Here is a 48323-nt window from a genome sequence, read left to right as displayed (position 1 = left end):
CGAAAAATAGTGAACTGAAGCACAGACACGGGTATGATGTAGCATCTTCCTCGGGTCTCATTGGTATGCGAATGCAAGGTGCGATGGCTATATTTGCCGTCAATTTAAAACGAATTATGACCTTAATGAAGGAAAAAAAGGAAGAAAAGTAAAAAAAGAATAGAAAGAAAGGCGACTTTTCGTTCCATTTTGAACGAAAAGTCGCCTTTCTAATTTCACATCCGGTTTTTGAGCTGAAAAAACGTGAGTTTTTCAGTGGCCTCATGTATAACGGGCTTTTTTAGATTGAAGGTATAACAATAAGTTGTTTAGTTGTAATTTTCTCAACTTTCTTAAAATTTAAACGCGTTATAATGGTCATTAGGTGCTTGTGGTCACCAAATATTTCTAAAGACGGAGGTTAGCGGTATGTCTTCTAATAATGAAATGAATCGTAACACATTACCTGAGATCCAATTAACTTCGGCTGCGTTTAAACATGAAGCATATGACATTTACAAAGAGTTACGTGCATCTCATCCTGTTTATCAGGTATATCCTAACGCCTGGCTTATTACAAGATATGAAGATGCAGTAAGTTTATTAAAAGATACACGTTTACTGAAGGATGCTAAAAATGTATTTAGTAAAGAAGAATTTGAGGCCTATTTTACACTAGAAAATGGAGAGTATTTGAGAAAACATATGTTGAGATCTGATCCACCTGACCATAGTCGCCTACGATCCCTTGTTCAAAAAGCGTTTACCCCGCAGATGATTTTACAGCTGAAAGATAACATTCAATCCATTGCTGATACTTTATTAGACAAAATAGAACATCAGCACACTATAAACCTCGTAAATGATTATGCTTTTCCACTTCCAATTATTGTGATTAGCGAGATGCTTGGTATCCCTCAAGAAGATCGAGATAAATTTAGAGTTTGGTCACATACGGTTATTGATTCTCCAGATACACTAGAAGCTATTCGAGAAACTGATAAAAAGTTAGGTGAATTCATTGATTATTTACGAGATTTAGTAGATAAAAAACGAGAAAATCCTTCAGACGATTTAGTCAGTGCATTAATACAAGCAGAAAGTGAAGGAACAAAATTAAGTGTTCAGGAATTAAATTCAATGATTATGCTGCTTATCGTCGCTGGACACGAAACAACTGTCAATTTAATCACCAATATGACTCTAGCATTGCTTGAACATCCTGATCAATTGCTACTTCTACATCAAAATCCAGATTTGATTGACTCGGCAATTGAGGAGTCATTACGATTTTACAGTCCAGTTGAAATAACGACTATGCGCTGGGCATCGGAATCATTTACATTGCATGGTCAAAAGATAGAGCCGAAAAATGAGGTGATTATTTCCTTAGCCTCTGCTAACCGCGATGAAAAAATATTTCCAAACGCTCATACTTTTGATATTACAAGAAAAAATAACTGTCATATCGCCTTTGGTCATGGCATTCATTTCTGCCTTGGTGCATCTCTTGCTCGTTTAGAAGCAAAAATTGCAATTCCTACTTTATTACATCGTATGCCTAATCTTAAAATAAACGGAAGAAGAGAAGACATAAAATGGAGTGGTAATTATTTGACGAGATCATTAGAAGAATTACCATTATCTTTCTAGGCGAATGGATCCGAAATAGTATGACACCTCTCAATACTGTTCATACTAAACAAAAAAGGAGGTGTCATACTATGGCTCAAGATGTTCTTTGTGAAGTGAATAATTGCCAATATTGGAGAAATGGAAATAAGTGCAATGCTGAATCTATTTATGTAGTTAGTCATACAGGGAAACAAGCAAATGACAGTAAAGAAACAGATTGCAAAACATTTATACCAGAAGTTTAAGTCTCAAAGGGTAACCGCAATCTAGGTTACCCTTTTCTTATGTATATTATTGATAATAACAATCATTTTCATACCTTTTATATGTAAAGAATATAAAAATTTTGCATACTAAATGTTTTCTCTTGACCTGAAATGCGTTTCATACATTATAACTATGGTGTTGCGTACGAGAACGATATCATTTATCACATATATAGAAACGAAAGTAGGGAATAGTAATGAAACTTATTGCAATTGATTTAGACGGCACTCTTCTTACATCAAAGAAGGTAATTAGTGAGGAAAATGCGGCAGCTATTAAGGAGTGTCAGGAAAAAGGACATGTCGTTGCGATTTGTACTGGACGCTCTATGACAGATGTTAAAAAACTTCTTCATGAAACAAATTTAAAATGTCCAATCATTGCAGAAAACGGTGCAATTTTGTATTTAGATGATGTAATGTTACAGCGATATCCAATTGCAAATAAACATGCAGAAGAGATTGTTAATTATTTAGAGGAAAAAAATATATTTTATCAATTGTATACAGATCAAGGGGTATATATCCCAGAATACGGAGAAAAAACAATTGAACTTGAGATGAATTTTATTATAAACTCGGATCTACACGCTGATGAAGAAGAACTGAAACAAATAGCAGCATTATATTTACAGCATACTGAAACGAAACCAATTGAAAGCTGTAAATCGCTATTTTCAGCACCAATTCACATTCATAAAATTCTCCCATTCTCGTATCAAAAGGAAAAATTAAAGTTATTAAAAACGCAATTTATAAATAACGAAGAGCTATCGATCACAGCATCTTACTGGCACAATCTTGAAATAAATCATATTCATGCTCAAAAAGGGAATGGGTTATATACACTAGCAAATCAGTTAGGGATATTAAAAGAACATACCGTCGCAATTGGTGATGGTTTAAATGATATGTCTATGATGGAAAAGGCAAATATATCAATTGCAATGGGAAATGCTGTGGAAGAGATTCAAACAATTTGTCGCTACAAAACACTGTCAAATGATGATCATGGTGTGGCTCATGCTCTTCGCCGCTATGTTATTGGATGAACTAATTTTACTATTTAGACTACAAATAAAAAGGTAAAGAAGGCATGAACAAAAATTGGGACACCGCCAGTATTTCGGAAAAACCTCACGCTAAGCAAATTGGAATAATAAAGAGCCAAATTTTTTCTCTGTTAAGAGTAATTTGGCTCTTTATTATTTAAAAGGCGTAAGGAATGTAAACTTGTTGAATGCAATCCTTCAAACATTTATGTCCTAATTGTATTTTTCATCCGTATCCTCCTGGTATTTAACTATGGTAGAAAACGATACATCAATATAGGGTTCTCCATAAATAAAACGTTGCATAGGATTCCAAATAATTTCTTTTATTTGATTTTGTAATCTTGCTCTTATATTCCCAAATCCGTACAAATGATGAATTTTGGGTTTATACTAGTTTTCTGTGGAGGTGATTACATGAGAAAACAAAATAAGCCAACTTTTCATTTTCTCCAATCATATGAATCAGACTACGTATGATTACATAACAACTCGTCATTGTAATTTCGTTATCTTGCTGTTACATTTCAAAATGCTTACAATAACTTGTTTTCAGGGTTTCCAGGTTTATACTGAAGCTAGAGGTGATTCAAAATGACATACGATTGGAAAACGAATTCGAACCGAACTAATCCACAACCAGACTCTGGCAAGCCAATTCTATCCGTCCCTGTTTCTGATGAACAATGGCAGGCTGTTGTCAATAATAATGCTTCTTATGACGGACAATTTTTTTATGCAGTGAAAACAACAGGAATTTTTTGTCGCCCTTCTTGCAAATCAAGAGTACCCAAAAGAGAAAACATTGGCTTTTTTGAAAATGCTGATCAAGCGCTAGCTGCACACTTTCGTCCCTGCAAACGGTGTAAGCCAACCAGGCAAAGACTTCCCGATGAGGAGTGGATTGCTTTTATAACTGAATATGTGGATAGCCACTGCGATGAAAAGTTGACGCTTAAAGTCCTTGCGCTTCTAAGTCACGGAACCCCTTATCACTTGCATAGAACCTTTAAAAAAATCAAAGGCATAACCCCGGTGGACTACATCCAGCATGTTCGAATAGAAAAGGCGAAAAAATTATTGACTACTTTTGATGACACAGTTTCTGAAGTTGGTGAGTCTGTCGGACTTTCCAATACGCCATATTTTATCACGCTGTTTAAGAGGAAAACCGGACAAACACCGGAAGCTTACCGTAGACAGCAAAAACAACACTTGAAGGAGGCGTTTTCAAATGACACCTAAAAAGAGCAGTTCTCTTTATTGGTCCTTGTTGTCTTATGAAAATTGGAAGATGTACATTGCCGCAACAAAAAAGGGCTTATGTTTTGTCGGATCGCAAAATCAACCATTCGAAGAATTGGTGAAATGGGCAAATCATTACTTGCCTGGAAACGACATGATTCGAGATGACGAAAAATTGCAACCTTTTGCAGATGAACTTGTTCGTTATTTTCAAGGCAAGCTCAATCGGTTCACCATTCCAATCTTTTATCACGGCACACCTTTTCAGGAATCCGTATGGAAGGCACTATGTGATATTCCGTACGGTCAAACTCGATCCTACTCAGATATTGCCCAACAAATTCAAAAACCGACTGCGGTTCGGGCAATTGGGAGGGCCATTGGAACGAATCCGATCCTCATTACTGTTCCATGCCATCGTGTTATCGGCAAAAATGGATCGCTGACGGGCTATCGCGGCGGAATGGAAATGAAAACGCAACTGCTGGAACTTGAACGTGGCTTTACAAACAATGGGAAGGAGTTACAACATGTCTGATCAGCATATAGCATCTTTAGCCGAACTCAACTGCGCCGAGCTACATCAAATTCTTGATAAAGTGAAACTTTAATCAGTGGGGGGGTATTATGAAAAATAGCAAACATTTTAATTTTCACAAGCTTTGGTTAGGACAGTCTATAAGTTTGTTAGGTACTCAGTTTACAATAGTAGCTTTGCCTCTTTTTGCATTAGAGGTGCTACAAACAAGTGAGGCAAATGCTGCCATGCTTCGTGGGATTATATTTATACCCTACCTAATTTTCGGATTAGTAGCCGGTGCTTTAATAGATATCCTTCATAGAAAAAATGTTTTGTTAATTTGTAGTATATGTCAAGGTGTTTTATTTTTATCAGTATTCATACTGACTGTAACAAATATAATAACGTTCCCTTTATTGGTGTTTCTTATGTTTTTAAATGGAATATTTACCACGTTTTACAACATTGCAATTCCTTCTTTCTTACCGGAAATATTAACAGATAGAGACAACTTTAAAAAAGGAAATGCGGGGCTGGCACTTTCGGAGTCTCTTTCTATAGTAATTGGTCCTATGCTAGCAGGAATCGTTATTACTCTAGTTGGATTAACAGGCTCTTTCACCGTTGACGCAGTAACATATTTTGTTTGTTTTGTGTTTGTATTATTTATTTCAAAGTTTAAACCGCATACAGCGGGCTCCTTAAAAGACGTAAATATAAAATCCATATACCAAAACATATATGAGGGCTTGATATATTTTAAAAAACACCCAGTATTAGAACCAATTGTAACTTGCGGTGCTGTTTACGGTTTTTTTAAATACATACTAAATAGCATTTTAGTAATATTCCTTTATAAGGTAATGGGTCTATCTGAACTTGAAATTGGTTTTGTTGTAGGTTCAGCAGCGGTGGGATTTTTAATAGGCAATACGATACTCATGAAAAAAAGTCACCAAATTAATAATACAAAAATGCTTATTTATAGCGCTACTGTATCAGTTACCGGTCTGGCTTTTATACCGATAATGGGATATATGGGAACCGTTTACGGTATAGTAGTTGCAAGTATCATACATGGTATGGGAGAAGGTGTATTTGGCCCTTACGCTGCAACGATACGACAACTTGTCTCACCAAATCACATGCTAGGCAGAGTAAATGCCATGCAGCGTACGCTTAATTGGGGAGCCTGGGCATTGGGAAGTTTTGCTAGTGCATTTTTAGTTTCTATATTTGGGCTTCAAACTACGTTATTTATAGGGGGCTTCGGAACAACATTATGTTTAATAGCGTTGTTAAGGCGAGGCGTATCAAAAGGGACCGACATTGAATATACGAGTTCATTTTAGAGGAGATGATTATGATGTATAAGGTATCAAAAGAAACTGACAATGAATATGCACCGCACATTTTATTTATAGGGGGATGGACAAAGCCTATACAAGATGCTTTAGACAGTGGGTATACTGTCTCATATATAGGGTCTTACGCTAAACACATATATTTTGATGGAACTATCTTAGAAAAGTGTTACTACAAAAAGGAAATAGACACAACAAACATACCCTTGTCTGTATACTATGCTGAAGAATTATACAAAGAGAAACCATTTGATGTGGTTGTATCTTTCAACGAAATAGCCTTAGATACGGCTTGCATAATTGCAAAGATTTTTAATGTTAAAGGACCTTCTTACAATGCTAATATGATAACCCGCAATAAAGATATGATGCGCGAAATTCTAGCAGGCAAAGACTTTTCGATAGATTCGACAGTTTGCAATAACATAAAAGACATTGATGAATTTTTAAACAAAAAAGATAGTATAATAATAAAGCCCCCGATTGGCGCAGGTGGTAAAGGAGTATCTAAGCTAGACACGGGAGATGACGTAGAGGTATTTATTAAAGATAGTGGGATTCAACTACCTGTTTTGGTGGAAGAGTACATTGAAGGTGACGTAGTTTATACAGTCGAAACCATTTCTTATAACAAAAAACATTCTATACTAGCTATATCAGCTGAAATATGTAAAGAAGATACGTTTATAATAAACTATACTATTATGCCGGCACCTATAGATGAATCTCAAAAAAAATTAATTATTGAGAAAGTCATGCTATTTTTGGACGACATACAAATGGAAAACGGCATTACTCATACAGAAATAAAGATAGACAAACAAAATAAGCCAATAATCATAGAGTCTCAAGTTAGAATAGGTGGTGGTAACGTATGGAAAATGGTGGAACTAACGACCGGCATATCTCAATTTGGATACTATTATGATGCGTTAGCTACTGAGACTATAGATGAATTTAGATGTGTACCTTCCAAATGTCAAGCTATGTCTTTAAGCTTGATTCCAAAACCAGGTTACTTAAAAGAAATCAAGTATAAAGGATTAGCTAACATATCCGAGGTCGTATTAATTGATCTATTAGTAAAAGAGGGCGACACCATACCAACTATTGTAGACAGTACTGGGCGCAAAGGAAATATATTATTTACGGCTAATGATATAGAACATATGTATGAAGTTGCAGATAAAATATGTGACAATATAACGTTTGTTTATCAGGATTTGTCAGAATGGAAACCTTCTTTTAAAAAAATATTTAAAAAGGAATGTGGCACGTGACTGGTCTATGTCAAGAAAAAGGACAATTTAAATCACGTGTGTCTATTAACCCAAAATCGGCTCTTTTCTTATTCCAATTTGCTTAGTGTTAGGTTTTTCTGAAATGATGGCGATACCCCAAATTGTACTTGCAACTTCAATCTCTTAAATTTATTACTGATTAAACACGCGAAAAAGAACGAATTTCGACAAAATTTGTTCTTTTTCGCGTGTTTTTATCCTTTTTTTCTAGATTCCGTGTTGAAAAATAAAAAAATTCATGAATAACTCTATTTTTCTATGTACCTTAATAATTTTAATTCGTATAATAGAAAAGTTGGGTAAATTTAAAAATTACACACAATTTAAAAAACAATATATACATTTGAATTATTAATATAGGAGTTGGCGGATATGTATCGGCTTACAGAACTTATTGATATTGAAGAAATAAAAAAAATAGCAGAACAATTTTATTCTTTAACAAATATTTCACATCAGCTTCTTGATTCCAATCAAGAGATATTATTCCATTACGGCACAGAATCCAATGATATACATTTACATACAAAAATCCGTGTTCCAATTATCATTAATGAACATACGATTGGAAATTTCATCATTTGTTCTCCTCAAAACCGTATTGATTCCTGCAGAATATATTTTCAATCTCTTGCAACACTTATGATCAATATCGGAACGAATAAATTGCAACAAATTCAGGAGATTCAATCGATACCTGCTAAAAAATTATATACCATTTTACAAAACATGCCTGCCATGGTTGATGCATGTGATGAAGAAGGAAATATTGTTATATGGAACCGGGAGTGCGAACTAGTAACAGGTTACAGCACAGCTGAAATTGTAAACAATCCTCGCGCATTAGAACACCTTTATCCTGATGATAAATATCGTATTCAACTGCTAAATGAGTTCTCGGCACGTGGTAAAAACTTTCGAGACTGGGAAATGACACTTACTTGTAAAAACGGGGATCAAAAAACAATAATATGGTCAAACTTATCAGATGAATTCCCCATCCCTGGATATAGCCACTGGGCAATTGGTATCGACATTACGCATCGAAAGAAGATTGAAGAAGAACTCACACAAAAATCGTCAGAATTAGAATTGATTTTTAAAGCGCTACCAGATTTATGTTTTTTAACTAATTTTGATGGAACAATTGTTGATTATAAAGCTGGTTCTTCCTCAAAGTTTTATGTCCCAATTGAAGAATTTATGGGCAAAAAGTTTCAAGATGTTTTACCTTCAGATGTTGCCGATCAGTTACACAACGCAATTGTTAAAGTACAACAAAATAGTTCCATAGAAATTGTAGACTACTCCTTAGCAATGCACGATAGTAAATATTATTTTGAAGCTCGATGTTTACCGCTTTTAACAGATAAAATTATGGTTATTGTTCGTGATATTACAGAACAAAAGAAGACAGCCGAACTATTAAATAAATCAGACACATTAGCTGCAGTCAGTCAACTTGCTGCCGGCGTTGCACATGAAGTACGCAATCCTTTAACTGTTATTAAAGGATTTATACAATTATTACAAATGAAAAGTGATACAGAATACTTCCCACTGATGCTTTCTGAAATTGAGCGAATTGAATCTATTATTCATGAGTTTTTATCAATTGCAAAACCTGAAATTCCCTCTTTTGAAAACAAAAATCTTTCTTTTATATTAGAAAATGTTGTGTCGTTAATTAACACAAAAGCAATTATGACAAATATTCATATCACATTCCAATCAGACCCTAACTGTTTATATATTGATTGTTGCGAAAAACAGTTAAAGCAAGTATTTATAAACGTTTTACAAAATTCAATTGAAGCAATGCCAAATGGAGGAGACATCATAATTACTGCTAAGAAAACAAGCGACAATGAGGTCATGATTTGTGTTTCAGATGAGGGAATTGGTATTCCAGAAGAAAGAATTATAAAACTTGGAGAACCTTTTTATAGCACGAAAGAAAAAGGAACAGGTATTGGTTTAATGATTAGCTATAAAATTATTGAACGTCATCAAGGAAAAATCCATATAAAGAGTAAGGTTGGAGTAGGAACTTCAGTGAAAATCTACATACCAATTACTCAAACTTCTTAATGGAAAAACAGACATGTATTAGAGGCATACAGAGCATATCCCTACTTCATGTAACGGTAAAAAATAGAGAAAAAAATGAGTGCCGGTTACTTTTACATAGTTGAAACTCACACAGCTTAAATTGTTCACCGCTTATAAATCCGATATACCTTCCTTTTAGATTAGAACGTGAATAAATGGTCATACTAGTAATCATGTACTTTAATTTAAAGGATGATATGATGATTTATATTTATACTGATTATGGCGGGACACATACAACTTCATTAGCGGCAGCATATCATTTAAAAAAACTACCAACGGATCGGAAACTTACAAAAGACGAAATATTAAACGTTGATTATTTTAATAAACTAAAAACTTCCGATATGGGGAAAATTATTTTTCACGGACGAGATGAAAACGGAGATCCTGTTTATACAGTCGGTCATGGTGCATCTAAAGTTGTGGTTCCAGCTTTAAAAAATTTGAGTATATTATTACAAGATAAGTATCAAAACCACGAAAAAATTGTGTTTTCTAATACATCACCAACTGTACCATTTGCGATGACGATCGGTGGTTTATTTTCGAGAAGATTAAAAATTGATTTTATTGGTGTGCCATTATTAGTTTTCGGTGCAAAGCAAGCCTGTGATAATATTATCCGGCTTGTAGAATATACAAAACAAGCTGGAAGATTAACAAATGAAGATGTTGTAGTATTAGAAAATGAAAACTTTAAATAGTTTAAGCAAAAAGGATGGCTAATTATATATTAACCATCCTTTTTGCTATAATATCTCAACTTTTTTTCGAATGACAATCTTATCAATATCATCTTCTTCATCACCAATATATAAACCACGTTCTCTCAAATACATTTCAAAATACAAATTAGCTTCAGCACGTTCATCGTATGGCTTTACAGATAAAACAAATCCTAATTTTTGTTGATCTTCCAAATTGACAGTAGAAATGTATGCTGGAATTTTATTACGTAAAAATAACTCTTTAACTGGAATAATCATGTCTTTCATTAACTTCGATAAAAGAGTCATTTCAAAATCAAAATTAAAACGATCAATGCTTGATAAATCTGCAAAAACAACACCAATAAAACCAGTGTTAAAAATTTCTTGATAATTTTCTTCTTCAATCTTTCCGTTATAAAAGTTCTTTTCAATTAAATAATTTTTAAAATATGCAACACCTTCAGCTTCTTTAAAAGGTTTCGTCGAAAGAACAAATCCAATTTTCTTTTGTTTATGTAGATACACACACGATAAGTAAGCAGAAACATGATGTTCAGCGAAAAGAGAACTTGTTGCTTGTGCAAGACCATCTAATACATGATGCGCAATGTGCAGTCGTTTGCGAGAAAAGTAATACGATTTTTTTTGTAGTTCTAATGTATCGATAAACACAGAGCCAATAAAGCCTGTATTTGATATAGTCGGAGTATGCTTTTTTCTTCCTCTGCGTTTATTTAGAGCCAATGAAATCCATCCTTCCTAGTATCTATCCCAAAGGAGAATGAGATACAAAACGAACATTTGTTCTTATATTTATATTGTACTATTTATTCGTTAAAAAGTAAATGTTTTCTCCTCAAAAATAAACAAAAAAGATGCCTTAAAAAGGCATCTTAATAAAGAATAGGGAAGAGAACTTCCCCATAATATTATGTATATTTATATTAAGAAATAGATGCAATTTCTTCAGCATCTTCGACATCTAAATGGCAATCCATTGTACGTACTTCTTGATCTTCATGGCTTCCAAAATAAATAGTAATGTTCATATGTATCGCTCCTTTATTTTAGGAATACCTAAAATAATCATTTATTGTATTTTATTATATACTACTTTACACGTTCCTACAATCTTATCATTTTTTTAAAAAACGTTTCTTTAATATTAAGAAAATTGTTATAATAAATCTATCTACATTGAAGGAGGAAATAACATGCAAAAAACACTACAAACATTTTCAAGCGTAGGAAGAGGAGTGAATATCAACTAACGTAATATAACACTCCTGCTTCCTAAATCCATTATGAAAAATGAATAACGGAAAGTAGGAGAACAATTGAAGAAACAAACAATCGCAACGCATAATATTTCAATTTTATTTTGGGTACAATTTTTTGGGACGATTAGTTTTTTACAGCCCGTAATGACTCTTTTTTATATGGAAAAAGGCTTAACGGCAGCAAATATCTTTATTGTTATGATGTGTTGGAGTGTGGCAGTACTTATTGGGGAAATCCCAGCAGGTGTTTATGCGGATCGATTCGGTGCAAAGTTATCATTTTTGACAGGATCGATCATAAAAACTGTCAGTATTTCTATCTTATTATTTGCAGATAATCTATGGTTATTTTGTGTCTATAGTTTATTGAACGGTTTGTCAGTTACATTTTTCTCCGGTGCAGATGAAGCGCTAATTTATGAATCATTAAAAGAAAACAATGAGCAACATTTAATGGATCAAGCAATGGGGAAAATCCAATCAGCAGGCTTTATTTCCATGTTAATCGCTGTCATTTTCGGTTCGTATTTTGCAAAAGATTTACGAGAAGAACAGTTTACACTTTTAATTGTTCTTGGAATTGTATTTCATTTGGTAGAACTTGTTTTGCTATTTTTCATCAAAAGTCCAAAGAATCGACCATCTTACCGAGAAGAATCTTTTTCACAAATAATTGAAGGAATACGGGTTATTCGTAAAGCACCACAATTACTTATTATGTTTCTAAACGTCTCGCTTGTTTTTATTCCAGCAAGTGCAGTATATGACGCTTTTAACCAACCATTGTTTACGAACGCAGGCCTTCCTGTATTTGCGATTGGCATTATGTATGCTTTAGCTGCTATCCTTGGATACTTTTCTTCGATATCAATTGGATGGCTTACTAGTAGATTCTCACGTACAATGTTAATGAATGTAACAGGAGGGTTAGCTGTTAGTGGTTTACTATTATCAACATTTTTTGGAGATACATTGTGGGTTGTATTAGGAGCGTTCTTTATTTTACGCTTCGTACGTGCAATTCGTTATCCGATATACTCGCAGCTTAGTAATGACATAATTCCGTCTCATGTGCGTGCAACAACGATTTCGTTATTGTCTGTTTTAGATTCGATATTAGACCTTATTATTTTCGGAACACTATCATTCGTAGCCGTTAAGTCATTACCATTTGTATTTGCAGTTTGTGCATGTATTGCATGTATTGGAACGTTTCTGCCAATAAAAAAAGTTGAGGTGGGTGTTACTGCGCACCATAAAATAAATCGAAATATAGAATAAAATACTCCCCCAAAGTGTTCTATAAACTTTGGGGGAATTTATGTTTAAATCATAAAAAATTATCAAATGGAGGCCAATTTAATGTTACATATAGAAAAGGCAAAACTTGATGATTTACAATGGGTTAATTTTCAATACGAAAGGGTTGATTTTGTACCATCACATTTAGAAAATGAAGAGATTGCAATTGCATATTTTAATAGCCAAAAGGCTGGCTTAGGAAGATTAGTAAAAATCAATGAATATAGCTTTGAAATGGGCGGAATATATACGTTAGAAGACTATAGAGGAAAGAAAATCGCTAATAGCATCGTTGCATTTCTAATTAAAGAAGCTCGGAAACTTCAAATTCAAAATGTATATTGCATTCCATTTGAACATTTAAAACCTTTTTATAGTAAACATGGATTTCAAGAAGTAGTAGATTTAACTGCGGTTCCTAAACAGGTTAAAGATAAATATAATTGGTGCTTAGGGCAATATGATATAAAAACATTGTTAATGAAATTATAAATTTGAAAACACACATAGGGTGTGTTTTTTCTTTGTATAAAAGCTAGAAGAGCATACGTGAAATTACATAATTCTAAATTAGGCATTTGAACAAGTCACAATACTTAATTCTAGGTCATACTTTGTTGGGGAGTGCAATTCAAACTGGTCTATCGTCTCTTTTGTTACAAGTCGTTTTTTGTTACGACTTGCAAAGTATATACATGGAGGTTATGAAATGAATAATTTTCAACAAGAACTTCAAACGTTAAATTTAAATGATTATCAGACTGGAAATGTTGTGTACTGGGATAGTCAAACTCCTTCTCCATACTATATTGAAGAAGACTATACTCGTCGTTGCGGCGGTTGTGGCCGCTGTGGTGGTTGTGGTGGTCGTTGTGGAGGGTTCGGACGTTGCGGCGGATTCCGTTGCTTTGGATGCTTTGGATGCCTTGGCTGTGGCGGTTGTGGTGGTTGCGGAGGCTGTGGTGGTGCTGGATTTTGGTGGGACGGAATATGGATTATTTAATCCCAATTTTTTAATTGAACCTTTACTTAAAGAAAAGTGTTTCTACATGATTTTTATTGTAGAGACACTTTTCTTTAAGTATGATTAACCACTCTTCTTTTTTCCGTTTGACATAAGAAAAAATAGGATACATAAAATTGTTATGATGACAGTTTAATGCAATGAACAGTGAAGGAGGAGTACAATGACAAAATTAAACTCTTCTACGCGTTTGAAAATGAAACGAGATACTTTTTTTCTTTCTAATCCAAAAGGAGAAGTGTATTTTAGAAATAATGCCAGTTCATTCCGTATGGAAGGAAAATCAATCAATCAATGGATTGAAAAACTGGTGCCGATGTTTAATGGGGAAAATACATTAGAGAATTTGACAGATGGCTTACCTGAGTTATATCGAAAGCGAGTATTTGAAATAGCAGAAATACTGTACCAAAATGAATTTGCAACAGACATAAGTCAAGATCATCCACACCAATTATCAGAACATATTCTAAAAAAATACGCATCTCAAATTGAATTTTTAGATAACCTCGGCGTTTCAGGTGCATATCGTTTTCAATCTTATCGCCAAACGAAAGTATTAGTTGTTGGTTCTGGTTCTTTTTTTGTTTCCCTAGTTTCTGCGTTACTTGAATCGGGATTACCACAATTTCAGATGCTAATTACTGATTCCGTTCGAACGAATAAAAGAAGATTAAAAGAATTAATAGCACATGCACAAAAAACAGATCCTGAAGTGGCGATTGAAGAAATTTTTTTGCAAAAAGAAAAAAGACATGGTTTGAAAGATGCGGTGCAGCCATTTCAGGCGATTTTGTATATATCACAAGGAGAAGACATAGAGGAATTAAAAACTCTTCATGCTATTTGTAAAGAAGAAAAAAAGATTTTCATCCCTGCTATATCTAAGCAAGGGGTCGGATTAGCTGGGCCACTCGTACACCCAGAAAATGATGCTTGCTGGGAATCAGCTTGGCGACGTTTACACAAGTCTGTATTTTCTAAAACTTCAGGGGAACACACTTTTTCTTCTACAACGGAAGCAATGTTAGCAAATGTAATTGTATTTGAACTGTTCAAAAAGGTTACAGATATAACGAAACATACGCAAACAAATCAATTTTTTCTGTTGGATTCCGAAACGTTAGAAGGAAACTGGCATTCCTTTTTACCTCATCCTTTAGTAACTGAGAAGATGGAAATCAGATGGATTCAAGATTTCAATACGAGAGACAAACAGAGATCAAGTGAAAATGAAAGGAATGAAGCTACTCTGAATTTGAATTCCCTTGTATCAAAAGAAGCAGGGATTTTTCATATTTGGGAAGCAGATGACTTAAAACAACTGCCATTGGCTCAATGTCGCATTCAAACAGTTGATCCGCTGTCAGAAGGCCCTGCTGAATTATTGCCAGATATGATTTGTACAGGTTTGACCCATATGGAAGCAAGGTATGAAGCTGGATTAACCGGAGTTGAGGCCTATATATCGCGAATTGCGAGTGCAATGCTTTCTGAACATGAGCAATTTATAGGATTTGGAGCTGGGGATACGATCGCAGAATGTGTGTCTAGGGGATTACAAAAATGTTTGGATGAAGAATTTCGTAAGAGACAAATAAAACAAAAAATTTCTGTTTTCACGCTAAAATTAGATGTAGTAGAGGATGAACGCTGCAGCTTTTATTTGCAAGCACTTACTACATTGCAAGGAACACCTACAATCGCTTTAGGAGAGGATATTTTTAACTTCCCTGTGATTTGGATTCATACGAATAATCGCTGGTATGGAAGTGTAGGGTTAAATAAAACAATAGCGTTACGCAAAGCATTACAACAGGCACTTACAGAAGCGCAAAATTGTGATGATTGCCACGCATCACAAGTACTAGAGACTTCATCAGTTTTATTACAAGATAAACTGCCATTACATTTTTCTATTTCTTCTTGTGAAAACATAACACAAGAAGAAATATTACAATCTGCTGAACAGACATTAAAACAAAATGGAATGCGGCCCTACGTATTTGAAATATCCCTAGAAGAAGTTTGGAAGGAGGAACTGGCGGGACTATTTGGAGTATTACTGGGAGAGGAGGAATCCCAGTGAGTACTTCCATTTTAATTATTGGAGAGGGACTATTAGCAAATCGTGTATATGAAGAATTAGCTGTGCAATATGAAATCATAAGGCACACCAATTTTGATCTAAATATACCAGCAACAACCGATTTAGTTCTCGTTTTACATGATACTTGGAATCCCTTATTTCATAAACAGGCAGAAAGTGTATTTCAATCGACGGATATCCCTTGGCTGCGAGCTTTCGTTTCATTTGGAAAAGGAATAATCGGTCCGATCGTTCGTCCTGGTACACAAGGATGTTCCCAATGTGCAGATATACGTCGTACTTTTGCAGGAAGTGATTCGAAAGAGATGTGGGAAATAATGCAAATCCTATCATCGAAAGAGGAAATCCCCAGGGACATATGGACATCAAATAATGGATTAATACAAATGACACATATTCTGTTAAGAGAAGTGCAGTGCATTCTAGAAGATGATTATGTACGATCAGAAGGACACATGTTTTTCGTAAATTTACAAACTTTGAAAAGCTCCTATCATTTTTTTCTACCTCATCCTTTATGCTCAAATTGTAGCCAAATGCCTAATGATTTATCACATTCAGCTGAAATTTCATTACAATCAAGCCCAAAGGTTAACTTAGATAATTATCGTTGTCGTTCAATATCTGAACTAAGTAAAGTACTAGTTAAAGATTATCTAGATCATGAGACTGGGTTTTTAAATGATAAAATGTATGATCTTACGCCTCCATTTGCTGATGTAAGTGTGAATCTTCCGCTTCTCTTCGGAAACGAACCAACGGCTGGCCGGACTCATTCATATGCAACGAGTGAATTAACTGCTATTTTAGAAGGATTAGAACGATATTGCGGTCTAGAGCCTCGTGGAAAACGTACAGTTATTCACGATACGTTCCGCAATCTAACTCATCAAGCTTTAAATCCTCTTGAAGTAGGGGTACACGCGCAGGAACAATATATGAAACCTAACTTTCCGTTTAAACCGTTTCATCCAGATCGTCCAATGAATTGGGTATGGGGTTATTCATTTTTACAAGAACGTCCAATTTTAGTTCCAGAACTACTTGCTTATTATAGTTTAGGTAGTAAAGATGGCTTTGTTTATGAGACTTCCAATGGTTGCGCATTGGGCGGCAGTTTAGAGGAAGCGATTTTTTATGGCATTTTAGAAGTCATTGAGCGCGATTCATTTCTGTTAACTTGGTATGCAAAGCTTTCCCTCCCGCGTCTTGATCTTTCTTCTGCCGCTGATCAAGAGTTGCAGTTGATGATAGAACGTGTACGTGCAGTAGGGGGATATGATATACATGTATTTAACTCGACAATGGAACACGGAATTCCAAGCATTTGGGCATTGGCAAAAAACAGGAAAGAGAAGGGGATGAATATTCTCTGTGCAGCTGGGGCGCATTTAGATCCGGTACGAGGGGTGAAAAGTGCAATATTTGAATTAGCTGGTATGATGTTAACACTTGATAAGAAACTTGAGGCGAATCACAAGAAATATGTACAAATGTTCCTCAATCCTTCTCTCGTGAAGCAAATGCATGACCATCCTATGGTATGTGCTTTGCCAGAAGCGGAAGAACGGTTTCGGTTTTTGCTAGATAATAATCGACCGTTACAAACATTTACCGAAGCATTCAAGCAGAAAACGAGACATGAGGATTTGACAGATGATTTAAGAGAAATGCTTCATATGTTGCACCAGTTAAACCTCGATGTGATTGTGGTAGATCAGACGACACCAGAAATAATGCGAAATGGATTACATTGTGTGAAAGTACTCATTCCAGGAATGTTGCCAATGACATTTGGGCATCATCTTACGCGCTTAACAGGTTTAGAGAGAGTGTTACACGTGCCAATGAAACTTGGGTATACGAAGCAATCGCTAACGTTTGAACAACTCAATCCACATCCGCATCCGTTTGCGTAAGTAATGATTAGGAGGGAGAAGGGTGAGTTTAGAGACATTTTTGAACAATTTACATGTTAATGACGAAGCAACCACCTCGACTTGGGAGGTGGACTGGGAAGACGGACCACTTTCTTATAAGCTTTATCGGGACTTACCGGGAATTCCGTTATCTTCTGAAGTTACATTAACACTTGAAAATTTCGAAGTATCAACAGAACCGAATCTTCGCGAAATCGGTCATTTTCTTTGGTACGTATTTGGGCTTACTCAATTCAGTCAGTCGACCTCACCATCACCAGAATTAAATGTTATGCAGTCGTATCGGAGGTTTGTTCCCTCGGGCGGAGGCTTATATCCAAATGAATTGTATATATATTTAAAGATGGAAAATGTACCTGTTGGGATTTACCACTACGATGTAGCACATCACCGCTTAGTATTATTAAGAGAAGGGAATTTTGATTCATATGTAACCCGAACTCTTGGGAATAGCTGTGACACATCCGCTTGTTTCGGTGTTATTTTTGTATCGACAATGTTTTGGAAAAATTTCTTTAAATATCATAACTTTTCTTATCGTCTGCAAGGATTAGATGCAGGTGTGTTAATCGGACAATTGCTAGAAGTAGCAAAACGATTTCAGTTCACACCAAGCGTGCATTTTCAATTTCTAGACCGGGCCATCAATCATTTACTCGGATTATCGGAACAAGAGGAGAGTGTATATGCAGTTATCCCTCTATCGGTCAATTCTGTAGCACCACAGTTCAATCATGAAAATGATGCTACGAATAAAGAAGTGTCTGCTACTCAATTATGTGAGGAACTACCAATTATCCACCATAATCACTATGTTAAATCTCGAAAGATTGCACAGTATCCAATGCTAATTCAAATGAATGAAGCATCTATGCTTGAATCAACACGATCGTTTCAAAAAATCAAGAGTGAAACAAATAGAATGCGTGATGGTCAAGCGTTAGTTCTTCCATGTATAAAGCGAATGTCATACGACTTAACAGCTGCTTGCCAAAATCGATTTTCACCGGAAATGGATTTTACATTTCGGAAAATGAGTCAAGATCAATTGACTACGTTACTGCATGAAGCAACTGCTTCTTTTGCCTATCAAAACGATTTAGATACAAAGCATGAAGAATTCGCATCCCGTGTTTCCTTATACGTATGTTTATTTGGTGTTGAAGGGATCCCAAACGGCGCTTATCATTATGACAGTGATGCTCATGCATTACGACAAGTACATCTTGGAGATCATCGTTTCTTTCTGCAAAGCGGGATGACATTCCATAATGTAAATATATTCCAAGTGCCACTTTGTCTACATGTAGTAGGAGATAAAAAACATCTTAAAACAGAACTTGGATATAGAGGATACCGCATTCAACAGATGGAAGCGGGCATCCTTGTACAAAAATTATTGTTAGCGGCTTCCGCTATAGGACTCGGAGGGCACCCGCTTCTTGGATTCGATGTCAATTTGTGCGATGAAATTTACAAACTAGGTTCAGAAGAAAAAACGAGTCTTATCCAAATTCCAATTGGCTTTTATCGGCAACGTCCTTGGTTGAAAGGAAGTTTGCATAGTTAAAAAACATTACTTATATAGAATATTAAAAAGCTTGGATTCGAATGAATGCAAGCTTTTTCATGTAGTAAACACTCTTAACAAAACGCAAATCGGTGAAGGTTATAGACTTAAAGATGACGCTCCTAAGTTATTAGTTGATTTCTTCTAAAAAGAAGAAAATTAAAGATTTATTCAAAATCTTCTTTGCTTTTCGCAATCTAGATGTACTAGTTTGTTAGTACGGGATAAAACAATTGGACAATAAAAAATCAACACCAAATTTCATTTATCGTATTTTTACAGTCAATAAAAATATTAGTAAATATGTCAATCAACCCTTAATTATTCTTACAGAGTAGAAAAGAGTAGTATAGGACATAATTACATTTGAAAAGACGTTTAGGAGCTGATTCTGATGGAAAAAGAACTAAATAATAATAAAAAACTAAACATCAAAAAATTAAACACAGAAGAAAACGCTATTTATAGTGATCCGAAAGATGCGAGTAATATGCAACCAATACCACAGCCAAAAGATTATGATGAAATTGAATATTAATATATAAATACAATTGAAAAGCCGACATAAAAACCCCTTTCTTTTTTTGGGAGGACGAGAGTGTCTGGCCGTGCATAGAAGCGGTCAAATCCTTTTCCTGCCACATGCGAGGTTAAAAACAAAAGGAACAGGCAAGTAGCGGTCTTATTTCATTCTGCATAACCGCGACTTATATGTCGAAAAATTAAAATGAATTTATATAGTAGCAAACAGGAACAGAAACAATATCGTTTCTGTTCCTGTTTTAGCTAACGAACTTTTGTTTATTTCTCATTAGAAGGTGGAATAGAAAGAAAAACTAACGAATCAACAAGCTCAACTGAAATGCTAAAATCATCATGAAGCGTAATTACAACACAAGCCACTAACGGTAACGTAATGATAATTACATCACCATCAATTACAACTCCTGATGAACATGTGTCGTAGTCACTTATAGATAGTTCTATATCTGTATCTGGCGCAATTAAAATTTCCAAACATATATTCATGCATTGTTCGAATACGTAAGCGATTGTAGACCTCTCCTCTCTAACTAATCCATAATTCCTATGTAGATGGATGCTTGAACTGGATCTCTGAAAGTAGCTCACATACTATACTATTTAAATGAAGAGCTTCTTGATTGGACAGGTTATCTATTTATAAAAAATATATGTATGCAACAAAGGGTAGATTTGGAGAATCATATAAAAAAGTACCTTGTAGCAGCAATTGTGGACGATTACAATAACAAAAGTGAAACTTTAATAAGTGGGTTTTTTCATTCGAGGTGGGAGTCTTACTGCCCGTTAATGCAGCCTAAAAGGCCCGATATAACTTTAATGAAGTTACAATCGGACTTTTTAGGCCGAAATTATCTTAATGTAATGGATCTTAGCAAACGTTACTTAAACATTTTCATACCTCATCCAGCCACTTTCGGATCGCTCTGCTTTGTATTTACCGTAAGACAAAAGTTTCATCGCCGTACGAATAGAAGCGTGAAACACCAATCTCAACTTCCATTCTTCTTCCATTTCATTTGGATAGGCCGTTGATTCGTGAACATAATAAGCTGCCATTATACAGGGAGCCACTTGTTCTGGTTCAAATCCATAACCAATTACATCATCTACAACGAAATCAATTAGATGTCGATTTTCATCTTCCATTTCTTTTTGAAGCAACTTTTTTACAGATTCCGGTACTAATTCTAAGATTTTATTCTTCAAAACAGTCATTTTTTTTCTCTTTCAGCACGAAGAACTGCATCATTCGTTGGTGTATTAGGTACATAATTCCCATGACTATCGATGCTATGAGCTTCTTTATCATATTGTCCGTTGGCACTACGCTTTTTTGTTGTGAACGGGTTTTGATTGTTTCCCATACTTGTCACCTCCAATGAATAGTATGTGCTAATCAGAAAGTAATTTGTCCAAAAGAGATTTTGCAAAAAGTGGAATAAGGATAACAATTTACCCTGTATGAAATGGTTTCTTTCATAAAAAAATAAGTACAACCCTTAACAAAAGGAGGATTATTTATGACGAACAGAAATGATAATCGAGAACGAAAAAACAAATATCCGAACAATTTAAAGAAAGATACTGAATTCTCTAAAGATGTAAATATTAGAAGTGAAGTAACGAAAAAGGATTTCAATAAATAACGGTTGAAACCATTATTTATTGAAAAAGCTTGGATTTGATTAAATCCAAGCTTTTTCAAATGATAAAAATCCAATTATACGGCTCATAAAAAATAACGAATTTCATTTACCGTATTTTGGGAATTAAAATTAAAACAACCATAATTAACCTACATATGCATGAAAAAATTATAGGATGGAATTATATTTCATAAAAGGGTATTAATCATTATTGAATATAAAAAAACAGGGGGAATTCATCATGAAGTTAACACCAGAGCAACGAATTCAATTACATGGATTTAATAACCTTACAAAATCATTAAGTTTTAATATGTATGATATCTGCTATACAAAAACAAGAGAAGAACGGGAAGCATATATTGAATACATAGATGAACAATATAATGCAGACAGATTAACAAAGATTTTAAAAAATGTATCTGACATTATAGGTGCACACGTATTAAATGTCGCTAAACAAGACTACGTTCCACAAGGAGCGAGCGTAACAATCTTAGTTTCAGAAGGTCCAATTGTAGAAGTACCAACTGAATCATTTAGCGAATCACCCGGCCCTCTTCCAGGATCAGTCGTTATACAGTTAGATAAAAGTCATATAACAGTTCATACATATCCTGAATATCATCCAGATGAAGGAATCAGCACTTTTAGAGCCGATATTGATGTGTCGACTTGCGGGGAAATCTCACCTCTTAAGGCGCTAAATTATTTAATTCACTCATTTGATACGGATATTATGACCATCGATTACCGAGTTCGAGGATTTACAAGAGATATAACGGGGAATAAATTATTTATTGATCACGAAATAAGTTCCATCCAAAATTACATTCCAGAGAATATAAAAAATTCGTATGACATGATTGATGTGAATGTATATCAAGAACATATTTTTCATACAAAATGCAAACTAAAAAAATTCGACTTAAATAACTACTTGTTTGGATATACACAAGAAACATTATCTATAGACGAACAACAAGAAATTACAAAGAAATTAAAATTGGAAATGGATGAAATATTTTATGGAAAGAATATGAATCATGGCTCAATTGAAGAAGGTTCAACTGAATGAAACATCCAAAGTATCACTAAAAAGCAGGAAGACTTTCTCCTGCTTTTTTACTTTTTCGATGTGAAAATGATTCAGTTTTTATGATTAGAAATCACAATACTGAAGAAAGGTGTTTTTCATTTTTTGTCGAATTTGAATTTTGGTAAAGATTCAATAAAGAAAGGAATAAAAAATGAAAAAATACGAGCATTTAATTTCATGGGTAGAGAATATAAAAGAAAGAAACCATAGCTCCGCAGCAGCACTCTTTATTATGAAAGATAATCAAGTTGTATTGGAGCATTATAGCGGAACTCATTCTAATACAAAAAATAGTTCTCCTATTACAGCAACTTCACAGTTTAACGTTGCTTCTGCAAGAAAAAGTTACTTAGGACTTGCGATTGCCTATGCGCTTTATGAAGGGAAAATTAAAAGTCTAGACGATTATGCTGTAGATTACTTTGAAGAGTATGACAAAACTTTACTTAGTAATACAACCTTAAGGCACTTAGTGACTCATTCACATGGTCTCAATGCGAGTGACAGCGGAAGCATGTACCGAGAATTTGAACCTGGAGAAGAATGGGCTTACAGAGGTATTAATGTCGAAATGATGACACAGCTAATTAATAAGCTATATAATAAAAGTTTTCCAGAATTACTGAGAGAACGAGTTTTTATACCCGCGAGTTTTACAGAAACAGCTTGGCAAAAAGTAGATCATAACAATTTAGTAAAAGTAGTTATAGATCCAGGTAAACTAGCTGAAAACAAGATAGGTACATCAGATGATGGGACAGAATCGAATCTTTTTGTCTCCGCTAGAGAGTTTGCATATTGGGGAAACCTTCACCTAAATAAAGGATATATGAATGGGAAACAAATCGTCCCGAAAGAAGTTATTGAAATTACAACACAAGTTCATTCTCCTCATTTTAAAAATACAAATTTACCACAAAACGGATTATTTTGGTTTGTTCAGAATACACCAGCATTGCAAAGTGAAATAGGTGAAAGAGTCCCAAAAGGATCCTATCAAATACTAGGTGTAACAGGGCCAACGATTTTAGTGATTCCTGAATATAATGTCGTTGTCGCAAAGATGTATAACAAACGATATAACTATGGAGGTGACAATTACCTTCAATACTTAAGAGAATTTAGCAATTTAGTGGCTGATACGTTTGCTAAATAACCACACTGGTTGATAGGACTTGTACATAAGCAGTAGAAGATACCTAACAAAAAAATAGAATATATGTAATGATTCTAAAGTAGTTGGCTGCTTAAATTTAAACTTATACTCACCAAGGAAGTTGATATGTTCCCATCCAAGTGGTGAAATATGATGGAAAAGTTCTTCCTGCAAGACACCCTTATCTTTTTTAATATGTATTTTACCGTATTCAGGAAAGTTACAGATAGATCCAATTTTATTTTGGTAGTGCAGTTACATGCAAATAGTTGATATAATTCTTATATAATTGGATGCAATTATATAAAGAGGATGGTTATAAGTTAGTATAAAAGCAAAATAGAAAAATGATAAAAGGGGCTAGAAAGTATTATGATGGATGAACAAGAATTAAAACAAGAACTGCAACAAATCCAAAAGAACAATTACGCCGTACCAGAAGATGTGGACGCCTATCCATACGCACAATGGATGATGGATTATATCGGTTCAACTGATGCAGATTTGCGGGATGAATTAATTTACAGTACGCTCGAACGATGGATTACAGGAGAAGTATTTAGACAAAAAGAGTTACGCGGACTATTGTTACAAGCGCTTAGTCCTGATTATTTGTTTTATAAAATTGGTGAAAAAGGAACAGACTCTGTTTTTAAGCGTGCTTTCTCAATTTTAATCCCACCGCTTATTTTATCCGTTCATGAAAAAGAACCGTTCTTATCTGAAGAACAGCTCTACAGCGTGGCAGAACAAGTTTTGGAATATGTGCATCTTGAGCAGGATGTACGAGGCTATGTAGCTGGAAAAGGCTGGGCTCATTCTACTGCACATGCCGCAGATGCGCTAGACGCTTTAACACGTACAATACGAAATCGCGAATTTTTGCATGCAATACTTGCCGTTATTCGCCATAAGGTTTGTCTGAACGATTACATATATATAAACTTTGAGGATGAGCGATTAGTAACGGTAGTAATGTCTTTACAGAATCAAAATCTTTTAACCCAAGAAGAATGGAATAACTGGCTTCACAGCTTTACGAACATTGAAGACGCTTCACCTTCTCAAAATGATATTTTAGTACAAAACATTAGAACCTTCTTAAGAAGTTTGTATTTCAGGGCTTTAAAACAAGAGGAAAACTCTATATTTACGATTGCTGTACTAGAGAATTTGAAAAAATGGCATAGGTTTTAATTTGGGTTGTAATATGTAATTTTTTTTATGAATGGTGGAAATACGTCATTGGATTATTTGCAGGATACGTCGGTGGGTTTATCGTAACCTATTTCTTTGGTGTGCCAAAGGAAGCGATGATAGAACAAAAATAATACATCTTAAAAGTACGATTAATTTTTGGTCAATCATTGGATTCTACTATCATTCACCTACAGCAAAAAAACTTCTACTTATGAAATATACATGACCTAATATGTCTTAATACCTTATAATAATAGGGAATTAATGTTAAAGGAGGGGGACATGGTTGAGCAAATGCTGAAAATAAATAAAGTGGAGATTTGTGCAGAAAGTTTTGGAAATCCTAAGGACCCTGCTGTACTTTTAATTATGGGAGCTATGTCTTCATTAGATTGGTGGGATGAGGACTTCTGTCTCCGTCTCGCTGATCAAGGAAGATTTGTCATTCGATACGATCATCGTGATTTGGGACGATCGACTACTTATGAACCTGGCACTTCCAACTACACAATATTAGACATGGCTACCGATGCAGTTGGAGTCCTGGATGCTTATTCCATAAAGCGAGCTCATATCGTTGGAATGTCCTTAGGTGGTATGATTGGTCAAATTCTTGCCCTTAGGTATCCGAATCGTTTATTCACGCTTACTTTAATTGCATCAAGTGTGTTCGGGACTGAGATGGAAAAACTCCCTCCAATGGATGAGAATATCCTAAATCATTATGCAAAGAGTACGTCCATAGTTTGGTCAAATCAAGAAAAAGCTGTTTCCTATATTGCGGGTGGATGGAAAACTTTAGTCGGTTCCAAACCTTATGAGAGGGAAAGAATATATAAACTGGCGAAAAGGGAAGTGATCCGCGCTAAACAGCTTCCAAGCAGATTTAATCATGCTATGCTGCAAGGTGGAGGTGAGTATTACGATAGGATGGGAGAAATCAGCATACCAGTACTCATTATTCATGGAACAGAAGATCCCGCTTTGTCATATGAGCATGGACTTGCTCTTGCAAAAGCCATTCCTCATGCTGAATTAGTGACTCTTGAGGGATCAGGGCATGAGATTCATAGTGAAGACTGGGAACAAATGATAGAGTCAATTGTAAAACTTAGTTCCTAATAAAAAGAAGTAGTTGGGGAACGTCAGAAAGATGCGGATTTACAACATTAAGCAATAGATATTACCATCTTTTTGACATAAGACCCACGCTAAGCTATTTTTTAGAGGTTAAAACCCCTGATTTTTCTACAGTAAACAAAAGAATCAGAGGTTTATATTCCTTTCTCGTTAGTTTAATAAGAAGGGAGAAATATCAATCTTAAATATTAATTGAAACTGTTGGTATACAGTATTTAAATGATAGGATTATAGTCACCATCGAAATGAAATTCGTATTCATTGTCGATTCGAATATAGCCTAGAATGTTGCGTTCCCTACACCTACGAAAAACGCTTGAATAGTTCTCATTATCTTTGTTCCCTTCTGCGACAAGAATTTCTTGGTCTTTGCAATCAAGGACAATTCCAATATGATCGTGAGAATTATTTGATAAAAGTTTTTCATAAATAACTATATCGCCGCGTTGTGGTCTAAAGTTCTGGTCATCATAATAAAAAAATCTAGATTCAGGCAGTTGAGCCCACTCAAATATAGCGCCTACACCAGCTAGTCGATAATTACCGTTTGGATAACGTATCGGCAGCAAAATTCCTGCCTGCATACAGCAATGGTATACGAATGCTGCACACCAGTTCCCTTGGAGTACTTTATATATATCGGGATCAGGCCAATAATGGCAAATTTCCGTATACAGTTTATCTTGTGGAATACCAATAATGTTTTGACTTGCTAGTTTTTCTGAAATATCGGCCAACAAGCTTCGTTTATCTTTTCCGTTTTTTGTAATATTTTCATTATGATTGGTTGGAACTACCCCTTCAAATTGGTCTTTTGGAATGGACAATTCGCCAAATACATTATGAAATCTTTGAACATCCGTATGGGATACGGTGTGATCCAAGTTCTGAAAGAAATTATTGAGCATAATAGCATCTTTGATTAATTCATCATATGGACCGTGGACTTTCTCCTGCTGATTCTGGTAGAATATTGCCCGAAGAATGATAAGTTGTTCATCCTTAGAAAAAATATTTAAATCTCTTATGATAGGTCTAACGGTTTCAGCACTATTAATGCCGGTAAAATAACTGATACCAGTTTTATAGAAATAATAGTTGTGAAGCAAACCTGTAATAGCCGCAATTTCTGTCTCTAACCCTCGCTTCATTGCAAGCATCGAAGCGAAAGATGATACTCCATTAAGTTGAGCATAAGCTTCTTGTCTGTTAACTAAGTTGTTCAAATCAAGTATTTCATTAACAAGTACACGAATACTTTCAATCCTGCTTCTTGAACTATTCACAGATTATCCCACTTCCTATTCCACCTTATTTCTTGACCAAAAATTACTTAAAAATCTTTCGTAAAATTTTAATTTTGTCCCTATACGGTGGAAATATAATCCCTAATTCTATCTTTGAGCTTTTCTTTAAAATGCTTTTACAATGTGTAAAAGCATCAAAGCTATGTTTCCCATGATAGGCACCGAATCCTGCACTTCCTACTCCACCAAAAGGCAAGTGGAGATTAGCCATATGTGACATCGTATCATTGACGCAGCCTCCTCCAAAAGAAATTCGTCCAAGTACCTGTTTTTCAACGCTTTTATTTTCAGTAAACACATACAAAGCTAACGGTTTAGCATGGTTGTTAACCATATGGATAACCTCATCTAAAACTGTGTACTCCATAATTGGTAAAATTGGTCCGAAAATTTCTTCTTTCATAGCTGCAGCATCCCATGATTTTGCTTCAAGAAGTGTTGGTTCAATATATAAATGACTTCTAGATGAATTCCCACCAAATAGTATATTATTTTGATCTTGTTCTAATATAGAAATAAGTCTATCAAACTGTCTCTCATTGACAATTCGACCATAATCATTGCTTTTTGATACATCTGATCCATAAAAGCTTGTGATGACTTCTCTCATTTTCGAAATTAGTTTTACTTTAACAGACTTGTGTGCAATAACGTAATCCGGTGCAATACAGGATTGTCCAGCATTTATGAATTTCCCCCAGATAATACGTTTGGCAGCTATATCGAGGTTAGCTGTTTCATCGACAATAGCTGGTCCTTTTCCACCAAGTTCTAATGTTACTGGTATAAGATTTTTCGCCGCAGCTCCCATGACAATTTTTCCAACTTGAACACTACCAGTAAAAAAGATATGGTCAAATGGTGCATGAATTAATAAGGAAGTTATTTCTCTGTCTCCTTCAATTACACGAATATATTGTTTATCAAACGTTTCACTTATCATTTTGTTAATTACAGCTGAAACATTTGGTGCATTTTCTGAAGGCTTGAGAACTACACAATTTCCTGCCGCTATTGCCCCAATAAGAGGTTCAATTAATGATTGGAATGGATAATTAAAAGGTCCAATAATTAGCACTGTACCATATGGCTCTTTTATTATGTAGCTTTTGGAAGCTAAAAAATGAATAGGTGTTTTTACTTTTTGAGGTTTCATCCACTGTTTTAGGTATTTCATTATAAAGTTGATACTGTTATATGCGAAACCAATTTCTGCAGCATATGATTCAAACTCGCTTTTGTGTAAATCTTGATATAATGCGCTCAGCATTTGATTTTCATATTTTTGAATAGAGTTTTTTAGTTTTTTTAACTGTTCAAGACGGAAGTGAAGACTTTTTGTGTGATTATTATGGAAAAATTGTCTATGTTCTTGAATAAGTTGTTGTATATTATCAACCATTAGGACATCCCTCCAATAGCAAAAAATATTTATATACTATGTACATCAATTGTAAATGTATTACAAAATCCCAATCCATTTATTGTACGTATTTGTAAGACAAATCATTCTTTCTATTAGTCTTACAAAACTGTAAGATATCTGTCATCTTCTTCAATAGTACTTAAAAACACCTAGCTTATATACTTAAAATATATTAACAAAAAGAGGAGTGTGAGAATATGCATGAGGTGATCGAAGAAATAGTAGTTGGCCTATGTGAATTCGTAGTTGAAGCTGCAGGTGAAGTCGTTTCTAGTATCTTTACAGATCAGAATACAGAGGAGAAAAAAGAAAAAAAAGAAATATTGTGAGTTAAAAGATACGATTATTTAAAATTCAAATCATCTATTATATAAAAACAAGTGTTGGGACAACAAAATGAAAAATATTGAGGAAGTAAAACAAAAAGTTGCGGAGATGATTGAAAATGATAATAAATGAAAACGAATCAATGAAAAGTATGGAGTATCTTCAAAAGTTAAATCCAAAAAAAGATATAAGTGAACTGTTTAAAAAAGGACGACGAATTGGAATATACGGTTCATCATTTGACCCAATCACAAATGTTCATTTGTGGACTGCTTCTACTGTGGCGCATCGTAAAAAACTAAATTACATTATCTTTTTACCTTCTACAAACATGCGTATTGATAAGAAAATACAAACATCTGGCGATCACCGCGCTAAGATGATTAGCTTAGCCATACAAGATAACCAAAAATTCATTCTGGACACTCATGAATTAAACGTATTACCAGGCAAACATTATACATACTATACAATGAAGCATTTTAGGACTATATTTAAAGAAGCAGAATTGTTTTTTATCATGGGTGCAGACCTTTTAGTAGATATCGCTGATGGAAAATGGAAGATGGATAAAGAATTGATAAGTGAAAATAATTTTATCATTATGGCTCGCAATGGTATCGATATGCTCCAAACGATTAGTCGATCTGCTCTTCTTCGTAATTATGACGATGGTCGGTTTCAATTAATCGATAAAGGATTAGCTATGGAAATTAGCTCTACATATATACGCGAAGAATTTTCTAAGGGCGGCGAACCGCGTTATCTTCTCCCCGATAGCTGCTACTATTACATTAAAGAACAAGGTTTGTATCAATAATAGAGATTACATATTATATAAAACGCTAAAAACTGAAAGGGAAGATTTTGAAATGACAACTTTACAACAAAAAATCATGTCAGACTTAAATGTGTCAGCAGTCATTGATCCTAATCAAGAAATTCGAAAAAGAATCGACTTTTTAAAGGAGTATGTACTTAAAACAGGAGCAAAAGGATTCGTTTTAGGAATTAGCGGTGGTCAAGATTCAACATTGGCTGGAAGACTCGCTCAACTAGCGGTAGAAGAACTGAGAACCGAAGGACACACTGTAAAATTTGTAGCTATTCGCCTACCTTACGGCGTTCAAAAAGATGAAGATGATGCACAAGCAGCATTACAATTCATTCAAGCAGATGAAGAACTTGCACTTGATATTAAAACTACAGTAGACGCTTTTGCAGAGCAATATGAAAAAGATGCAAAAGAACAACTTACAGATTTCAATAAAGGAAATGTAAAAGCACGAGTTCGAATGATTTCACAATATGCAGTTGGCGGGCAAAATGGCCTTCTTGTCATCGGTACAGACCACGCAGCAGAAGCTATAACAGGTTTCTATACGAAATACGGAGATGGCGGTGCCGACATTCTTCCGTTGTCGGGATTAACAAAAAGACAAGGAAGAGAACTATTAAAAGCTTTAGGTGCTTCTGAAAGATTGTATTTAAAAGTTCCAACAGCTGATTTATTAGATAATAAACCACAACAAGCAGATGAAACAGAGCTAGGAATTTCTTATGAAGAACTAGATGATTATTTAGAAGGAAAGCAAGTATCTAAAGAAGTAGCAGAAGCAATTGAAAAACGATATTTAGTTACAGAACATAAACGACAACTTCCTACAACTATGTTTGATGATTGGTGGAAATAATAAAAACAATAGTATGAAGTAAATAATACTTCTTTATTAATGAGATCGATTAATTCAATAACAAGCCCAATAAAGAATGCATATATAGATACATCTAATATGTGCATTCTTTTTGTTTGTATATATTCATCTTATCTCCATACTTTTATTTCAATGTAATTCTAGTAGCTCAAAATAGAAAATATGGTGTGTATAACATTCAAAATTGGGAAAATTCCTAAAATAAAGTGATATAATAAAGAAAGCTCAAATGAAACTCTAATATACAGGAAAGTATCTTATAGAATTTATTAAATGGATGAAAAATCCCTTTAAATCCTCACATTAAATTCATATAGTAAGCATACGAATGAATCTAAATAAGGAGCGAGTGAACAAATGCAAGGAACTGTCGGTATCGATGTTGGGGGCACATTAACCAAAATTGCTTATTTTGATAAAGATAATGAATTACAACTTCATCAATTTTGTTCCAATGAACTTGAAAAAGTAGCAAGTTGGATTAATACGAACGATTTTAAAAATAAAATATGTATTACTGGCGGCAAAGCTGAACAGTTAAAAAAGCTTATTTTAGGGAAACAGTATATTCATTATATTCTAGAGTTCGATGCTACATGTAGAGGGGTTAATTATCTACTGCATAAAAGTAATTATTCCCTTGAGAATTATGTAGTTGCCAATATTGGAACAGGTACTTCCATACATATAATGTTCGGAAATACATACAATCGTATAGGCGGAACTGGAATAGGTGGTGGCACATTGAAAGGGTTATCTACACTATTAACTGGTATCGAAAATTTTGATGAAATCGTAAAATATTCAAAAACTGGTTCTAGGACAAACTTAGATATAAAAGTTAGTGATATTTATAATGAAATAAAATCTCCTATTGATGGAGATCTAACTGCCAGTAATTTTGGAAATGCCGCCATTAGTAAAGGGGGTAATAATAAATCAGATTTAATCGCAACTGTTCAAGGGCTTGTTGGAGAGGTTATTACAACTTTGAGTCTTCAAATTGCAGGGGCGCAAAGCATAGATAATATTGTTTATATCGGATCTACTTTATCAAATAATGAACCGTTAAAAGATATCATAAGCGGTTATACACTACAGAACAATAAAAATCCTATTTTCTTTAAAGATCCTGGATTTAGCGGTGCTATCGGTGCATTATTAAGTAAAACTAGTTCATAAAACGCACCCAAAAAGCATGGTAAATTACCATGCTTTTTGAATAAATCTTTCTAGAACATCCACTAAAAAATTCATTAATAACTATAGAACATCTTTTTTACTTGATAATTCGCTGCTAGATTTCCCTTTGGACCGAGAAGTATCTTTCGCACGAACATAACCCGTAGTTGCTTCGTCAGTAGTAGGTCCAGCTGTGTTGAATCTCTCATCTCCAGTGCGATGAGAGTCGTTCGATTGATTTTTCATGGAGCACCTCCTAATTAGAATGAGTGTAGTATGCCCATGTTAGAGGCAATATTATATTTCATTTTTGCTTATTATTCCATTCTTATATTTTTTTGAATATTACAGGCTTTTTTAATAAAAATGCTGTGATTATATGTTTAATAGACTTAAAACTAAGATTCCAAAAACAAAAAGTGAATGGATTTGAGATATAATAGGTTTCTTATTTTATATCAGTTCTATAATCTTTTTAATATCGCTTTGGAATCAATTACCCGAAAAGGTACCTACACATTTTAATGGTCTCGGTGAAGTCGATCGTATGGATTCAAAATGGAAATTATTAAATTTACCTGGTATTGGATTATTCATTATATTGTTAATGAAAATTTTAGAAAATCACCCAGAGTCACATAATTATCCTAATAGATTTAATGAAACGAATGCAAAACAGTTTTATTTACTAAGTCGAAAAATGATTAATTAATTAAAAAATATCTGTTTAATTATCTTATCTTTCATTGTATTTATGAAGGATAAGATAATTCATATAATATGAGGTAGCCAAATTGGAAAGTAGCAAAGTGCAATTAAAAATACCAAAATTTGAAGAGTTGGATTATAGAAGACAACTTTTAGCAGATAGTGAAACAATGGCCTACAATATAGAGTATGAGTCCGTTTTGATTAATCATTTTTTCAAAATATGCTTTTTCTTTTTGTTCGTTAATCAATATTATAAGTAGCTATTTGATCAAACTGTATTTCAAAGCAACAGGTGGTACATTTTGTTATGTATAAAACTTTTATTATTTGTTTTAGGTATATCATAGCGTTATAAGGTTCATGTAATATCGAAGTAAGATTCGTATATTTTAAACAAGAAATAAAATAACAATTTGGAGGAGTTTTTATAAGATTAAAGGAGGGGCTGTATACGAAGAAAGTTTAACTGTATATAAAAAGATGTAGTGAAATAGAACTTTTTTTATTAAGATTAAGAATATTCACACATATCATTACTAGGACTAAGGAGAGGGTTAGAATGAGATTAGAAGGTGAGGGGATTTATTTAAGATCTCTTTGTAAGTTAGATGCACCCATTATATTAGAAATCACAATGGATGAAGAAATACGTTATATGACTGGAACCAAGTCTAATTTTTCATTGGAGCAAATTAAGACACATATAGATAACATAAATAATGATTCAAGTCGCTTTGATTTCGCTATTTGTTTAAAAGGAACTGACGAAATGATCGGGGAATTATCGATTCTTGATATCGATGAGGAGAGTCGAAAAGCAGGCTTCAGAATATCGATGGCTTCCATTTCATTAACGGGAAAAGGATACGGGACTGAAGCAATCAAAATAGTTCAAAGTTTTGTTTTTAAGCAACTCAAATTAAATCGTTTACAGTTAGAAGTATTTAGTCATAATTCACGTGGAATTAGAGCGTATGAAAAGGTTGGGTTTGTAAAAGAGGGAACCTTACGCCAATCCTTATATTATAATAATGCGTACTCGGATGAAATTATTATGGCAATACTTAAAAGTGATTATAAAAATATGCAATTGTAATTAATTGATTTTTGAGTGCAAACAGATTTAATTGGATAGAAATTAAACAATGTTAAAGATCCTTACTACAATAAATGTAGCAAAGATCATATTTTTCATGTCAAAATTCAATAACTTTGTTACTACTTTGCATAATTTTCGATTTTATCCTCCCTCTTAGAATACTTTAATAGTTGAATTTAAAAGTATGCAAAGGTTCTTAGAAAAAGAAGTTTTACATACTTTGATAGTATTATTTATTCAAAGAGTCCCTACTTTGGTGTCTCCGTTGGTAATTCAGCATTTTTTCGTTACCAAACTAGTATCCTCTTTGTGTTCGAGTTTATACAATAAATGTATATAAATTTTAAACCTCATTAATTTTGTCATTAATTTCTTTTATTTCTTTATTGATTTCTTTTGGTGTATCAGTAAAACGTACAGATATATTCCTTTCACCAATAACTTTGTTAGCAACCGGTAGAAGTTTCTCTGTTTTCGCTTTATTTTCTAAACTCCGCTTGTTCTCTTTTAAATCGTTATTAAGGAAACCAAGAAAATAAATTTTTTCATGCTCATTATCTTTACTTGTAGGATATGAATATGAGCAAACCCTCCTATCTAGATTATTTTCATTAGCTTTTGTTGGAATGGCGTTATGCAAAGCTCTATAAAAATCTATCGGCTTAAAAGCCCCATGTTTCGTATAATTGATTTCTAGGAATTTACGAAGCTCATGGTATAAGTCATCTTCTGGACTTAATAGTGGCAATTTAAACGACTTGTACTCATCATTAACTTCGTATATTAAGGGTAATTCAATGAAATCTTTAGTCCCCCTTTTAAATAATCCTAATTTACTTATATGCTAACATGGACCAGTGGCATGGTGCTGTTTGTTTCCAAGTTAAACTAGAAAAACCGCTCATTCGTAACATAGTATCAAGATCATTTACTTTTGGATAATCTTCTGTATGATCCCATCTTTTTCCTATTCGTTGTTTCGCATCCTCCATAGCTAAATTGGATGCAAACATAATGTCTAATAAGAGAAGTTTTCCATCGGGTTTAAGGATACGATATACTTCCTTACAAGCCTTTTCTCGTTCTTCAGGTAAAACCTCATGAAAACAAAAACTTGAAATAACAGCATCAAACTGATCACTTTTTTGTCCTGTATTTGTAAATGTCCCGATACTGAAATGATAATCGGGATACTTATTTTTACACTGTTCTAACATTTTTTCTGACAAGTCAATTCCCCAAATATTGTAGTCATTCTTACTAATTAAAGATGCGAAAGCACCTGTGCCAATTCCAATATCAAGAATTACATGTTTATCGTTATTATTAAGCATTTGCTTAGCTTCAAGCAAACTATGATTGTATCCAAAAAGTGGTCCATTTGGATTCTCTAGACTTTCATCATATGTTCGCGCCCAATCATCAAAAAGTTTTTGTGTAGTTTCAGACGTACGTAGCAAATAATGTTCCTACCTTTATAAATTACCTACCTCTATTTTCAATGTGAAAGTGTTTTTAATATTCATCATTGCTATCACTCCAATCCATATGTATTAATTAATGTCTTCGATTCAAGACTTTAAAATCCTTCTATCTGTACCACTTTTTGTGAAATTAATCCTCAAATTATTTGATAGTTAAACTATATTTTATGGTCAAAAAGAATGCTGTAAAGGAATAAAGCAGCAAGTTGCATTCATTGAAGAAGCAAGACTTTGTATAATACTTAAAAATAAAATAATATCTAATGAACATAAAAAACCTATACGATGAGCAATTGATAACTTAGATAAAATGATAAATTTCCAAGGAAGATTTCCAGCGGATAAAAAAACAGATACTGTGAGTCCGCAAAATATAGATTTTAAAGAAAAATTCATAAAAACAAATGACTTAAGAGAAAAAATTAAAAAGTTAAAAAAGGAAAAACAATAAAACGAAAATAATTAATATACTACATAGTGGAAACGAAACCAACTGTGCTATTTAAAATGGTACAGTTGGTTTCGTTTTATAAGAATTGAGCTCATTTTTTTCATTTTGGGGTAATTCTTAAGTTGATGGCGATGGGGTTTAGGGGATAAAACGAACTGATTACTTAAATTTACAATACAAAGGGGTGTAAGATGTGAAGGGAAAGAAACTTATAGGTCTTTCAATACCGGTAGTAATGATGTTGTTAAGTGGTTGTGGTGTATATAATAAGACTTCAAAAGAAACAAAGACTGAAGTAAAAGAAAAGAGTATCCAAAAAGTAAAGGTTTCAGAAGAAGAATACGCTGAATACGTATTAGATTTAGGTACTGAATTTACAAAAGCATATGAGGCTTTTATTCCAACAGTAAAGAACAAGCAATCAAGTAAAAAAGTGTTAGATAAGTTAAAAAGGGTAGATAAAGTTTTAACGAAGTTTGATTCTATTGACCCTCCTAATAAATACGAAGACATACAGAAGAATATAAAGAAATCAACCTCATCTTATAGAACAGCATTCTCGATTGTTAGAGACCTGTATTCGCAAGACAAGATAAGCGATAAAGAGAAAAGTAGAGAAGTCCTTGAAAAAATGACACCTTATTTACAAGACGGTGATAGTTATTGGACTACCGTATTTAATGAGTTGAAGACAGAAATTACAATGACAAAAGGTGGTTATCTAGACTCTGAAGACTTTAAAAATACGAAAACAGAGAATGTAATAGATTATGAAAAAATGAAGAAAGACATAGTAGACGGTACAGAGTTAGTAGGGAATTGGGGTATCATACGCAAAGATAAGTTTATAACAACATTTGTATTAAAAGACGGGAATCCTAAGACGTTTGAGATGTACACAGATGACGACTATCCAAGTAAGAGAAACATAATAGAAGGTACGTGGGAATATGATAGAGAAAGTGTGATGTTAGAACTTCATATCACAAAACAAGTAACACACTGGGTATTCGTTAGCCATAAAGAGAGAAACATATTTTATAAGATACAAAACTACAATGAAAACTTTTTACAACTATACAACGGTGGACCAGAAACTACAACTAGAATTGTAAAGCAAAAATAAAGTATCGTTTCATGAAACAGTAATATAAGAAAGTAAAGGGATTAGGTGTAGAAACCTAGTCCTTTTTTATTAAGGAGGTATACTGGAAATGAAAAAGCCAAACTTACAATTCACGAACATAATCTATATATGTTATTAAAGAGAGTTATATCCCTTTAGTAAAGCTATTCATAAAGGGATATACTTTTGTTTTGTCGAAATTACACGTAAGCTGAATGGTTTTTCATTAACATGGACCGTAGTATCTATTAAAAGTGTGAGAAGGTGTTTATATCATGTCCAATAGTAAACGTCATACAAAAATTAAAGTGTGGGGTATTAAAATTGTAATGATATTTTGTTTCTCAATTAGTGCAATTGCTTTGTCCAATGGTGCTCTATACTTACAAAAAGTGATTTTTTTAAAGAATTTAATTCCGAAGATTCGTATGAGAATACAGGAGACGTTGAAGATACCGTCGAGCCCGGAAGACTTATTGGAAAGTTGAAACATGGAGATTTTGGAAAAATAAAAAAATCTAATAAGATAATAAATATAAAAGAGGAAAAAAATTTATTAAGTTCCATAATTTCTTTCCTTTCTAACTCATGGGTAATAATAATCTGTTATATCATTTGCACTGGGATTTTCGCATATTTTCTCTATAGTTATGTCCGAAAGCCAAACCATAAAAAAAGGGCACAGTTTAATGAACTTCAAACAAACCATCATGATATTAAGAAGACAAAGAAGGAAAAAGCAATCCCAAAATTAATAAATCAACTTCCTACTGATCCAGTACGGATAAAGTTAATCGAATGGGAGCGTAGTTTACCATATTACGAAAAGCGACGTTCTTACAAGTCAATACAGCAATGGTTAAAAAGAATTTGTAGAACGGGAGAGATCATTCCCATTTACGAATTGATTCGATATGGAAATAAATCCTCTTCAGAGCTAGATGTTGAAAAAACAACGCAGTGGATACAACAAAACAGTAAAAACCAGTGAGAACACATTGCTAACTTACCACCTTGTGAAGCTGAGGGGATAGGAGAGCGCACGTATTTTGAGTTTTCTTACTACTATCTTAATACTTACAATAAAAGAAAGGTAGGTCTTAATATGTACAAGTTGTATTGTAGATTATATCAAAACACGTTTAAGTTGATTTCCTGCTTTTTACCTTGGCGTGAACCTCAATTATTAACAGGAGAAAATAGCTTGAGTAAACTTCAAATTCACTTAATTAACAACAATATTGATAGAGTGTTAATAGTGACAGACAAGGGTATTACGTCAATTGGATTACTAGATGAATTTCTTAAACAACTAAAAGAAGCAGGGGTAAAATATTTTATTTATGATAAAACCGTTCCAAACCCTACAATTTATAATATTGAAGATGCACTATCTCTTTACCACGAAAGTAAGTGTCAAGGTATCATTGCATTTGGTGGTGGATCACCGATTGATTGTGCAAAAGCGGTCGGGGCGCGAGTTGCTAGACCGAAAAAAAGTATTTCTGAAATGAAAGGGGTTTTAAAGGTCAGAAAAAAGATTCCACCCTTATTCGCAGTCCCTACAACATCAGGTACAGGAAGTGAGGCTACACTCGCTACTGTTGTATCTAATAGTGAGACACATGAAAAGTATGCAATTAACGATCATGCACTCATCCCGAAGTTAGCCGTACTGGATCCGATGCTTACAGTTAATTTACCTCCCCATATAACATCAACTACTGGAATGGACGCTTTGACACATGCGGTTGAGGCATACATTGGAAAAAGTAATACAGAAAAAACAAAACAGAACAGTAGAGAGGCAGTTCAATTGATTTTTAACAACCTTTATGAATCCTATATAAATGGTTCAAATATTTCTGCACGCAAAAACATGCAGAAAGCGTCATATTTAGCTGGTGTAGCGTTTACCCGTGCATATGTTGGATATGTTCATGCTATTGCACATACATTAGGAGGATTTTATTCCGTTCCTCATGGATTAGCTAACGCTATAATCTTGCCTTATGTTTTGGAGTATTATGGAAAATCAGTATATAAACCGTTAGCTGAACTAGCGGATTTAATTGGAATCAGTAATTCATCAGACACCGATGAACAAAAGTCAAAAAAGTTTATAGAAGCAATAAAGAAACTCAGTGAAGACATGAGTATACCCAAAAAGGTCAGCTGCATTCTTGATAAAGATATTCCTGTTATGGTAAACCGGGCTTTAAAAGAGGCGAATCCGCTCTATCCCGTTCCCAAAATTCTTTCAAAAGAAGACATGGTTCGACTTTACCAAATGATAAAAGAATAAGAATGTTACTTGGAGGGAAGTTTAATTAAAAAATGAAAATGGCTACTTATAAAACGTAGCGAAAAAGAAGAACACGCAGGAGGTTCACTATCTCTTGTTGGCGGTAAGGTAGAAAACGAAGGAAACTCATCAGATATTTTAGAAAGAACGCTAAAACGGGAAATCTTTGAAGAGGTAAGGATAGAGGTATCAAACCTTAGATATGTCAATAGTTCTTCCTTTGTTACAGATTCAGGTCTAAACGTAGTAGACGTTGTTTTTCTTTGTGACTACAAATCTGACAAAGTTTATGCTAAGAGCTCTTACGAAGTTGAAGATGTTGTTTGGATGACAACTCAACAAATTCTGAATAATTCGGAGTTGCCTATTTACTTAAAAGAAAATATTAAACTTGCTGATAAACTAATAACGCTTAATGTTTCTCCTTAATTTATTTTGTTAGTAATCTTTTTTATTCCCAATAGACAGAACATAAGTTCTTTTCGTATGATAGAGAAGAAGATGTACTCAATTTATATCTGTTGAAAGGGGATAATTCTAATGTGTAGAAAGAGCAGAGGAAGGTCTAAATGTACAATGGAAAAGGGCGAAATGATTAAGTTATATTTAGATGGTTCTAGCACATCAGACATTGCAAATTTGGCGAACGTTACTTCTAGATACGTTCGCATGGTCCTAGCAGATAATAATGTCGAAATGAGAGCACGTGGCAGTTGGAAGCGTAAATATGCTATCAATGAAGATTATTTTAAAACTTGGTCTAACAACATGGCATATATTTTAGGTTTTTTCATCGCTGACGGCGTAATAGCTAAGAACTGTCATACAGTTAGCATTTCTCAAAAAGAAAAAGGGATTTTAGAAGATATTAAAAAAGAAATAAAGTCAAACCAGCCATTATGTAAAAATAAAAATACCGATGTATATATACTAAACTTAAATAGCAAAATCATGAAAAACGACTTAATAGATATACACAGCATTACTCCTTGCAAATCATTTGATGTACAATTCCCGTATGTTCCAGAAGAATTTTTACATCATTTTATTAGAGGATATTTTGATGGAGATGGTTATGTAAACTATCAACAATATACTGTAAGCTTTGTAGGTGGTTCTCATAGTTTTATGCAATCTTTAACAAAAATCTTATATGAACAAAATTTTGATCCCAATTTTATCAATAAGGATACACACTATCGTGTAATTTTAAGTGGTAGAAGAACTATTAAACGTTTTTCTGATTGGATTTATAAAGAAAAAGAGTTATTTTTACAAAGAAAATACGAAGAGTTTCAACAAGAAACGCTAAAATTAGATCAATTACAAGATAGAAAACTAAAAAGAACCAAAATCGCTGTTACTAAAAGAAAAAAAGATTTTCTTATTAAATATCAGCAAAACAATTCTATTGATAATTGCTGTGAAAGTATCAAAGTCAAAAAAACTACATTTCATAATTGGCTAAAAAATGATTTGGAATTCAAAAAACAATTTGAACATCTGACTGAGATACTCAATAAAATTCAATAATTGCTAACTAAAACAAAAAAGAACTGTATCACGCTTGAGTAGCAAACGCACAAAAGGATGTGGCATTTTTATATCGTAAGAGTAGGAGAAATCAACTAACTTTATATTAGTTGATTTCTTTTTTACAGTTAACATAATATAAATTATAGGTAGTTGTAAAACGAAAGTGGTCTTACGTCTCTTTATTTAAGTAAACTATACATTTTGAGATGAAACAGAGATTTTGAAACAATCCGTAACATATATACATGCAAGTTTAAAATTTTATGATGAATCCTCACACATAATTTATATTGAATTACACTGAAAATTGTATTTGTGAACTTTCTTTTCTTTTTATTTTATATTTATTGACATCTTATTTTCTAAATATGTACAGAAACTTGCTGTATATATAAATTTCTCATAATTCGGTTCTAACCTCTCTTTCTTTTATTCAATTCACAATTAATTAGTTAACATAATATTTTATGAAATAAAAAATCCTCCCTTATTATTTTGGGAAGAATTTTAATAATAATATTGACCTTGATCTTCTCCAACAAATGTGATGATTTACTTGCTAACGATTTAATTCTATATATCCCCTGTCCATAATAACAATATTTCTTTGTAAGTTTCAGATTTTAAAGTATTCAGCATCAATAAGTATGTATCCTATGAAAGTTAAGAGAAGAACTATAGTAAAAAAGATTATTTTTTGCTTTTTACTCCTGTTTTTAAACCATCCCCATCTTTTGGTATCCATATCTAACAAATAGTAATCAACCAGAAGAAATAGCAAAATGAGTAAGAAATAGCAAAAGATTTTCAGCATAATCACCTCCTTTATTAGCCTTATAAATGCATGGTACCTTCCTGTTCATTCTATTTTATTTGGAATAATGCTATGTCACATTATGAATATTCTCTTCTATAAAGAACCGTATCAAATTTAGATAACCATGCTAAAATACGCTTTCCGAGCTTATTCTCCAAAAGCACATTAGCTAATAAAATATTAACTTGGTATACTTATTTTCATTTTTTGTGCTGACGGTGGACAAGTTAAGTTGTGCTCATAAATTTTTTTATTAATCCTTTCAACCATTTCAGCGAATTCTTCCTTTTCTGTGCATGTATGCAACTTCTCCTTTAATGTATCGATCTCTTTCGAAAGTTCAATCCACCCCGGCAATATACGATTATCTTTCATCGTTTTATATAGTTGTTTTTCTGGATTATAAGAGAGACTTTTATCAATTTGTAGTGGCTTTCCTTTACCTACTAAATCATCAAATACACCTTCTTTTTGCGATCGTTTAATAATCGAACTAATATGATCTTCATACGTATATGACCATACTTTTTCATCTTTCACTAAAATTTCTTGTTTCTTTAATGCTTTATCTAACTCTTTTTCTTTCATATACTTTCTCCTCCCTTTTATTATTTCATGAGTATTTTAAGTTGTTGTAAGGACACTAATCCTTCAGCAAACTGTTTGTGCCACCACAGTACATCGTGGCCACCAGGGAATTCAACGTAGGTACTTTGATATTCTTTTTCTTTTAGTACTTGTGATAACTTCCTATTTGCTTCTAACAATGGTTTATTTTCTAACTGCCCAGCACTCATATAAATTTGCAATGGTAATGTGCTGCTTCTTTTAAATTGATTTTCAATCCAAGGATGTAATCCTTCGTAATTTTCTTTTTTCCAATGTACAGAACCAGACATTGATAAAACATTTCCGAAGATTTCTGGATATTGTAATGCTGCATAAAAAGCTGCTAAACCACCAAGGCTAAATCCGCCAATTGTTGTATGATATGAATCTTCATTCACATGATATCTTTCTTGAATCCAAGGAAGTAGTTCTTTTGTTAAAAACATATTCATTTTCTTGTAAAATGTGAGTTCTGTAAATCGGTCTACATGATCAATGCCCATTAGAATACACGGTGGAATTTCTTTTGTATGTATAAGATGATCTAGTGTTACAGCTGCTGATAACGTCTGCAGCATAGAACTGCCATCAAACATGATAAGAAGGTCATAAGAAGATTGTTCAGGTGAGTAATTATGTGGAGTATATATCCAAAGTTGTCGTTCATTCTTTAATATAGAACTATGAAACTGGTGTGTTTCCACTTTTCCTTTAGGAATGTGAGTTTCCTGCTTTGTTTTGTTAATCTGCGACGATAGGCCTAGCTCTAAAAAAGACATTGGTTCTGCTTCATGCCCAAACATTTTAGAATTCAATGGATCACGCTTATAATTTTCACTTCGTTTTATCCAATCTTGTTCAAAGGTATCATTCATTGAAAAGTAATACGTCGAAGCAAACTTTTCTTTTGTTCGAAACGTTTTAAACCATATGTTTGTATATGAAAGCTTATCCATTTCATTCGCTGTTATATCCCAACCAGGAAAACTTCCAAATACATATGCATTTTCAGTTAGTTCATCACCTAACCAAATGTATGTAACAAGGTTGTACTCATCATCAATTGGACAAGTCTCTATAATAGGTGTTTCTTGTTTCTTTATGTTCTTCAAAAATAACGTAAGAGCATCGCGATTTCCTTGATCTAACTGATTCGCCAAATCATGCATAATTGGACTTATTGATTTTTTCATTTTTGCCTCCTCTTTTCTTTCCGATTCAATACTTATTTCAGTAATAAATTGCTCGTTTCCTTGTTATTTACCGTGGACATAATGTCTATTTTGTGAACAAAATTTATATTTAAGATCATATGGATTAAAATAGTAAACTATAAAAAACTTTACAAACTAAAAAGGTATTTTCACGTCTAGAACATAGTAATTCGTCTCAAATATGCCCAATCATTCGGGAGTCTCCAAGGAAGATCGTTATCTTTGCCAATCACATTATTTTCTCCTACAGCAACCATTGCGGATATTATCATGTTCTCATCTCCATTACTCCATCTTATCAAAATTTAAAGTGTGCTAACCCAATATGTTTCTATATCATGTTCTTGAATTTTTTTCATCAATATTTGTATGGCACTATCCGGCATTACTTTATATCTTTTTAAATTTTCTTCAGAAGGTACAATCCAATAAAAATCCAGATGAGATTCTCTAGACTTTGGAGGTGTTTCCACTTTTAATTGATCGCTATTCACCTTGAAGACATGGCTAATTTCATAGTGTAATGTGTCTCCATCTCTCCACTGATTTTCAATTACACCAAGAAATTTTTCAATTGAACAAGCAGCCCCCAGTTCTTCTTCCCATTCTCGTTTAAGTGCATTTTCGACTGATTCACCTAATTCAATATGTCCTCCTGGTAAGAAACAATGATGCCCTTTATAATGCGCTACCAAAAGTTTTCCTTCTTTTATAAGTATTCCCCTTACAATGTGGTGGAATCGACTTTTCATATTCTTATCCTCCTTATTAATTAATCAAATATTATATTCTAATACGAGATGTCAAATTCTTTTACTAAATGAAGACCGACGTGTCTTATTGATTATTTGTTTTGTATTGTAAAAATACGGTAAATGAAATTTGGATGAACGATATGGGGTAGAATCCACTAATCGATAACTTATTTAAGCCATTCCTGCAACTGCTCAAATTGATTCTTTGCATCGTTATAACCAAGTTCATATAAATGAACCAATCTTTCTTGATTACGTTCCAAACCACTTACAGGTAACTGAACACTTGGTTGAATGACATAGAAATTCTCTTTTTGTTCTTCTGAATAGAGATACGATATAGTATTGTTATATATTTCAGAATGCTGAGTAAGACGATCTGCCACATTTGGATAATGTCGATATAACCATTTTGCAATGAAAGCAACCTTATTAGGCTCTTTTTTATATCCCACTGGCTTTGTCATAATGACAACATTTTTTTGATATCCATCGGCCTGTGCTTTCTGAATCGGAATTGGGTCAGTTATTCCCCCATCAAGTAGACATTTATCTTCATATTCAACTGCTGGTGCAATAAATGGGACAGAACTTGATGCACGGATAATTTTTAAAATATCATCTCCATGTTCACGCTTATTATAATACACTGGTTTTCCTGTTTCACAATCCGTTGTACCAATAACAAACTGTTCTGCTCCCTCTTGGAATGTTTGAAAATCAAATGGTACAAGTTTATTCGGTACCTCATCAAATAGAAAATCCATGCCAAACAATTCGCGTTTTCGTAAAAAATTCCGAAATGAAATGTAACGTGGATCGCTTACAAGTTCTGTATTTACTTTCTTATTTCTTCCTTTTTGACGAGACAAATACGTAGCAGCCATACAGGCACCTGCTGAAACACCTATTACATAAGGGAAATACAAATTCTGTTCCATAAAAAATTCTAATACACCCGCTGTATATAGACCCTTCATTCCTCCGCCTTCTAAAACTAATCCGATATTATTCATCTATTGTCCCTCTATCATAAGTTCATTTTGTATAAAAAGTTCTTACACAAATATATTAGCATAAGATATTATGATGAAGTATTAAATTTCTTCTTTGCAATTACAATAAAAGAGAGTCATTCTATATCTATACATAGAGGAGGAATTCACAATGGGTTTATTTAGTGGTTTTTTAGGAAATGCATCTGATGCAGATATAAATGGAGTAGAACGCGATTTACAAGCAATTATGCTCGATGATGAACAAGTAGAACACGCTTATAAGTTAATTCGCGATTTAATCGTATTTACAAATCGTCGTATGATTTTAGTGGATAAGCAAGGTATGACTGGTAAAAAGACGGAGTATCATTCTATTCCCTATAAAAGTATTACACAATTTAGCATCGAAACAGCTGGGCATTTTGATTTAGATGCTGAATTAAAAATTTGGATATCTGGTATGCATACACCAATTACGAAAGAATTTAGAAAAGACGATAGTATTTATAGCATTCAAAAAGCGATTGTGATGTACACAACAAAATAACAGTTTTGTATTTTTATACGAAACAAAAAGTATAAACCCCGTAATTTTTGGAACAACATACATGAATTTTGATTAAAAATACAAAAAGACTATTTATCACAAGATAGTCTTTTTTGTCTTTATCTTTTTGATATTTTAAATAACCTTGTTCAGCTATTAAGACCAACGTAACTTATTATTTTTTAAATAAATATTATAGAAATTTTTTTTAAAAAAATGATACTTGTCCAGACCATATCTCTTCTATTTCATATAATGATTCTAGTTAGATAATACTAACTGACAATTCACACCCAAATTGGAGGGATATTGGAATGGATGATTTAAAAAAGGTGATTTCTTCAACACTTGATGGAAAACAAAATAATGAGATATTCAATATATTACTTTCAGATGTTTTAAATAAAAATGGTATAACAGAATCATCTCTAAAAAGATTACCCCCAGAGAAAAAAACACAAATCAAAACAATCTTTTCTGAATTACAAAACCTCATCAATAACATTTTAGACTGAAAGGAGAGAGTTTATGTCTGGAGTTTGGTATCCAAATCAAGATAAAAAGTGGAACGCACTAGATTCTTCAAAGTCCCATCCATCATTCTACGATCCAACAATTTCAGAAGAAGCTAAGCAAAAAAATAAAATTTATCAATTATCTGAAGAATATATTTCGATTGTTGATTCCGCTGATGTTCAAGTTACTACAACAGATACAAAAGTGGCACTATCAATTCAAGCCTCATTACAAGCAGCTATTGTTGCTATTTTAAGCATATCTATTGCAGATAGCGAAAAAGCTGATAAAATTGCACAAGAGCTATTTCAAAAATCAGCCATTTCACAAGTTAATAAACAACGTACTATTATTAGAAATTCTAGAAATGTTTCAGTAACTACTACAGATACTGATATTGCAGTAAATATTCAAATCCTTCTTCAAATTTTACTAGCTTTATTAGTTAAATTAAATATTTTGTAAAGATAATTTAACTTTCCTAGCAGAGTTATAAAAAAAATCCCAATCTCCCTCCTATTGGGATTTTTTTCTTGAACCTTTGAAATCGATATAGGTTAAAGGGTACTGTTAATTCAAATTTAAATAAATGCCTATTTAGGGGAAAGTAGGCATTTTAAACTTCAATTATTATAGGAAGAATCATTGGCTTTCTTTTTGTATGTTCATATACAAATTGTCCGAGTGCTGCTTTTATGTTTTTTTTAAGAACATTCCATTGGCTAATATTTGCTTTTTGTAGATTATTAACAGTTGCTACAACCAGTTGATTAATTTTCTTTAAAAAATCTTCCGAATCGCGTACATATACAAATCCACGGGAAATTATGTCTGGGCCAGAAATCATTTTCCCCTCTGTTTTACTAAGAGTTATGACTATAACAAGCATACCATCCTCAGCAAGCTGTTTGCGGTCACGTAAAATGATATTTCCGACATCTCCAATACCTAATCCATCTACATATACATTTCCAGCAGGTATTCGTCTTGTTTGATAAGCCGCCTGCTTTCTTATATCAACAACATCCCCATTATTCATAACATAAATATTATCTTTCTTCACACCAACGGATTCTGCTAAAAGGCGATGATGATGTAACATTCTAAATTCTCCATGAATCGGAATGAAATATTTTGGCTTCATTAAAGTAAGCATTAGTTTTAATTCTTCTTGATATGCATGTCCAGAAACGTGCATCCCTGTTGAACTTCCTGATCCATAAATCACATTAGCTCCTAATAAAAATAAGTTGTCTACAATTCGTGAGACATTTCGTTCATTTCCTGGTATAGGAGTGGCAGCGAGAATCACAGTATCTTCGGGTAGGATATCTACCTGTCTATAGCTTCCGCTAGCTAAACGAGCTAACACCGCCATAGGCTCACCTTGGCTACCCGTACAAAGAATGGCTACTTTTTCTGGAGCCATTTGATTAATTTCATGTGCCTCGATTAACATTCCCTCTGGAATATTCAAATACCCTTGTTCTAATGCGACAGATACTACATTTACCATACTCCTTCCGAGCAAAGCGAGTTTTCGATTTGTTTTAACGGCAGCGTCTACCACTTGCTGTACGCGATTAACATTAGAAGCAAAGGTTGAAATAATTACTTTTCTATGTGCTTTGGAAAATGCCTCTTCAATATGGTCACCAACTAATCGTTCTGATGGTGTAAAGCCAGACCGTTCTGCATTTGTACTCTCAGAGAGTAAAGCTAAGACACCGCTTTCTCCAATCTTAGCCATTTTATGAATATCAGGATATTGATTATTGATTGGAGTCAAATCAAACTTGAAATCCCCTGTGTGTACCACTGTACCTTCTGGCGTATGAAAAGCAATGCCAAGACAATCCGGAATGCTGTGATTCGTTTTGAAAAAAGTAAGACTTATTTGTCCAAGTTCAACTAATGATTCAGAGTCAATCATAAATAAATCAGTTACATTCTCCAGTCCATGTTCTTTTAATTTAACTTCAATTAACCCTAGCGTTA

At 33.5% G+C, this 48323-nt stretch carries 47 protein-coding genes and 4 pseudogenes (1 of these 51 only partly in view); 35 read left to right on the top strand and 16 right to left on the bottom strand.

Going from position 1 to position 48323, the window contains the following annotated elements; all coding sequences use genetic code 11:
- Window positions 1–408 precede the first annotated feature (408 nt).
- The 9 genes from H280_RS0107085 to H280_RS0107040 all read left to right on the top strand — a co-directional run bounded on the left by H280_RS0107085 (window position 409) and on the right by H280_RS0107040 (window position 10181).
- Window positions 409–1632, top strand: a complete 1224-nt coding sequence (locus H280_RS0107085; RefSeq protein WP_020060422.1) for a cytochrome P450 family protein — start codon at window positions 409–411, stop codon at window positions 1630–1632.
- Between the two features lie 71 nt (window positions 1633–1703).
- Entirely contained in the window at window positions 1704–1859 is a 156-nt protein-coding gene (locus H280_RS24835) for a DUF1540 domain-containing protein (RefSeq protein WP_020060421.1), read from the top strand.
- Between the two features lie 218 nt (window positions 1860–2077).
- Entirely contained in the window at window positions 2078–2932 is an 855-nt protein-coding gene (locus H280_RS0107075; RefSeq protein ID WP_020060420.1) for a Cof-type HAD-IIB family hydrolase, read from the top strand.
- Window positions 2933–3526: 594 nt separating this feature from the next.
- Window positions 3527–4177 (top strand): bifunctional transcriptional activator/DNA repair enzyme AdaA, encoded by a 651-nt coding sequence (locus H280_RS0107070; RefSeq protein ID WP_020060419.1) that lies wholly within the window; start codon window positions 3527–3529, stop codon window positions 4175–4177.
- Window positions 4167–4715 (top strand): methylated-DNA--[protein]-cysteine S-methyltransferase, encoded by a 549-nt coding sequence (locus tag H280_RS0107065; protein WP_020060418.1) that lies wholly within the window; start codon window positions 4167–4169, stop codon window positions 4713–4715. The genes H280_RS0107070 and H280_RS0107065 overlap by 11 nt, the downstream gene beginning before the upstream one ends.
- 89 nt (window positions 4716–4804) lie before the next feature.
- On the top strand, window positions 4805–6049 hold the full coding sequence (locus tag H280_RS0107055; RefSeq protein WP_020060417.1) for an MFS transporter: 1245 nt from the start codon (window positions 4805–4807) through the stop codon (window positions 6047–6049).
- Between the two features lie 14 nt (window positions 6050–6063).
- Window positions 6064–7341, top strand: a complete 1278-nt coding sequence (locus H280_RS0107050; RefSeq protein ID WP_020060416.1) for an ATP-grasp domain-containing protein — start codon at window positions 6064–6066, stop codon at window positions 7339–7341.
- A 393-nt stretch (window positions 7342–7734) separates the two neighbouring features.
- Complete coding sequence (locus H280_RS0107045) at window positions 7735–9453, top strand: PAS domain-containing sensor histidine kinase (RefSeq protein WP_020060415.1); 1719 nt, start codon at window positions 7735–7737, stop codon at window positions 9451–9453.
- Between the two features lie 221 nt (window positions 9454–9674).
- Window positions 9675–10181: a DUF3189 family protein gene (locus H280_RS0107040; RefSeq protein WP_020060414.1), complete on the top strand. Its 507-nt coding sequence runs from the start codon at window positions 9675–9677 to the stop codon at window positions 10179–10181.
- A gap of 45 nt (window positions 10182–10226) precedes the next feature.
- Here H280_RS0107040 and H280_RS0107035 read toward each other — a convergent pair whose 3' ends face one another.
- Complete coding sequence (locus tag H280_RS0107035; RefSeq protein ID WP_020060413.1) at window positions 10227–10931, bottom strand: hypothetical protein; 705 nt, start codon at window positions 10929–10931, stop codon at window positions 10227–10229.
- Between the two features lie 593 nt (window positions 10932–11524).
- Here H280_RS0107035 and H280_RS0107025 point away from each other — a divergent pair.
- The 7 genes from H280_RS0107025 to H280_RS26050 all read left to right on the top strand — a co-directional run bounded on the left by H280_RS0107025 (window position 11525) and on the right by H280_RS26050 (window position 19951).
- On the top strand, window positions 11525–12748 hold the full coding sequence (locus H280_RS0107025) for an MFS transporter (protein ID WP_020060411.1): 1224 nt from the start codon (window positions 11525–11527) through the stop codon (window positions 12746–12748).
- A gap of 81 nt (window positions 12749–12829) precedes the next feature.
- On the top strand, window positions 12830–13261 hold the full coding sequence (locus H280_RS0107020) for a GNAT family N-acetyltransferase (RefSeq protein WP_020060410.1): 432 nt from the start codon (window positions 12830–12832) through the stop codon (window positions 13259–13261).
- A gap of 217 nt (window positions 13262–13478) precedes the next feature.
- Window positions 13479–13772 carry a heterocycloanthracin/sonorensin family bacteriocin gene (locus H280_RS0107015; protein ID WP_020060409.1) on the top strand — a complete coding sequence of 98 codons (294 nt, stop codon included), beginning with the start codon at window positions 13479–13481 and terminating at the stop codon, window positions 13770–13772.
- Between the two features lie 184 nt (window positions 13773–13956).
- On the top strand, window positions 13957–15882 hold the full coding sequence (locus H280_RS0107010) for a putative thiazole-containing bacteriocin maturation protein (protein WP_020060408.1): 1926 nt from the start codon (window positions 13957–13959) through the stop codon (window positions 15880–15882).
- Window positions 15879–17822: a TOMM precursor leader peptide-binding protein gene (locus H280_RS0107005; protein WP_020060407.1), complete on the top strand. Its 1944-nt coding sequence runs from the start codon at window positions 15879–15881 to the stop codon at window positions 17820–17822. The genes H280_RS0107010 and H280_RS0107005 overlap by 4 nt, the downstream gene beginning before the upstream one ends.
- Before the next feature lie 22 nt (window positions 17823–17844).
- Window positions 17845–19413, top strand: a complete 1569-nt coding sequence (locus H280_RS0107000; protein WP_020060406.1) for a SagB/ThcOx family dehydrogenase — start codon at window positions 17845–17847, stop codon at window positions 19411–19413.
- Window positions 19414–19807: 394 nt separating this feature from the next.
- Complete coding sequence (locus tag H280_RS26050) at window positions 19808–19951, top strand: hypothetical protein (RefSeq protein ID WP_020060405.1); 144 nt, start codon at window positions 19808–19810, stop codon at window positions 19949–19951.
- 263 nt (window positions 19952–20214) lie between these two features.
- On the opposite strand, the gene H280_RS0106990 is transcribed toward H280_RS26050, so the two are convergent.
- From H280_RS0106990 to H280_RS26045, 3 genes are all read right to left on the bottom strand, one after another.
- Window positions 20215–20430 carry a hypothetical protein gene (locus H280_RS0106990; RefSeq protein ID WP_155894975.1) on the bottom strand — a complete coding sequence of 72 codons (216 nt, stop codon included), beginning with the start codon at window positions 20428–20430 and terminating at the stop codon, window positions 20215–20217.
- A 411-nt stretch (window positions 20431–20841) separates the two neighbouring features.
- Window positions 20842–21165: a hypothetical protein gene (locus H280_RS0106985; protein WP_028411136.1), complete on the bottom strand. Its 324-nt coding sequence runs from the start codon at window positions 21163–21165 to the stop codon at window positions 20842–20844.
- Window positions 21166–21170: 5 nt separating this feature from the next.
- Window positions 21171–21323 carry a hypothetical protein gene (locus H280_RS26045; protein ID WP_020060402.1) on the bottom strand — a complete coding sequence of 51 codons (153 nt, stop codon included), beginning with the start codon at window positions 21321–21323 and terminating at the stop codon, window positions 21171–21173.
- 156 nt (window positions 21324–21479) lie between these two features.
- Between H280_RS26045 and H280_RS26720 the strand changes: the two genes are divergently transcribed.
- The 3 genes from H280_RS26720 (at window position 21480) to H280_RS0106965 (ending at window position 23860) form a co-directional block, all read left to right on the top strand.
- Entirely contained in the window at window positions 21480–21605 is a 126-nt protein-coding gene (locus H280_RS26720; protein ID WP_020060401.1) for a hypothetical protein, read from the top strand.
- A 241-nt stretch (window positions 21606–21846) separates the two neighbouring features.
- Window positions 21847–22683 carry an adenosylmethionine decarboxylase gene (gene speD, locus H280_RS0106970; protein ID WP_020060400.1) on the top strand — a complete coding sequence of 279 codons (837 nt, stop codon included), beginning with the start codon at window positions 21847–21849 and terminating at the stop codon, window positions 22681–22683.
- A gap of 172 nt (window positions 22684–22855) precedes the next feature.
- Window positions 22856–23860, top strand: a complete 1005-nt coding sequence (locus H280_RS0106965) for a serine hydrolase domain-containing protein (RefSeq protein ID WP_020060399.1) — start codon at window positions 22856–22858, stop codon at window positions 23858–23860.
- A 66-nt stretch (window positions 23861–23926) separates the two neighbouring features.
- Here H280_RS0106965 and H280_RS26960 read toward each other — a convergent pair.
- Window positions 23927–24052 (bottom strand): annotated as a pseudogene (locus tag H280_RS26960) (Tn3 family transposase); the annotation flags it as partial.
- A 180-nt stretch (window positions 24053–24232) separates the two neighbouring features.
- Between H280_RS26960 and H280_RS0106960 the strand changes: the two are divergent.
- Window positions 24233–25057 (top strand): DUF2785 domain-containing protein, encoded by an 825-nt coding sequence (locus H280_RS0106960; RefSeq protein WP_020060398.1) that lies wholly within the window; start codon window positions 24233–24235, stop codon window positions 25055–25057.
- Window positions 25058–25342: 285 nt separating this feature from the next.
- Window positions 25343–26182, top strand: a complete 840-nt coding sequence (locus tag H280_RS0106955) for an alpha/beta fold hydrolase (protein WP_020060397.1) — start codon at window positions 25343–25345, stop codon at window positions 26180–26182.
- A gap of 233 nt (window positions 26183–26415) precedes the next feature.
- Here the strand turns inward: H280_RS0106955 and H280_RS0106950 are convergent, their stop codons facing one another.
- Window positions 26416–27486, bottom strand: a complete 1071-nt coding sequence (locus H280_RS0106950; protein WP_020060396.1) for a CHAP domain-containing protein — start codon at window positions 27484–27486, stop codon at window positions 26416–26418.
- A gap of 43 nt (window positions 27487–27529) precedes the next feature.
- Window positions 27530–28909: an aldehyde dehydrogenase gene (locus H280_RS0106945; RefSeq protein ID WP_020060395.1), complete on the bottom strand. Its 1380-nt coding sequence runs from the start codon at window positions 28907–28909 to the stop codon at window positions 27530–27532.
- A 221-nt stretch (window positions 28910–29130) separates the two neighbouring features.
- Here H280_RS0106945 and H280_RS26715 point away from each other — a divergent pair, with 221 nt between their 5' ends.
- From H280_RS26715 to coaW, 4 genes are all read left to right on the top strand, one after another.
- Window positions 29131–29262 carry a hypothetical protein gene (locus tag H280_RS26715; protein WP_020060394.1) on the top strand — a complete coding sequence of 44 codons (132 nt, stop codon included), beginning with the start codon at window positions 29131–29133 and terminating at the stop codon, window positions 29260–29262.
- A gap of 116 nt (window positions 29263–29378) precedes the next feature.
- On the top strand, window positions 29379–30080 hold the full coding sequence (nadD, locus tag H280_RS0106935) for a nicotinate (nicotinamide) nucleotide adenylyltransferase (RefSeq protein ID WP_020060393.1): 702 nt from the start codon (window positions 29379–29381) through the stop codon (window positions 30078–30080).
- 52 nt (window positions 30081–30132) lie between these two features.
- Window positions 30133–30954: an ammonia-dependent NAD(+) synthetase gene (nadE, locus tag H280_RS0106930; RefSeq protein WP_020060392.1), complete on the top strand. Its 822-nt coding sequence runs from the start codon at window positions 30133–30135 to the stop codon at window positions 30952–30954.
- A 378-nt stretch (window positions 30955–31332) separates the two neighbouring features.
- Window positions 31333–32157 (top strand): type II pantothenate kinase, encoded by an 825-nt coding sequence (coaW, locus tag H280_RS0106925; RefSeq protein WP_020060391.1) that lies wholly within the window; start codon window positions 31333–31335, stop codon window positions 32155–32157.
- 81 nt (window positions 32158–32238) lie between these two features.
- Here coaW and H280_RS25660 read toward each other — a convergent pair whose 3' ends face one another.
- Window positions 32239–32403 (bottom strand): hypothetical protein, encoded by a 165-nt coding sequence (locus H280_RS25660; RefSeq protein ID WP_020060390.1) that lies wholly within the window; start codon window positions 32401–32403, stop codon window positions 32239–32241.
- Window positions 32404–32536: 133 nt separating this feature from the next.
- Between H280_RS25660 and H280_RS24825 the strand changes: the two are divergent.
- A pseudogene (locus tag H280_RS24825) lies at window positions 32537–32866 on the top strand (DUF1648 domain-containing protein); the annotation flags it as partial.
- Window positions 32867–33427: 561 nt separating this feature from the next.
- Window positions 33428–33964: a GNAT family N-acetyltransferase gene (locus tag H280_RS0106905; RefSeq protein WP_020060387.1), complete on the top strand. Its 537-nt coding sequence runs from the start codon at window positions 33428–33430 to the stop codon at window positions 33962–33964.
- A gap of 346 nt (window positions 33965–34310) precedes the next feature.
- On the opposite strand, the pseudogene H280_RS23190 reads toward H280_RS0106905, so the two are convergent.
- Together H280_RS23190 and H280_RS0106895 are read right to left on the bottom strand one after the other, a co-directional pair.
- A pseudogene (locus tag H280_RS23190) lies at window positions 34311–34799 on the bottom strand (DUF6037 family protein); the annotation flags it as partial.
- A 1-nt stretch (window position 34800) separates the two neighbouring features.
- The gene (locus tag H280_RS0106895; protein WP_020060385.1) at window positions 34801–35427 is read right to left on the bottom strand and encodes a class I SAM-dependent methyltransferase; all 627 of its coding nucleotides are present in this window, start codon (window positions 35425–35427) and stop codon (window positions 34801–34803) included.
- A gap of 668 nt (window positions 35428–36095) precedes the next feature.
- On the opposite strand from H280_RS0106895, the gene H280_RS0106885 reads away from it, so the two are divergent.
- The 5 genes from H280_RS0106885 to H280_RS0106870 all read left to right on the top strand — a co-directional run bounded on the left by H280_RS0106885 (window position 36096) and on the right by H280_RS0106870 (window position 40866).
- A complete protein-coding gene (locus tag H280_RS0106885) occupies window positions 36096–37028 on the top strand; it encodes a DUF3994 domain-containing protein (protein ID WP_020060383.1) in 933 nt (310 codons plus the stop codon).
- A 275-nt stretch (window positions 37029–37303) separates the two neighbouring features.
- Window positions 37304–37516, top strand: coding sequence for a hypothetical protein (locus tag H280_RS24820; RefSeq protein WP_081625626.1), 213 nt, complete (start codon window positions 37304–37306; stop codon window positions 37514–37516).
- A gap of 617 nt (window positions 37517–38133) precedes the next feature.
- Window positions 38134–39333, top strand: coding sequence for an iron-containing alcohol dehydrogenase (locus tag H280_RS0106875; RefSeq protein WP_028411135.1), 1200 nt, complete (start codon window positions 38134–38136; stop codon window positions 39331–39333).
- 48 nt (window positions 39334–39381) lie between these two features.
- Complete coding sequence (locus H280_RS24815; RefSeq protein WP_155894976.1) at window positions 39382–39762, top strand: NUDIX hydrolase; 381 nt, start codon at window positions 39382–39384, stop codon at window positions 39760–39762.
- Window positions 39763–39873: 111 nt separating this feature from the next.
- A complete protein-coding gene (locus tag H280_RS0106870) occupies window positions 39874–40866 on the top strand; it encodes an LAGLIDADG family homing endonuclease (protein ID WP_020060381.1) in 993 nt (330 codons plus the stop codon).
- Window positions 40867–41866: 1000 nt separating this feature from the next.
- Here H280_RS0106870 and H280_RS0106860 read toward each other — a convergent pair.
- The 5 genes and pseudogenes from H280_RS0106860 to H280_RS0106840 form a co-directional block, all read right to left on the bottom strand.
- Window positions 41867–42274 carry a J-domain-containing protein gene (locus H280_RS0106860; RefSeq protein ID WP_020060379.1) on the bottom strand — a complete coding sequence of 136 codons (408 nt, stop codon included), beginning with the start codon at window positions 42272–42274 and terminating at the stop codon, window positions 41867–41869.
- 20 nt (window positions 42275–42294) lie between these two features.
- Window positions 42295–43488: an alpha/beta hydrolase gene (locus tag H280_RS0106855; protein WP_020060378.1), complete on the bottom strand. Its 1194-nt coding sequence runs from the start codon at window positions 43486–43488 to the stop codon at window positions 42295–42297.
- Between the two features lie 182 nt (window positions 43489–43670).
- Window positions 43671–43781, bottom strand: a pseudogene (locus H280_RS24810) (dihydrofolate reductase); the annotation flags it as partial.
- 33 nt (window positions 43782–43814) lie between these two features.
- Window positions 43815–44261 (bottom strand): NUDIX domain-containing protein, encoded by a 447-nt coding sequence (locus H280_RS0106845; protein ID WP_020060376.1) that lies wholly within the window; start codon window positions 44259–44261, stop codon window positions 43815–43817.
- A gap of 170 nt (window positions 44262–44431) precedes the next feature.
- Window positions 44432–45280 carry a patatin-like phospholipase family protein gene (locus H280_RS0106840; protein ID WP_020060375.1) on the bottom strand — a complete coding sequence of 283 codons (849 nt, stop codon included), beginning with the start codon at window positions 45278–45280 and terminating at the stop codon, window positions 44432–44434.
- Between the two features lie 151 nt (window positions 45281–45431).
- Here H280_RS0106840 and H280_RS0106835 point away from each other — a divergent pair, with 151 nt between their 5' ends.
- The 3 genes from H280_RS0106835 to H280_RS0106825 all read left to right on the top strand — a co-directional run bounded on the left by H280_RS0106835 (window position 45432) and on the right by H280_RS0106825 (window position 46790).
- Window positions 45432–45809, top strand: a complete 378-nt coding sequence (locus H280_RS0106835) for a PH domain-containing protein (protein WP_020060374.1) — start codon at window positions 45432–45434, stop codon at window positions 45807–45809.
- 314 nt (window positions 45810–46123) lie between these two features.
- On the top strand, window positions 46124–46324 hold the full coding sequence (locus tag H280_RS0106830; RefSeq protein ID WP_020060373.1) for a hypothetical protein: 201 nt from the start codon (window positions 46124–46126) through the stop codon (window positions 46322–46324).
- Between the two features lie 13 nt (window positions 46325–46337).
- A complete protein-coding gene (locus tag H280_RS0106825) occupies window positions 46338–46790 on the top strand; it encodes a spore coat protein (RefSeq protein WP_020060372.1) in 453 nt (150 codons plus the stop codon).
- Window positions 46791–46941: 151 nt separating this feature from the next.
- Here H280_RS0106825 and H280_RS0106820 read toward each other — a convergent pair whose 3' ends face one another.
- A protein-coding gene (locus H280_RS0106820; RefSeq protein WP_020060371.1) for a ribonuclease J crosses the window boundary here: on the bottom strand, window positions 46942–48323 show its 3' portion. The gene runs 292 nt beyond the window's last position; the window shows 1382 of its 1674 coding nt (coding positions 293–1674); its start codon lies beyond the right edge, outside the window; the stop codon is at window positions 46942–46944.

Origin of the sequence: Bacillus sp. 123MFChir2 (assembly GCF_000383235.1) — a bacterium.
In the GTDB taxonomy this organism is placed as follows: Bacteria; Bacillota; Bacilli; order Bacillales; family Bacillaceae_G; genus Bacillus_A.
Note: the sequence above shows the minus strand (reverse complement) of the source record. Positions and strands in the feature narration are given on the sequence as shown.

Excerpts from the sequence above, each read along its gene's own strand:
- H280_RS26045 (WP_020060402.1), bottom strand. The coding sequence starts at position 21,323 with ATGGGAAACAATCAAAACCCGTTCACAACAAAAAAGCGTAGTGCCAAC.
- H280_RS0106860 (WP_020060379.1), bottom strand. The coding sequence starts at position 42,274 with ATGAAAGAAAAAGAGTTAGATAAAGCATTAAAGAAACAAGAAATTTTA.
- H280_RS0107040 (WP_020060414.1), top strand. The coding sequence starts at position 9,675 with ATGATTTATATTTATACTGATTATGGCGGGACACATACAACTTCATTA.
- H280_RS0107085 (WP_020060422.1), top strand. The coding sequence starts at position 409 with ATGTCTTCTAATAATGAAATGAATCGTAACACATTACCTGAGATCCAA.
- H280_RS0106870 (WP_020060381.1), top strand. The coding sequence starts at position 39,874 with ATGTGTAGAAAGAGCAGAGGAAGGTCTAAATGTACAATGGAAAAGGGC.
- H280_RS0106960 (WP_020060398.1), top strand. The coding sequence starts at position 24,233 with ATGATGGATGAACAAGAATTAAAACAAGAACTGCAACAAATCCAAAAG.
- H280_RS0107010 (WP_020060408.1), top strand. The coding sequence starts at position 13,957 with ATGACAAAATTAAACTCTTCTACGCGTTTGAAAATGAAACGAGATACT.
- H280_RS0107015 (WP_020060409.1), top strand. The coding sequence starts at position 13,479 with ATGAATAATTTTCAACAAGAACTTCAAACGTTAAATTTAAATGATTAT.
- H280_RS0107065 (WP_020060418.1), top strand. The coding sequence starts at position 4,167 with ATGACACCTAAAAAGAGCAGTTCTCTTTATTGGTCCTTGTTGTCTTAT.
- H280_RS0106830 (WP_020060373.1), top strand. The coding sequence starts at position 46,124 with ATGGATGATTTAAAAAAGGTGATTTCTTCAACACTTGATGGAAAACAA.
- H280_RS26715 (WP_020060394.1), top strand. The coding sequence starts at position 29,131 with ATGCATGAGGTGATCGAAGAAATAGTAGTTGGCCTATGTGAATTCGTA.
- H280_RS0106955 (WP_020060397.1), top strand. The coding sequence starts at position 25,343 with ATGGTTGAGCAAATGCTGAAAATAAATAAAGTGGAGATTTGTGCAGAA.
- H280_RS0107020 (WP_020060410.1), top strand. The coding sequence starts at position 12,830 with ATGTTACATATAGAAAAGGCAAAACTTGATGATTTACAATGGGTTAAT.
- nadE (WP_020060392.1), top strand. The coding sequence starts at position 30,133 with ATGACAACTTTACAACAAAAAATCATGTCAGACTTAAATGTGTCAGCA.
- H280_RS0106875 (WP_028411135.1), top strand. The coding sequence starts at position 38,134 with ATGTACAAGTTGTATTGTAGATTATATCAAAACACGTTTAAGTTGATT.
- speD (WP_020060400.1), top strand. The coding sequence starts at position 21,847 with ATGAAGTTAACACCAGAGCAACGAATTCAATTACATGGATTTAATAAC.
- H280_RS24820 (WP_081625626.1), top strand. The coding sequence starts at position 37,304 with ATGTCCAATAGTAAACGTCATACAAAAATTAAAGTGTGGGGTATTAAA.
- H280_RS0106845 (WP_020060376.1), bottom strand. The coding sequence starts at position 44,261 with ATGAAAAGTCGATTCCACCACATTGTAAGGGGAATACTTATAAAAGAA.
- H280_RS0107050 (WP_020060416.1), top strand. The coding sequence starts at position 6,064 with ATGTATAAGGTATCAAAAGAAACTGACAATGAATATGCACCGCACATT.
- nadD (WP_020060393.1), top strand. The coding sequence starts at position 29,379 with ATGATAATAAATGAAAACGAATCAATGAAAAGTATGGAGTATCTTCAA.
- H280_RS0106825 (WP_020060372.1), top strand. The coding sequence starts at position 46,338 with ATGTCTGGAGTTTGGTATCCAAATCAAGATAAAAAGTGGAACGCACTA.
- H280_RS26050 (WP_020060405.1), top strand. The coding sequence starts at position 19,808 with ATGGAAAAAGAACTAAATAATAATAAAAAACTAAACATCAAAAAATTA.
- H280_RS0107055 (WP_020060417.1), top strand. The coding sequence starts at position 4,805 with ATGAAAAATAGCAAACATTTTAATTTTCACAAGCTTTGGTTAGGACAG.
- coaW (WP_020060391.1), top strand. The coding sequence starts at position 31,333 with ATGCAAGGAACTGTCGGTATCGATGTTGGGGGCACATTAACCAAAATT.
- H280_RS26720 (WP_020060401.1), top strand. The coding sequence starts at position 21,480 with ATGACGAACAGAAATGATAATCGAGAACGAAAAAACAAATATCCGAAC.
- H280_RS0106965 (WP_020060399.1), top strand. The coding sequence starts at position 22,856 with ATGAAAAAATACGAGCATTTAATTTCATGGGTAGAGAATATAAAAGAA.
- H280_RS0107070 (WP_020060419.1), top strand. The coding sequence starts at position 3,527 with ATGACATACGATTGGAAAACGAATTCGAACCGAACTAATCCACAACCA.
- H280_RS0107075 (WP_020060420.1), top strand. The coding sequence starts at position 2,078 with ATGAAACTTATTGCAATTGATTTAGACGGCACTCTTCTTACATCAAAG.
- H280_RS0106905 (WP_020060387.1), top strand. The coding sequence starts at position 33,428 with ATGAGATTAGAAGGTGAGGGGATTTATTTAAGATCTCTTTGTAAGTTA.
- H280_RS24835 (WP_020060421.1), top strand. The coding sequence starts at position 1,704 with ATGGCTCAAGATGTTCTTTGTGAAGTGAATAATTGCCAATATTGGAGA.
- H280_RS25660 (WP_020060390.1), bottom strand. The coding sequence starts at position 32,403 with ATGAAAAATCAATCGAACGACTCTCATCGCACTGGAGATGAGAGATTC.
- H280_RS0107045 (WP_020060415.1), top strand. The coding sequence starts at position 7,735 with ATGTATCGGCTTACAGAACTTATTGATATTGAAGAAATAAAAAAAATA.
- H280_RS0106835 (WP_020060374.1), top strand. The coding sequence starts at position 45,432 with ATGGGTTTATTTAGTGGTTTTTTAGGAAATGCATCTGATGCAGATATA.
- H280_RS0106840 (WP_020060375.1), bottom strand. The coding sequence starts at position 45,280 with ATGAATAATATCGGATTAGTTTTAGAAGGCGGAGGAATGAAGGGTCTA.
- H280_RS0106855 (WP_020060378.1), bottom strand. The coding sequence starts at position 43,488 with ATGAAAAAATCAATAAGTCCAATTATGCATGATTTGGCGAATCAGTTA.
- H280_RS0106945 (WP_020060395.1), bottom strand. The coding sequence starts at position 28,909 with ATGGTTGATAATATACAACAACTTATTCAAGAACATAGACAATTTTTC.